This window comes from Vibrio sp. 10N.222.52.B12, from assembly GCF_002875385.1.
Taxonomy (GTDB): Bacteria; Pseudomonadota; Gammaproteobacteria; order Enterobacterales; family Vibrionaceae; genus Vibrio; species Vibrio jasicida.
In genome coordinates, this window is sequence record NZ_MDAW01000138.1 from 1 (window position 1) to 51,923 (window position 51,923).

A 51,923-nucleotide genomic window follows, 5' to 3' on the forward strand; every position below is an offset into this window, starting at 1 on the left:
GACCATATAATTAGCCCCGCTACGTAATGAGCGGGGCTTTTGTTTATCTCAAGTTAAGTATCTGCAGCTAAGTATGCGTCTGCTTAGCGGACGTATTTCGCTGTCGCGCTGACAAACCAATGTTGCAACTTGCCATCTGGGTTCTCTACCCACAGGTCGTTATGGTAGCGGTAGATGCGACCATTCACGGTGAGGGTTAGCGTGTTATCACCGGTTTGCTTCATGCGAATAAACTGATCAGAAGTCACCAAAAACGGCTCCAAATCATCCGTGCTTGCGCCTTTGTACACCACGAAGTAACCAAACATATTGCCGGCATCTGGGTCTGTCGAATGAATGCGATGGCCAACCAGTGTGTAGTTGTCGTTGAGCGCTTCTTCGAGGGTTTGTGCACCTACGGTTTCGTGAGAAGGGATAAATACCCAAGCCAGTACACCTATCGCGATCACTAGCAGTAATAGTACTGCTCGCATGAAGTTTTTCATCATGGTTATCCGTTTAACGTTGGAATTTCATTTTGTACATGCGCTTATCCGCTAAATTGATCAGGAAGTCAATGTTGTCTGCGTCTTGCGGGTAGCTAGCGACCCCCAAACTTGTCGATAGGCCATTGGCTTGCTCAGAGGAGAGAATCGGCTTTTCAAACACCACATTGATATGGTGCGTGACTTCATCGATTTTCGTTTGATCAATAGAGTCGACGATCACGGCAAATTCGTCGCCGCCCATGCGGTACACGGCAAAGTCATCCAGCGCCATTTGGCTTAGACGAGTTGCGATTTCTATGAGCGCAATATCGCCAGCTTGATGGCCTAAGGTGTCATTGATGTCCTTAAAGCCGTTTAAATCGAGCAGCATGAGTGAGAAAGGCGAGTTGGTTTCTTCCTTTCGGTGTAAATCAATAAACAGCGCGCTTCGGTTAGCAAGCTTGGTGAGCGGATCGCTCAATGCCATTTTTTTGTGGAACTTGGACTCACGTTTATAAAAATACGTCAGCAGTGCCACGGTTAGGACAAAGATACCGAGCAATACGTATTGCGCTTGCAGCAAGTTATACGCTTTCTCTTGTTGATGTTTGTAGAGGGGACTGGCAACACGAAAATGCAGAGTGACGTAATCGATCATTTGCATGTAGAGGTTTTGAGTTTCACGATAAAACTGACTCGCGGCGACGCTACTGCCCGTTTTCGCTTCTACTAATACGGGTTCGAGTTGTTGGAATTGGTCAAACAGAGAAAGAAAATAAACTCGAACCTCTTCTCGTGAGAGAAAAGAATCGGCTTCTTTATTGTTAATCAGCAAATCAAAACGGCTCCACGCTAGCTCGTATTGCAGCTCAGCGGAATCAATGTTCATCACGCTTTCGTTCAAGCGTCGAGCTTCCCCTACCAGTTCAGATAATTCTTTCGAAAGATGGAACAAGAACCAAGTGGCTTGGTTTTGTTGATCCGAATAGGTTTTAGTGAGCGCTCGAGTTTCTTGCAGTAGTAGTACGTTTGCGAACAGCAGTGTGGATGCAAATATCAGTAGGAGTAACTTGCTCTTGGTTGAAAATGGCCCCTGATGAGGGGGATTGGGCTTTGCTTTCATTGTTATTCTTCTTTCGCGCTGATCCTGTTTATTTGCCATACCATTTGTGAGTGGTATAGGGCGACATCAATTTCCGGATATTCATCCATTGAGTAGATCAGCCAGTATGGGCCTTTATTTCTTACTTTAATGTAATGATGGTTTTGCTTATACGCCACGATCGGTTGATAGCGCAGGATGTCTTCGCGCGAGAGGTTTGAATGGTAGTCATTAAGTGCACGAACTTCGACACGCTCAGGTACTTTGCCAAAGGCATGTTGTAGGAGGGTGCTAAGTTTTACACCGTCAAATTCTGCTGGGCTGTCTAGCCAAGGAAGTTGTGTGGTGTAAGTGGTTTGAGGCAAGGACTCTAAGTCTTTCAGTGCCACAACGACATTGGGTTTCTCAGGACTGCTAAACTGTATTGTGTTTGCAAAAAGTATTGGTGCAAACAAAAGCAAAGCGAGTGCTAGTGTTTTTCTCATCTTGTGCCCTTTGATTTTTATTGCCGGCATTGCAACTAGAGCGAACATCGCCAGTTAAAATCTCGGTCATATATTTATTAATAATAGAGCCAACCTGATGGTTTTATATAATACGTTATGGGTGAAAAGTAACCGTTGGTGGAATATACGTCAAGGTTAATGAGAGAGTTAAAAATAGAACTATTGGATGAATATATCATTTCGTTCATTTTATGTGCAACTTGCACCACGTTGTCTAACTTTCGCGACACATTCAACTCAATCGGAGAAGCGATATGTTTGATTGGTATTACAAGGTTATCCTCAATTACACCAACTTTAGTGGTAGAGCAAGACGCCAAGAGTATTGGTACTTTACGTTGGTGAATGTGTTGGTCAATTTAGTCATGGCTATCATCGATAGGGTGATTGGTAGCCTGATGCAAATGGATAATTTTGGTTTTTTCGGTGTGATTTATGCGCTGTTTATTATGATACCGTCGATAGCGCTCACCGTGCGTCGCTTACATGATTCAGGACGCTCAGGTTGGTGGGCTCTTATCGCCTTTGTTCCAATTATAGGTATTTTGGTGCTGTTGTACTTCTTGATTCAAGACAGTGAAGAAGGCTCGAACCAATACGGTGCGAACCCTAAGTATCAATCATGATGATGAGAACCGAGTGGGTTTACATGCCTGAGCCCACTTGGAAATAAACCGCACTGTCCTCATCGCTGAAGGCAAAGTCCATACCTGCTTGTAACCCATAACGACGAGCGATGAGGTAACGAAAGCCGACGCCATAAGCGTATTCGGCATCATTTTCGAATAACGGCTCATTTGTTGATGCGTAACCAAAACCGCCAAAGATATTGGTCGACCAGCGGGTATTCCATTGGTAAGTCAGCTGAGATTCTACTGATAAGGTTTCGTCACCTTGATAGCGATTTCTCGCCACGCCACGCAGTTCAATGTCTGGGTAAGACGCTGGTGGTAAAAAGCGTTCGTCAGTGTAGAGTGCCTTGTATTGTCCACGCAGTGCCAACGACCAGTCGTCTGCCAGTTCCCAATAATTAATCCCCGCTACATCCAACTGCTCGTATTCGTAATCACTGCCAATGGCGTCGTTGTACCAAAGATACTCCGCTTTGTAGTTGTAGCCCTCAGTTGGGCTAAAGAAGTTGTTTCGGCTGTCCCATTCCAATGTCAGACCCAACCCAGAGGTGGTGGGTGAGGTGTTGGTCAGGGTTTGCAGCAACTTATCTGCAACAGGAGAGTTAGTGATTTTTTGGTCGGTGACGAAATAGAGTTGTTTCACCCCGATAAACAACGGGGCATCAATAATGCGGTATTGAAGATGGTTGAGCATGCCGCCGCCAGTTATCTCGAAATCTAACCCCTTACCATTAAATACGTTATCTAGCCCAGGTAAGGAGGATTGTGGATAGAAGGTCATATTAAAGTCGCCATATCCGACGCCACCAAGGTAACGAACCGTGTCTTGCGCCCAGGTCCGGCGGTGACCAAGAAAGCCCATCCAAGTGCCGTTTTCAGTCGCGAAACCACCTACCGCGGTGATTGCAGGTGTTAACAGTTGAGCGCCTCCATCGAGAGACGTTTCGGCTAACTCACGTCTTTTCTCCCGTTGCTCATCGGATTCATGCAAGAACACGCCAGTAAAGCCCAAACCGTAGCCGACGGCAGGCTCAGTAATCACAATCGGAACAGGTAGAAAGCCATAGGCGTTTTCAGCAAGGTATTCGCCCATATCTAATTGCCCATCGATGGGATCGAAGAAGCTTATTGCCTCGGCAATAGGAGAGGTTGCTAACAACCCGAAGCAAGTCGAGGTTAACAGGGCTGACGTTGGTTTTTTCATACAGTGTTAGCGATAATTGAATGATGTTCAATTACAAGTTAGACGTCATTTCGGCAAATTGCAATGGGGGCTGTGTAAAGGGGAGGTGAGTGTTTTTAGAACACAAAAAGCCACCCAATGAATGAGTGGCTTTGTATAGGACAAGATATTAAACCGTTTGGTTTTTCATCGCTTTTTGTTTTATCACCAGCAAGTACTACGCAAATAAGTGCTTCGCATGGAAGTTTAAGTGCTCAGCAATAAAGCTCGAAATAAAGAAGTAGCTGTGGTCGTAACCTGATTGCATTCGCAATTCAACTTCAGAATCATGAGCTTTTGCTGCCGCCAGTAACGCATCTGGTTTCAATTGCTCAGCAAGGAAGTTATCTGCATCACCTTGGTCGACTAAAATCGGCAATGGGGATTTGTTTTGCTTAAGTAATTCGCTCGCATCGTATTGTTTCCAACTCTCAATATCTGTGCCTAGGTAGGCGGTAAACGCTTTTTGGCCCCAAGGACATTGCATTGGGTTACTGATTGGGCTGAATGCTGAAATTGAGCGGTATTGGCTCGCGTTTTTCAAACCAATCGTGATTGCACCGTGACCACCCATGCTGTGACCGGAAATCGACTTCACATCTGAAACAGGGAAGTTGCTTTCTATGATCGCAGGCAGCTCTTTGGTGATGTAATCGTACATATGGTAATGACGTGACCACGGTTCTTGCGTCGCGTTTAGGTAGAAACCTGCGCCTTTACCCAGATCGTAGTTTTCGTCGTCTGCAACGTCGTCACCGCGAGGGCTTGTATCTGGCGCTACAATCGCGATACCCAACTCTGCTGCCATTTGAAATGCACCGGCTTTCTGCATGAAATTCTCGTCGGTACAAGTCAGGCCAGATAACCAGTAAACCACTGGAACTGGGTTTGATTTTGTTGCATTAGGTGGCAAGAAAATCGCAAAGCGCATGTTGCAATTGAGTGTGCGAGATTCGTGCGTGTACTGTTTATGCCAACCACCGAATACTTTGGCTTGGCTTAGGCTTTCAATGGTCATGGATAATCTCTCGATAAAACAATGTTTATTTAAAAACAGTGAGTATTTAAAACAATGATTTTCTAACGGCGGACAAGACCGTTAAGACAGTGGATGGCTCTCTTCCCGAGGAAAACGTGTCCAGAGAGAAGAGAGCTTATTTCAAATTTTCAAATATCAATCACATTACGTGAGTTGTATCTTGGATTATTTATCCATGTGAAGAACAGTACGGATAGATTCACCTTTGTGCATCAATTCGAATGCTTCGTTCACGTCTTGTAGGCCCATAGTGTGCGTGATGAATTCTTGTAGACCGAATTCGCCAGCCATGTAACGGTTTACGATTTCTGGAAGCTCAGAGCGGCCTTTAACACCACCGAAAGCAGAGCCACGCCATACACGACCAGTTACTAGTTGGAATGGACGAGTTGAGATCTCTTGACCTGCGCCCGCAACGCCGATGATTACCGACTCACCCCAACCTTTGTGACAACACTCAAGAGCTTGACGCATCACGTTTACGTTACCGATACATTCGAATGAGTAGTCAACACCACCGTCTGTCATCTCAACGATAACGTCTTGGATTGGTTTGTCGAATTTCATTGGGTTGATGCAATCAGTTGCGCCAAGTTGTTTTGCTAGCTCGAACTTGCTTTCGTTGATGTCGACACCGATGATTTTGCTTGCACCAGCCATACGTGCACCGATGATTGCAGAAAGACCGATACCGCCAAGACCGAATACAGCAACTGTGTCGCCTTTTTCAACTTTAGCTGTGTTAAGTACCGCACCCATACCAGTGGTTACGCCACAACCTAGAAGACAAACTTCTTCAAGTGGCGCTTCTTTGTTTACTTTCGCTAGTGAGATTTCTGGAAGAACCGTGTACTCAGAGAAAGTAGAACAACCCATGTAGTGGAAAATAGTCTCACCGTTGATAGAGAAACGGCTTGTGCCATCTGGCATTAGACCTTTACCTTGAGTTTCACGAACTGCCTGACATAGGTTAGTTTTGCCAGATTTACAGAACTTACACTCACCACATTCAGCTGTGTAAAGTGGGATAACGTGGTCGCCAACTTCAACGCTTGTTACGCCTTCGCCAACCATCTCAACGATACCGCCACCTTCGTGACCAAGGATTGAAGGGAAGATACCTTCTGGATCGTCACCTGATAGTGTGAATGCGTCAGTGTGACAAACACCAGTTGCTACGATACGAACAAGAACTTCGCCCGCTTTTGGAAGTTGTACATCAACTTCTTCCATTTTAAGTGGCTCACCTGCAGCCCATGCAACCATTGCTTTTGATTTAATGTGAGTTTGACCTGGTTTGATTTCAAGTGCCATTGGATGTTTCCTTTATATTCTCAGTATGTAGAGTGACGTCATAAGCGTAGTTGAGAGTTTCTCTCTACGCTGCGTCGTTTTGTTGGTGCCCATTTTAGGTGTTTCACGAAAAATGATAATCCGGTTAAATTGAAAATGATTTTTACGCATACGTAATAATCAACAAAAAGGTGCAATGATTTATGCGAGTGAAACAGGGTAAGTTGGAGAAAAACAAAGTAAGGACAAGAAAAATCGTTTTGGGGTTTGACCTCAAGCTTGGTTGAGGTTTTATTGTGTCGGCCATTGCGAAGAAACATCGATTTAGGATCAGAATGAACAATACAGATTTAAAGGCTTACTTAAACAAGATTGGCGTAACGCAGCAATTGGACGTCAGCGTGGATACTCTCTTTGCGCTGCATAACGCGCAGCATCGTCGTTTGCCATTTGAGAACTTTGATATCGCATTGGGTAAAGGCATTTCGACGTCTGAACAAGATATCATCGACAAGTTGGTTTACCACGAGCGCGGTGGTTACTGTTTTGAATTGAACGGTCTGCTGCGAAGAGTGCTACAACAGGTTGGCTTTAAAGCAAGGCCGCTTTTAGGCCGCGTACACTTGTCTGGCACTCCTTCAGGCAGAACACATCAGTTCACATTGGTGACATTTGGGGATGAAAAGTGGATTGTTGATGCAGGCTTTGGCTCAAACACACCACGTGCACCGCTGCCTTTTGTAATCAATCAGCCTATTCATACCGATCTGCAAACATTCCGTTTTGTTGAAGATGAGCGTGTTGGCTACATGCTACAAATTCAGTCTTATGATGATGCAAACCAGTGGCTTGATATGTACAGTTTGGACTTTGAACATGTGTTTGATGGCGACATTGTGTGTGGAAACCACTATGCGTCCACGGCACCTCATTCGCGCTTTACGTCCAGTCGTGTTGCCACGCTAGCGACCGAGTTTGGGATCATCACGTTGGCGAACCACACGTTAAAGCTCCGTTTGAATAATGAAGTGGTTGAACAAGAACTGGCAGAAGGGCAAAGCTACCTATCAGCACTGAAAGAGCACTTTGGTATTGAGCTAGATGCCGAGTACCAAGACTTAAAACCGTTACCTCAGCTATAACGATTCTGAATGACTGAGCCATTGATGTTTAGTTGGAAGTATAGTGAACATCAATGGTTTAAATCAGTCTATGATACGTCGATTATTGGTTTAAGTTATTGATTAAAAAGAGTGTGAACGAGAGTCACAAATTCTATTTAGTTACGATAAGTTGTAAGAAAGTCGCAACTTAATTGTCATTTTTCCCACCTAAGCTCCTCGCCCGATTTCAAATTATTACTCTTTATCGGGATGGGAAAAATGAAACGCAGTACATTGACCGTACTCTCCGGTCTGATTGCAGCTACTCTAGTTGGTTGTAATTCAGACTCTTCAAGCAGTGATACACCAGAGCTCGAAGCGCCAGTTCAAGTGGCGTTTATGCCAGACATCCACTTCCACGATGTATATGGTGACTTCCAAGACGGCTCTTTCCAAGGTCTCTACACCAATGCCAGCGGTAAATATGCGACGATTCGTACCATGCAGTCGCAGATGGAATCGACGCGGTTGTTTAACGAAAACTATTTCGCGATGATCGCTGCACTGGATGACGTGGTAGAGCGCGGAATTAAATATGTTGCGCTACCAGGGGATTTCAGTGATGACGGCCAACCTGTGCACATGCGTGGGTTAGTGAAAATCTTTGACCATTATCGTGAGACTTATGGTCTTGAGTTTTTTGCTGCACCGGGCAACCATGATCCCAACAAACCTTTTACCGTGGCAGCGGGCAAATCTGATTACCTTGGTGAGGGCGGCAAGAAACAACGCATCTTTAGCCGAGGTAAGGATGAGTGTGTTGATTACGAAGGCGAGTGGGGGATCATTCCCGGTGAAGGCGACAATTTAGACACCATCTGTACGGAAGAGGTACAAGAGTGGGGCTACAAAGAGATCATGGATATCCTTGGTACGCACGGTTTCTATCCTCAAGAAGATTATTTGTATTTCGAAACGCCCTACAGCAGTGAAGAAGCTCGTAACAACTATTCATATGAACTTGCCGCCGAAGAAGCCGCTTATGATAAGCGCATGTTTGAGATTTGCCACCAAGGGACGGGCGGTGAATACAAACAAGACGGTTACACCAACTGTGCGGTGGTGCCAGATACCAGCTACTTGGTAGAGCCAGTAAAAGGCTTATGGTTGTTGGCGATAGATGCGAACGTCTACAAGCCAAAAGACACCTTGGTAGAAGATTCCATCAGCGGCGATGACTTCGATGGCTCCAGCAGTGCAGGCTACAACATGATGCTGACCCACAAACAGCACGTGATTAAGTGGATCAGTGAGGTCGTTAAAGCGGCAAAAGAGCAGAACAAAACACTTGTGTCGTTCAGCCATTTCCCAATGACGGATTTCTATAATGGTGCATCCGAAGACATTGAAGACTTGTTCGGAGAAGGAAGCCATCAGTTATCTCGTGAGCCAAATGACGATACCAGTAAAGCACTTGCAGCGACGGGGTTGAGCATTCACGTTGGTGGCCACATGCACTTTAACGATACGGGTAAAAAGAGTTACATGATCGATGGCGTTCAACACACGCTTTTCAACATTCAAGCCCCTTCTCTGGCGGGCTACATTCCAGCTTATAAGCTATTGAACATCCGTCCTGATCATCAAATCGAAGTGGAAACTGTCGTGATCGACAAAGTTGAAGGCTACAACGAGTTGTTTGAGCACTATGCACGTGAGCATGAACACCTGACTGAACAAGCAGGTGATGATGAAACTGCAAAGGCGAGCATTTGGAATAAAGAGATTCTTGAAGCTGAAAGCTATTATGCTCTGACTGATTGGCACATCCGAGAACTGACGCGTCTGCGCTTCCTACCAAGTGATTGGCCACTGGAAATGCGTGAAATGCTTTTGCACATGGATGGTGATGATATGTTGATCATGTCTCAGCTTTCTACTCAATTTACCGTGTGTCAGTTAGCGAAAGAGCTAGGGTACGACATCGTTAATTGTGATGAAAACGCGGTCGTAGATTATGAGCAATTCCAGAAAGATTGGCAGGCGGCGACGCAACAAGCTCAAGCGATTGCTCAACAGGGAGGCTTTAATCTTGATGACTTTGCTGCATGGAATGGTGAAGAGCTAGCAACAGATTTCTACCGCCTGCGTAATGCCGATGAACTGGCTTTCCGCGATATTGAAGAAGCACAGCTATTGCAATACGAGTTGTTAAGTCGAGAGCTGGCGGAGTTCGCGGGAACGGTCGATTCTGAACTTGGTGACTTAGGTGAATACTCGGTTGGTGAAGTCTTCCGATCCCGTTTTGGTAGCCTATTTGTGATCCTAGAGAAGTTTGCAACGGGACAAGCCAGTGACCACTTCTTGATTGATACTGAGCAGCAAACATTGACGGATTTAAAAGGCGAAGTGAAGCGAGATATTCTCAAACACTGATTTGCCTATATGCAATAAATGGAAAGCGCAGCTCAGTCTGCGCTTTCTTTATTTGCGCTATATCTCAGTAAGTTATTTGCCAAAAGTTTACCTTTAATTATGAAGAATAGATGAGGTAAATCATGCGCTTCGAATACTTATTAGATGATGACGTCACCCCCGCACTCGATGCCAAGCTAAGAACGTTACTCGCTACTTGTTTTACCAAAGAACAAGATAAAATCTTCCGAACTCAGCGCTATTTTCAAGAGATGCCTCGCCATCGTTACCTTATTTGGGATGACACTCAACTTGCGGCTCATATTGCAGTACATGAAAAGCAGGTGATGATTGACGATCAATCTTTTCCGATCAGCGGCATTGCCGAAGTTTGCGTCCAACCGGAGTATCGCGGCAAAGGGTTAGTGAAAATGTTGCTCAAAGTGATTCATCAAGATGCACTCGAGAGAGGTGATGCTTTTTCTGTGTTGTTTGGGCGAACACAGGTTTACCAGTCGAGCGGATACCAACCTACCGACAATCTAAAGATGGAAGTAAAACCTCGCGAATGGATGAGCACAGAAGACACCATGGTGCTGTCCCTAAATATCATTTGGCCACAACAAGCGGTGCATTTAGTCGGCTATCCTTTTTAAACAGGTTTTCTCTGCATTTAACTTTGTGTGAGAATAAGCAATAAATAGAATTCCATAGGAACCACAACCATGGCGAATTGGGAAGGCGTGAGCGAGTTCGTTGCTGTCGCAGAAACCAACAGCTTCACTGGCGCAGCCAACAAGTTGAAAACATCGGTGGCGCAAATCAGCCGTCGTGTCTCTGCGCTTGAAGAACGTCTAGCCGTTAAATTGCTGCACCGCACTACGCGAAAAGTCTCACTGACAGAAGCGGGGCAGCTCTATTATCAGCAATGTAAACACCTTGTCGAAGGTCTAGAGTTGGCAGAGTTAGCGGTCACGCAAATGCAAGCAGAGCCGAAAGGTTTGCTCAAAGTAACCGCTCCTGTGACTTACGGTGAGATGAACTTAGCGCCGTTGCTACACCAGTTTATTGAGAAATATCCGCAGGTGAATCTGGATTTGAATCTGACCAACCAAAAGTTAGATTTGATTGAGCAAGGTGTCGATGTGGCGATTCGTCTCGGACGTTTGCAAGACTCCAGTTTGATTGCCAAGCGTTTGTCATCTCGACAGCTTTACGTGTGTGCTAGCCCTGCTTACTTAGATCGTTCGGGTGAACCGCATACCTTGTCTGAGCTGAGTCACCACCAATGTTTGGTCGGTACTGCTGATTACTGGCATTTTAAAGAGCAAAAACGTGAAAAGTCTTTACGCGTTTCTGGCCGAATTAAATGCAACAGTGGCTTTGCCTTGGTTGACGCGGCAAAACGTGGTTTGGGCTTAGTGCAACTGCCCGATTACTACGTGCAAGAAGCGTTAGATAACGGTGAACTGGTGGAAGTGTTAACCGATTACCGCGACGATCGTGAAGGTATTTGGGCACTGTACCCACAAAACCGAAACCTGTCGCCAAAAGTGCGCTTACTGATTGATTTCTTGGCTGAAAATATGAACTAGGAAAAGTGTCCCCAGCACTTTGCTTATCAGGGGTTATTGATTCGCAAAGGCGGGGACTTGCAGGATGCTACATTCCGAAAATAGTAACTAGCTTGTGGAACGGCTGCGATTGGTGGAATTTATGTATCTGAGTCACTGAACCATTCGGATTGGTTTCTAAAGTTGTTTCTATTTGGAAATAGTTTTCAGGCAAGCCTTGGAAACGTTGCTTTGGAATCATAGTATTTTGCTCGTCATTGCTTAAATCATTCTCAATGGATAGCAGAGCACTACTTTGAAAAACCAAAGGATCAAATAATTGCTCCGCTACTACTTCTTCTACGCCGGGTGAAGAGTAGTATTGACGAATAACAAATTCAGAGACATTAAGGTAACTGTCGTTGTTAGGAAAACTCACATTCATTCTATACCCAAAATAACCAATAGACTGAAAGTGGTCCGTTATATCGAACTCTATTTTAGCTGAATATGGTATTTTACTTTCTGATTTATATGACTCAGAGTCAAAAGTGACAGTAAACTTTTTATGAAGGTCATTCCATTTACAATAAATATTGTATTTATCATTAGATTTATTATCTAAAGAGTAATCCGATTCACAGAGATCATAAATCTCATCATAAGTTTTATTAAAATGATTGGCGACAGTTTGATACATTGATATTCCAGGTTCAATAGGGTGGACTGGCTCTTCTGGTCTTTCTGGCTCAATCGGGTGAACAGGTTCGCTCGGTTCAATCGGATGAACAGGCTCACCCGGTTCTATAGGGTGAACTGGAGGAGCGGGTTCGATTGGTTGAATCGGCTTTATTCCAGTATCAATGTCATTATCACCGCTTGTGTCTGAGGAATTACACGCAACCAAGAATGGCAATATACTCGCAAGCAAAAGAGTTTTTTTCATATTTTTACCTAGTCATTATAAATTCGTTTTGATGAAAAATAAGAACACTCAATTACTATTCCATTATCCTCTTTATTATTTTTTAATTTAAAGAGAAGAGTGATTCCTGACATTACGGTTAATGCCTTTCCTAATATTATTTAAGCCAACTGACGTTTAGATATAAACAGAATAAAAAAGTAAACTTCAGATTTACGATAGAACTATATTCGTATATTACCTCCTCTTTTTCTAAAACTGCCTTTATGCGTATTCAGTGATTAATGTCTTTTTCAGCCAATCGGTGGCAATACCGTTAGCTCGAATTTCTGATGTAATCATGTCCACTCGAAACAAATGCCCTTTTTCCCCAAGGCTCGTTTGAGCAATAGCTACTTTGTGTGAGTTTTGGTTCGCTAACGCCAGTGGGATGATAGCCCAACCTATATCTTGGCTTACAAGCTCTATGCTTGTTTCAATATCGTCAATTCTGATCTTGTTGACTTCTTCGAGGTCGAGGAAGCGATTGTCCAAATTGAATACACTACTTCGCGTTATTTGGGTGGTGCCTACCAAATCACTTGGTACGACAACTTTATTTTTCAAAGGGTTACCCGGCGCGCAAATTAAACAGGTCTTCACGTGATCAATAGTTTGATACTGGATCGTACTATCGAAAAAATGCCTTCCAACAATCAATGCTAGGTCTACTTCATCCTCTTCGAGCATGGCAACCACATCTTGGGTTGGGCGTTTATGGAGCACTAATTCCACTTGAGGAAACTGTTGCTGAAACCCAATGATGATTTGTCGCATCTTGTCATCCAGTAACCAGTCATCAATGGCGACCACGACTTTATCCTCAACACCTTGAGCCAAGTGTTCCGCATGGCGCAAAAATTTTCTCTCTGCTGCGAGCACGCTTTTGGCGTAACCGAGTAAATTATCGCCTTCTGCGGTGAGCTTTGGTTTATAGCCGTCACGTGAGAATAACTCGACCGATAAATCGATCTCTAAATCACTGATGGCATTGCTAATCCAAGACTGCGCTTTACCCTGCTTTCGCGCTGCGGCGGAAAAGGAACCAAGCTCAGCGGCATTTACAAAGGCTTTTACTTTATCGGTGTTCATGCTTGCCTCGTCGTTATGGTGGGTAGATTATCGACAGCTTAACGAGGTTAAAAGATAGACTCTATATGGATTTGTTATAGTGATTGAAGTGGTTTTTTAGAGAGAAGAAATGAGTTTGGTTGTAATTTATTGATATTTATAGGGTATAAGAAATAAACGCTGAGCTTTTGACCAAAAAACTCAGCGTTATCTATAGTAAAAGTAATATAAAGTTACATTTACTGTTCGTTTAATTCTGCATCTTCGCGCTTGATGACCTTGTGGCCGTCTTCTGATACGCCTTGTTTCCAGTAACTGCTGAGGTAAAGGTTTTCACGCTCCACTTCTTTTTCGTTACGGAAGTATTGGCGTAGCGCGCGCATTGAGTCGAACTCACAAGCACACCACACTGCTGCTTCACCTGTTTTCCATTCCAGCGAGCGAACTTTATCTTCGAGTGATTGCTCGGTGATCCAATGGATTTCCATACCTGCTGGTGCTTCGAGAGCTTGGATATCCGCTTCCGAGATCACACTGATCACGGCATAGCCTGTTGCGTCTTCTGGCAGAGTGCGAATCTTTGCAGACAGTGCTGGCAGTGCAGTCATGTCCGCCGCCATAAAGAACCAATCAGCTTCTGTATTTAGGTTTGAGATGCTGCCCGGGCCTGCGATGTTGATGGTATCGCCTTCTTTTGCAGACATCGCCCAACGCGCCGCAAAGCCACATTGTAGGTCCTTGGTGATGTGACGAACGAAGTCGACTTCAATCGTGCATGCTTGCGGGTCGAAGCGACGAATGGTGTAAGTACGCATGACTGGGCGGCTGTCTTCTGAGAAGCCTTGAATATCGGTGCCGCCGGTTTCGTTGAACAACAGCTTGATGTAGCTGCCTTCGCAATCTTGTGGAAAGTTGCCTAGCGCGTCACCTTGCAGGGTAATGCGCTGCATGTTCGGTGTTACGGCTTGTGTGTTGATGACAACGAGGCTTTTTGGTTGTGGTTTCTTTTTCATTTTAATTCACATTTCACTACGTTTGATAACTATTCTCTTTCTCATCTAAGATTGACAGCATCTCAATAAGGCAGATAGTGTCTTTATCTAAATTTACACTCTGATCTGAGAATCGGCGATTTAATTTCGGTACGCCTCGCTCAAATGAACACTTCGTCGTCCCGCTTTATAAGATAGTTACTGGACAATAAAAAAGGGCACCGAAGTGCCCTTGAGAGAAGAATGGAGCTTGTTTACTGCGTTTGTTCTAACAAATGCGTCTTCAGGAATCGATCCATCGCTTGGTAACCATCGAGACGGTTTTCTAGTGAACGGAAGCCGTGACCTTCGTTCTCCTTAACGATGTACTCCACTTCAACGCCGCGGTCGCGCAGAGCATTAACGATTTGGTCAGATTCACTCTTCACCACTCGTGGGTCTTTCGCGCCTTGCAGAACCAACAGTGGTGCTTTGATTTGGTCTACGTGGAACACCGGTGAGTAGGCTTTCATCATCTTCGCGTCTTCTGGATCTTCCGGATTGCCCACTTGCTCATGCAGCATGGCTAGGAAAGGTGCCCAGTATGGTGGGATAGAATCCATGAAGGTGAATAGGTTAGACACGCCAACGTAGTCGATGCCACATTTGTACAGGTCTGGTGTAAACGTCACACCAGCCAATGTCGCGTAACCACCGTAAGATGCGCCATAGATACACACTTCGCCATCTTGTGCGTAACCTTGGTCAATCGCCCATTTTACGCCGTCCGTAATGTCGTCTTGCATCGATTGGCCCCATTGCTTGAACGACTTCTCCCAAAACTCACGGCCATAACCCGTTGAGCCACGGAAGTTCATTTGCAGTACTGCGATACCACGGTTGGCAAACAACTGAACTTCTGGTTGGAAGCCCCAGTGATCGCGAGCCCAAGGACCGCCGTGCGGAAGAACAAGCAGTGGCAAGTCTTTCGCTTCACGACCTTTTGGTAACGTTAAGTAGCCATGGATGGTTTCACCATCACGAGCGGTATAAGTGATTGGCTTCATCTCCGCCATGTCTTCTGGCTTATGCCAAGGTGCGTTTGCAGCTAACTTTTCAAGTTGGTCTGAATCGCGATCGTAGTAGTAGTAATTTGGACGGTCGGTGTCGCTGTAGGTCACGACAATCATTTTTCTCTCGTCGCGAGTCGTGTTGTTCACCGAGATTTCAACGCCCGGAAGCTTTTCTTGCAGACGCTCAAAAGTCTCTTCATAACCTTTATCAAGGAAATGGTACTGACGCTTGTCCGTCACATAAGAGATCGTTGTGAGCTTGTTGAGTGCGTTTGAGTAACTTGCACTGGTGACGTCCACTTCTGGGTGAGAGAAGATCTCGCGCACTTCTTTGTTAGCCTTCACATCATATTCGATGATCGCTGATTTATCGCGAGTGATACGTGAAGCAACGTACAGGTTCTTGTTATCTGGTGTAAATGAGATTGGAGAGAAGTCTTCTTTGAAGGTGAGGTTCTTCAATGGACGGAACTCTTCATCCACGGTGTCACGATAGAGGACTGCGGTGTTTACGCCGTCTGAAGTCGAAATCACGCGAATGTTACCATCGTGGTCCGTACCCCAGTAACGCACGTTACCTGGGTTTTGAGCAACCAGCGTGTTTTCACCGGTTTTCAAGTTATGACGATAAACATCAAACACTTGCGGGTTACGTTCGTTAGTCGTGATAAGAATGTCGTCAGGCTGACTTTCTAAGGTGTCGATAACATAAGCCACGACATCGGACGTTGGTGTGATGGTTTTCTCTTCGCCCGTTTTTACGTTTACCGTAACGAGGTAGAAGTTTTCATCACCACCCGTGTCGCGAGAGTAGATGATGGTGTCATCGCCAACCCAGTAGTAGTAAGCGATGTCGCGATCGACTATGGATGTGATGCGCTTGACTTGATCGGCTTTGCCCACGGGATGAACAAAGACGTTTTTACGATCTTGCCACGGTTTCATCATCGAAATGTAATCGCCAGCAGGGGAGATTTGGTAGCTCGATACTTCTGAATTACGGAAGAAATATTCCACCGGATATTCTGGCGGAATGACCTCTGCGGTCGTGGTGGTCGAGGTTTGGCTACAACCCGAAACGAGTAAGCCAAAAGCGGTAGCAAGAATGAGCTTGCGAGTACGCATTGTGTAACGCTCCTTGTGTGACAGACCTGTCAGCATCGTGCTTGTCGGTCAGAGTGAATCGATTGTCGCGGCAAAATACAGCGCCGTGACAAAGCAGTGACGAAGTGCGCCTAATCGGTAAATTAGCTCAGGCGGATGCTTATTAAGTTTTCATGTTCTAGTCACTGCTGTTGCTACTATGACCCAATCCATCCGTGGAAGTGGCGATTATTTGTACTTACCGAACAAAGAACTAGCTAAAACTTGGCATAAGTCACACTTATCTTTCATTATTTTGTCATTTATATCATTGGGATAGTCGACAAAAGTAGAAGCGCCGCCATGCCATAGTTGAAGCCTTTTACGCGTTTAGACGTGGTCAACCAACGTTGAAGTTGCATGCCTGCCGCCGTCCAAAAAGTCACAGAAGGCAGGTTTGCTAAGCAGAAGATGCCGGCGATAAAAGCCAGTTCTAGCCAAGATCCGCCACTGCTGTATACGGTGATGGCAGTGAGTGCCATGGACCAGCCTTTAGGGTTCACCCATTGAAATGCCACTGCACCCAAAAAGCTCATTGGTCGGTAATCATCTTTGACTTCCGTCTTGCTGCTGGTTGCTATTTTGTACGTGAGGTACAACAAGTAAGTCAGGCTCATTATCTTAAGGACGCTATGCGTGATCGGATACGCGTGAAACAAGCCCATAAGACCAATGCCAACCAAAATCAGCATCGCGGCGAAACCCAGCGTGATGCCTAACATATGTGGGATAGTGCGCTTAAAGCCGACGTTAGCACCAGACGTCATAAGCATGATGTTGTTCGGTCCTGGAGTGAAGGTCGAGACAAACGCAAACAGTGCCAACGCACCAATTTGATGGTATTCCATAATGTGTTCCTGCATTTCTGTTTTGCCTACACATAAGCGGGCAAGGGATTACGTTTTCTGACCGGTCGAGAACAATGATAGGTAGAAGCGCCATCAATTTTGTGCTTTTATTTGACGAATACTCACTCGCTAAACAACAAAAGAGCATCATGGATAGATTTGACGAAAGAATATTGCAAGCGCTGAAATCAGACGGAAGAATCTCCAATGTGGAGCTGTCTGAACGAGTTGGATTATCGCCATCCGCGACCTTGCGTCGAGTGCAAGATTTGGAGCGAAAAGGCGTGATTAAAGGCTATAGAGCGGTGCTGGATAATCAACAAATGGGCGTCGGTTTTGTCGCGTATGTGTCGATAGGCTTGGCATCGCATTCTAAACACGCGCAACTAGGCTTTGAAGAGCACGTTCGATTTGTCGACCAAGTTGTCGAGTGCCACAACATTACGGGTTCTAACGAGTATCTATTAAGAGTCGAAACCCAAGACCTAGCGGCGTACAAAGCGTTTCATGCCGATGTTCTTGGGGAATGCGAACACGTAAAGGCCATTACAACCATGGTGGTGATGGACACGCCAAAAGATGAGCGATAGCTCGTATAGAGAACATTGTTTTGTGGCACATCAATTTGAAGTGACTCGAAAGAGTCAGTCGAGTATGAGTAAAGTCCACATAAAATGCTGGAAAGCAGTCTGCAATCTGACAATTCCAGTATTTATTCTCACCTTCTAAATAATCGCATCCTGCTAGTTTTTCTACGTCGCTGCCCGGTTCGCGTGCAGTGGATCTGAAAATTTAAGGATGAATGATGAAATCATACGTAACCCTTCCTCTTGCAAGCTTGGGCGCAGTTGCGGCTTTAAGCTCTTTTAATGTCAGCGCTCATGGCTGGGTCGAGTTTCCAAGTGCACGTCAAAATACTTGTTATTTAGATGGCGGCTTTTGGACCAATGAAATCCCAAACCAAGCTTGTCAGGCCGCTTATGACGAGTCGGGCGCATATCCCTTCGTACAACGTAGCGAGATTGCTGCAAACGTGCCGAACTACCGCGATATGGCGCATGTGAAAGCGATTGTTCGTGACGGTGAACTTTGTTCAGCGGGTGATGCTGCTAAGAAAGGTTTGAATATCCCATCTCCAAATTGGCAACGTACTAACGTGACGCCAGATGCAAACAATCAAATCGAATTGGTGTTCTTCGGCAAAGCACCGCATAACCCATCTTACTGGGAGTTCTATCTTTCTAAGCCAACATATGATGATGCGCAACCACTGACTTGGGATGATTTAGAGCTGATTGATACTGCTGGCGATGTGTATGTGGATGCAGAAAAACGCTACCGTATGCAGGTAACCTTCCCAGCCGATCGTTCAGGTGATGCGATTCTCTATACTCGTTGGCAACGTATTGATGTGGCAGGTGAGGGCTTCTACAACTGTAGTGACATTACCTTGAACGGCAATGGTACAACGCCTCCAACCGATCCAGTCGACCCAACCGATCCGGCAAACAACCTGACTGCTCTGGGTTACTTTGTCCCACAAGGGTTTGGTCCGGTAGAGTCAGGCGACACAGTACGATTCCGCACGTTTAATGCAACGGGCAGCGAGATCGTCGATCTGTCACTACCAATCAGTGCAAACAACACCACAACGTGGGCTGCGGAGTTAGCTGACCAATTTAACTCGCAGCAAACGGGCGATTGGTACGTGGGTATTTGGCACGAAGCAATGAACCACTATATGTTCGATACCAACAACATCTACGCAAACCAAGTGTTGGCTCCGAACGCTAACTTTAGCTACGCGTTGTCATTGATTAAAGGTGATACTACACCGCCGGTAGAGCCGACCAACCTTTGGAGTAAAGATGCGGTGTACAACCAAGGTGACGTCGTGACACACAACGGCCGTGAATGGACAGCGCAGTGGTGGACTCGTGGTGAAGAGCCAGGAACCACAGGAGAATGGGGCGTTTGGCGTTAAGCTTCATTCTTTCCAAATACGCAAAACCCTTCTCAATTGAGAAGGGTTTCTTGTTTTAATTCAGGCCGTTTTTGCCTTGCCAAGGTTGCCAGTTCATCATCGCATGATCGGCCAATTTGAGCATCGGAATGTCTTCGTGGGTATCGCCGTAAGCATAAATTGTTTCGTATTGGTTCAAGTCGAAAGCACGTTGCACACGCTCGACCTTTCTTTCCAAACTGCAATCACCACTTTGGTAACGACCACTAATGTGTTCGCTTTCGCTGAGTAATTCACTACATAGTAATTGGTAGCCGTGTGTTTGGCTCCATGGTTTTAAGTAGGCGTTAAGTGATGCTGAGACCACAACAATGGTGTCGCCTCGCGCTTGGTGCCATTCCAGTTTCGCTTGCGCTTCTGGGCGAATGTGTTTCTCAATCACCTCTTTTGCAAATTGGGTTCCTAGCGCTTCAACTTCTTGCGTTCCCCTTCCTGCAAAGGCGATGAAACTGGCGATAGGGCGCATTCGCTTAGCAGGAAGGGCGCCTGCCTTGTAGAGCGCATAAAACGGCAGAATCACAACGTTTCCGACCCACTTGCGCAGGCCAAAAACAGAATAGTGGAGGAAGGCGCTAAACATATCCTCATTGGTGATGGTGCCATCAAAATCAAACAGTGCGAGAGAGGGCTTTTGGCTATCTGACAATCCGCTGCCTTATGGTTTAGTGTGCGTGTCCGTGAGAGAAGTTTATCACCATCACGCCCGCTGCGATAAGTGCCATGCCAACCCAAAGGCTAGTGTCCATATGCTGGCGGTAAACCAATTGCGAGATTAAAGTCACCGATACAATCGCCAAACCTGCCCAAAGGGCGTGAACTATGCCAACTGGCATGCCGCCTTTCATTGCCTGCGCCAAACAGACAAAGGCAGCTAAGTGGCCAACTAATACAAGGGTTGCAGGCAGCGGTTTGCTAAAGCCATCAGTGGCTTTAAGTGCAACGTGTGAAAGGGCTTCAGCGCCCACGCCTAAAAGTAAGAAAAACCAGCTCATTGTTATCGTTCGTCATCGGTTAATTTGGAATGGAGCTAGTATATTGATGTCGAATAAAATGATAATCCCATAAAAATTCAAATGACTTTTACTTGATTGTAATAATAAGCTCATCTTACATACGCTTACATCAACTCGTTGCCGCAATCGTTACACTGCCGCTGTCTTGGAAAAGGAGCGTGTACAGATGCATAAAGCAATAGCGAGTATTGCGGTGATGTTTGCACTGAGTGGCTGTGGTGGTGAAGGAATAACGACAGACTCTGTGCCTAAGTTTAAAGATCACAGAGCGAACTATGAGGTGGACGGTATCGATCTGCTGCATCGTTCGATTACCGACACCATCAGCGATGACTTACTGGGCTTTGAGGCCGAGAACTTATCTCGCAAAGTGACTTACACGCTCGATCGACTCTCATTAAACATTTTGCGTGACTTTAATGTGAGTACCCTCGCGGAGTTAGAAGCATTAGTCCCGAATGTTGGTGACAACAAAACCTCTCTGATTTTTGAGTTTCACTTGATGCGGTTAACACCTGAAATGGTGATGGTCAGCTCATCGAACGAGATTGAACACTTCTTTTATGAAGCGGACATCATCGAAACTCGTTTTGGTATCTCAACCTATAAATTCACCGAAGCACCAACGCGTGTTGACATGGTGGTGTATCCAGAAGGCATCGCGATTGAGGCATTCAACCAAGGTTATCAAGCTGAATATGATGCAAGCAAAGGCACGTACAAGGTGCGTTTGCAGTACGAAGATAATGGTGAAAAAAGCCAATATGATGAGCTGATAGTGGACTTGAGCAGTGATCAAGTTCGACTGGAGAAAGGCACAACAACGATGGAAGGATTGGAAGTCAAAGACAGCGTTGAGCAAAGCCATCGATTCGAATACAACCGCAAGCAAAACACACTCTCCATTCAATAATCATTTATTGAACATATTATCTTCTCGAATATTGAAGTGATGGTTAGGTTCATTTCTGAGTATCGGTTGGGAGACTGACTCGGAGTCATGGCTTCAATTTCTTTTGCGCTTCACCTAGACCCTTTATGCGCACATGGGGAAAGTTAGGGTTTCTTTCCCCGTTTTTCTTTAGCGAAAATAAGATGTTGCCAATTCTGAACACCATGTTACGAGCGCTTTTGTCGTGATTTGATGCTCCATTCCGATAGGGTGAAATAGGCTAAACGGCACCTTTATGTTATTCGCGAGAAGTGAAGTATTAATCTTTTTTAACTTTTTTTTGTGGGCATAGCGTTGACCAACGGACAGTGGAAGAAGAGTCCATCCACCATTTTCTAGTAATCTGACTAATAAAGCGTGGCTGCTTACGACTCGAGTATGTGTCGAGAAAGCTTGAATCATCCCCTCTCCGTTGACATGGTTATGCATAAGGTACTGCACCTCAAGCTGTGCATCTTCGAGGCCAAAATCAGTTTTGTATGCTAGGTCGCTATTTGGATTGACGAACAGACCATAGGCAACATAACCAAGATGTTTATAAGCGCATGGATACTCGGGTTCAATGCTTCCTTTTGCAGGAAGTATCGCGAAATCTAATTTATGCTCTGAAACCGCTTTTATTGCTTGTTCTCTATTTGTCTCTAGCCAATGTATACGCATTTGAGGGAATTGCTCTAGGCTTCGCCGTTCCAGCTCTGCGATAAGCTCAATTGGAAAGTCCATGTCGTACCCCAACTTCATTTCCATTTTCGGCTCATCAAACATGGCTTGACTAAATTCTTGCAGCTTTTGATTTTGACGAAGCACTAGACGGGTTTGTGGGTATAGGTGCTCAGCTCTTGGAGTCGCAAGGGCTTTACGCCCTTCAATAATGAATAACTCGAACCCTAAGTCATCTTCATAAGCTTTTACCAGTTCACGAACCGTCGTTCGGTCTTTTCCTAGGTGACGTCCAGCGGCGCTATATGAATGGTGTTCATAAACGGAGACAAAAGCGTAGAGTTGATCGAGAGAGTGCAAATGAATCTCCTTACATTATGAACGTAATATCCCCACATAAGTGGTTTTTAAGATAGTAATTATCCATCCATAATTGGTGCAAATTCTGTTATTAAATTTGCGAGAGAGATGTCCTTTAACTCCACATCTTACGCCAAAGTGCAGCCACCAATATTTAGCGCTGATCTATTCAAAGTTATTGTGACCGTAGCAATCCCAGTCACACTGCAAACCATTTTGTTCTCAAGCAAAGGGTTGATTGATCTCGTCATGATCGGGCAGCTTACTGAACAAAATATCGCAGCAATTGGTGTGGCGAGCCGCGCACTATTTGTGGCAACAATATTTTTAGCTGGTGTCACCGCGGGTGGAGCGATGCTGACCGCGCAATATTTTGGAGCCAAAGACCAGAAGGGAGTGACACGAAGTACTGCATTGACTTGGATAATGGCGACATTGGCGTCGTTCATCCCATTGTTTGCTTTTCACTTTTATGGTGATGACATCATAGGGCTGTCGACCAAATCGCCGGAAATCATCGCGTTGGGCCATCAGTACTTGCAGGTATCGAGTTGGAGCCTGCTCGCTGTCGCCTTTGTCGGTAGTGTTGCTGCTGGTTTACGAGCCATGCACCAAGCTGCGTTAAGTACCTGGTTTAGTGGCCTCGGCATTGCGTTAAATGTGTTGTTTAACTGGGTGCTGATTTTTGGTCACCTAGGGTTTCCTCAGCTTGGCTTAAAAGGTGCTGCGATAGCAACGGTCCTGAGCTCCATGCTGGAAGTGGCTGTGATTTATGTGTTCTTAAAGGTTAAGGCGCATCCTCTAAGATTTGGCACTCAAGCACTCAAAGATGCAGTTCAGTGGCGCTATGTTCGATCGTTTTTCGCTTTATCAACCCCGACAACACTTAATTTCTTAGCGTGGTCAGGTGGTTTGTTTGCTTATACCGCCATTATGGGGCAAACCGGAGAGGCAGGCTTGGTGGTGCTTTCTGTGATTACACCGATAGAGGCTTTTTCTCTCAGTTTTTTGACGGGTATTGCGAATGCTTCTGCCGTCATCGTTGGTAATCAACTTGGAGCGAATAAGCCTGAACTAGCCTATGCCCAAGCGAAAGGATTTACTGTTATTGCCATTGGTGTGACTCTGGTTGTGTCGATTTCTTTGTGGTTCCTGCAATCCTCGGTGTTAGACCTGTTTACGGCGTTATCTGCAGAAACAAGACGAATGGCAGAGCAGTTTTACATGATTTTGTGTGTCGGTATTTTGTTGCGTTCTTTGCCTACGCTAATGGTCGTTGGTGTATTGCGAGCTGGTGGGGATGTTAAATTTTGCCTTTACCAAGACTTATGCACTCAATGGTTGTTTGGTATTCCATTAGCGGCTCTTGGTGCTCTTGTGTTCAGCTTTTCTGCACCGGTCGTGTTCGCGATGTTCTTCTTAGAAACCTTATTTAAGTGGGTAGCGTGTTTGTACCGCTTTCGTAGTCGCAAGTGGATGAATTGTTTGGTTAAAGAAGGGTAATAGTAATGAACTTACTCAGTGTTTATGAAGCTTATGGTGTGACCATCGCCGTGCTTGTGTTCGTAATGATCTATTTATTTATTCACGTGAAATACATTCGCCACCATGCGATGCACAAGCGCTTTCTTGCGGCGCTTTGGGAGTTGATGAAGAACACCATTCACGGAGAGCACATCCGCACCATGGGTTACAAGCATGAAAAGGAAACAACAACGTCAAAAGAAAAAAATAGCTAGGAAGGCTCTTGTCGGGGCTGCTTTGATACAAGTCTAGAGCGATTCCACTTGTATCTTTTTGGGGAATGGTGAGCATACCTTCCCCTTTTTTATTTCTAAAATGATAGATGGTTATTGATAAAAAACTGCCAACCAAATTGTCTCTTGTTCTGGATCTGTCCAACTGACGCGATGCTTTGTATGCGCAGGAATGTTGATGTGGTCACCGGCTTCTAAACGTTTTACCGATCCATCTTCATAAGTCAGTTCGCCTGCGCCTTGCAGCACCAACACCCACTCATGTTCTTCTTGATCGTACCATTCGTCCTCTGGCGTGGTTTGCCCTTTTGAGACAATACGCTCGATGCGCAGTTGTTTATGTGTGAGTAAATCTTCGAACACTTCTTCACTCAGATCACTGGGTAGGTCTTTAAACAGATTCATAGTGCTTCCTAAATAACGATCAGTCCAAATGGTGCGAGCAGTTGTTCTTGCTGCCAGTCGCAGATCTTAACACCGTATAAAGAGACGCGGCGAATGTCCAAGCCTTCTAAGTCGACGTGGGTAAGATCGCTCTCTTCTATATTAAAGCTTCCCCATTGCTCTCGGCTGAATTCTCCTCTCGATAAGTCAGATCCTTTAAAGCTCGCGCCCATCAAATTGGCGCCGTTCCATCGGTTTTCAAACAGGTCGCATTTCTCTAGCAGTGCGCGCTCAAAATTGGTGTAAGCCAAGTTGCAGCCCGTGATATAGGCGATACAAAAGAAAACTGTATTGCTGACGCGATTAGCGAAGTTGGCACTTTGAAAGTTTGCGCCCTTCAAATCGCATTTGCGCAGTTCGATGCCGACGCAATCCGCGCCATTGAACTGAGACATGGTCAACATGCAGTTGCTAAAGCTGGCATCTTTCAGTTTGGCATAACGGAAACTGCAGCCTTCTATGTCGCTCGGCTGGATAAAACGGCAGTCAATAAACTTGGCATCACTCAGATCGGCGTGGTCGAAATTGCACTGATAAAAGCGGCAGTTTTCAAAGGTGGTGTTTTGCAAATCGTGATGAGAAAAGTCTTCCTGTTCGAAAGTGAGATCGGTCTTAATCATGGCTTTTTATCTTTTCTTTGTTCGGTTGGAAGCAGACTAACACCCTAAGTGACTGATTTTCCAGAAATATAACTTGTTGTATTTCAGTGGCTTACAAAGGCCGAAAATCGCCAATTTAAGCGGTCAAATTGGCGATTTGAAGTGGGTATTTTTTGAAAATAACCCGAGCATATCGAGAAAAAAGTTTTGTTGAGCACAGAGGCTCTCAGGGGAGACGGAATGAGAACTGCGACGCATGCTTCTCACACGCACAGTTTGCATTACAGGATTGTGTCCTATTTGCATAATTTGTTGATCAAATTGGCGTTTTTGTATACGTAAAAGCTATATTTTTCACAAATTGATTTCCATCAAAATAGTAGGGTTTCTATATGCTAGATTGCGCGCAGCTCAAGAAAATAGTGATACTCGCGTGCTTCAAGGTTTTGGATTCATTAAGGAACTGCCCGAAAGGGAAGAGTGCAGCTGAGTACAAAAAGAAACAAAGCCCTACAAAAGGAAATAACAATGAAAAAAACAATCTGCAGTTTAGCAGTGGTTGCTGCGTTAGTGTCTCCAAGTGTTTTCGCTCACAGTGAAGGTGACTTCATTCTACGTGTTGGTGCGGCATCGGTTGTACCCAATGATAGCAGCGACAAGATCTTGGGTTCTCAATATGAGTTAGAAGTTAATTCAGACACCCAGCTGGGTTTGACGTTTGGTTACATGTTTACCGACAACATCAGTCTAGAAGTACTGGCTGCGACACCATTTAGCCATGATATCTCTACTGATTTGGTTGGCAAAGATATCGGTAGCACCAAACACCTGCCACCAACGGTTATGGTTCAGTACTACTTTGGTGACTCACAAAGCAAATTCCGCCCATACGTGGGTGCGGGTCTAAACTACACCATCTTCTTTGATGAAGGCTTTAACGGTACGGGTAAAGGCGCTGGCCTTTCTGATCTGAAATTGGATGATTCATTCGGTCTAGCTGCAAACGTTGGTGTGGACTACATGATCAACGATAAATGGTTCCTAAACGCATCGGCGTGGTACGCAAACATTGAAACTGAAGCAACGTATAAATTTGGCGGCGCTAAGCAAAAAACAGACGTGAAGATTAACCCTTGGGTATTCATGATCAGCGGCGGTTACAAGTTCTAAGAAAAAGCAGTAGCAAAAGAACAACAATATTATTGGCATGACTTTTAGGGGCAGTTGCGGGGATTGCCCCTCTTTTTTTATTTCATTTTCTTCTTCTACTCATCTCTCCTCTCTCTTCCTATTTCTAGGATTTTTCTATTTGTAAACGCATCGATTAAAAAATGAATTTTCTGTTAATTCTCGATTGCTGAGAAAAGCGAAAAATTACTATAACTAGGTTTTGAAATTGTTCTGATAAATTCGATGACAAGCGTTCGGTTAATTATTAATCGAACGTCAAAATAAATATTACAAAATGAAGCTAAGGACTGGCTGACTAAGGAAAATTACTCGTAAAGCGTGGAAATTTTACGCGAGTATTTTTCAGTTTTGCTGTCGTTAGCTGAGAAAAATGTCTTTATTTTTCAATCGATAGACAGGAAGAACTTAAAATGAAAGGAACCACACTCATTGCAGTATTTGCTTCGGCAGTATCATTGTTCTCATACAGTGAGAAAATAAGTGCGGCAGAGAAATTTATTACTATCGGCACAGGTGGTCAAACGGGTGTTTATTATGTAGCAGGCCAATCGATTTGTCGTTTTGTAAACCGTGGTGCGGCAGACCACAGCATTAAATGTAATGCACCAGCCAGCGGTGGTGGCGTGGCAAACGTCAATGGTTTGCGCAGTGGCGAATACAATTTCGGCATCATGCAGTCAGATCACCAATACAAAGCCCTAGAAGGTGTGGCTCCTTTCCAAAATAACCAACCAATGACGGACATTCGTGCCGTTTTCTCACTACAAAGTGAAGTGTTCACCATTCTTGCGCGTAAAGACGCAGGCATCACCAATTTCGACGATTTGAAAGGCAAGCGCGTCAACATTGGTAACCCTGGTTCTGGTCAACGCGATACGTTTGAGCAAGTGATGCAAGCAAAAGGCTGGTCACAAGATGTGTTCAGCTTGGTATCGGATCTAAAACCAGCAGAACAAGCTTCTGCAATGAGTGACAACAACATCGATGCAATGAGCTACTTTGTTGGCCACCCAAATGGCGCGATTCAAGAAGCCTCAACCACAACGGATGCGGTGTTGGTGCCAGTGACTGGTCCTGAAATCGACAAGTTACTTGCTGAGCGTGCGTACTTCACCAAAGCAACCATTCCGGGTGGAATGTACCGTGGCAACCCGAACGATACGCAATCTATCGGCGGCAAAGCGGTGCTCTCTACCACAGCAGAGACGGATCCAGAGTTGGTGTACCAACTGACGAAATCTGTGTTCGACAACCTAGACCGCTTCAAGCGTCTGCATCCAGCATTTAAAGATCTGAAAGAATCAGAAATGATTGAAGTAGGTCTGTCTGCACCACTGCATGAAGGTGCGGTGCGCTACTACAAAGAGCGCGGCTGGTTGTAAGTAACTCTTAGAACCTTCGATTTTTAGCAAGCGCTGTGATGGATTCGCAGCGCTTGCTTCTCTGTTGTTTGTGAGAAAATTATGGATAAGACGATCTCCACGTCCCCTGCTGACACGCATCCGAGTGAGCTGTCGGCAGAAGAACTGATTGCCCAAGATGTGGGTGCTCGCCTGCCAACCGGAATCATGGAAAAGCTGATTGCGGGTTTGGCGTTACTTTGGTCTCTGTTTCAACTTTGGATAGCGTCTCCGCTGCCCTTTATTGTTGGCTTCGGTGTGATGAACGACACCGAAACGCGCGCCATTCACCTTGGCTTTGCCTTGTTGCTTGCCTTCTTTGTCTTCCCCGCTTTTAAGCGCTCCCCGCGCGATCGTGTTCCTGCCTTCGACATCATGTTGGGTTTGATTGCTTGTGCGTCTTCGCTGTACTTGTTTGTTATGTACGAAGCATTAGCACAACGTCCGGGCAGCTTAACTACTGAAGACTTTGTTACCGCGTTGATTGGTTTGCCCCTGCTTTTAGAAGCGGCGCGTCGAGTATTGGGCCCAGCATTGCCTGTGATTGCGTTGGTGTTTATCGGCTACAGCTTGGCAGGCCCATACATGCCGGGTTTGTTGTCCCACCGCGGCGTGCAGTTGGATGCGCTAGCTAACCACCAGTGGATTACTACAGAAGGTGTGTTTGGTATTGCACTTGGTGTATCGACCAGCTTTGTATTCTTGTTTGTCCTGTTTGGTGCGTTGTTGGAACGCGCTGGAGCAGGGCACTACTTCATTCAACTGGCATTTAGCATGTTGGGGCACTTGCGTGGTGGCCCTGCAAAAGCGGCCGTCGTTGCCTCTGGCTTAACGGGTTTGATTTCGGGCTCGTCCATCGCCAACGTAGTGACCACGGGTACGTTCACTATTCCTATGATGCGTAAAGTTGGTTTCTCTCCAGAGAAAGCCGGTGCAGTGGAAGTGGCGTCATCGGTGAATGGGCAAATTATGCCACCTGTTATGGGCGCTGCGGCGTTTTTGATGGTGGAATATGTCGGCATTCCTTACGTTGAAATCATTAAGCACGCCTTCTTACCTGCTGCTATTTCTTACATCGCACTGCTTTATATTGTTCATTTAGAAGCGCTCAAATTGGGCATGCAGCCAATTGATGCTGCACGTTCAAAACCTTGGCTAGCGAGACTCACGGGTTTTGCATTTGGTGCGGCGTTGATTTCTGGATTGTCGATGGCGGTCTACTACGGCTTAGGTTGGTTGAAGCCAGTATTGGGCGACTTTGTCCTACCGGGGATGGCGTTGATTCTCGCGGTGGTGTACTTGGCGCTGCTAAAAGTGGCGGCAAGCAATGAGCCGCTACCAGAAGAAGATCCAGATGCTCCGCTAGAACAGCTACCAAATACGCGCGCAGTCTTGTTGTCTGGCTTGCACTACCTGCTGCCTGTGGTGGTTTTGGTGTGGTGTTTGATGATTGAGCGTTTGTCTCCGGGGTTGTCTGCTTTTTGGGGCAGCGTGATTCTGGTGGTGATCGTTCTGACTCAACGTCCTCTGCTGACTTGGATGCGTAAAGACGGCAAACACGATTACGGTAACTTTAAAGACGGTTGTATTGATTTGCGTGAAGGCTTGATTGCTGGCGCGCGTAACATGATCGGCATTGGTATCGCGACCGCGACCGCAGGCGTAATTGTTGGTGCGGTATCGCAAACGGGTGTTGGCTTAGTATTGGCTGATTTGGTTGAGATGTTGTCGATGGGCAACTTGCTATTAATGCTGATGCTTACCGCCGTATTGAGCTTGATTCTAGGTATGGGCTTACCAACGACGGCGAACTACATCGTGGTATCGAGCTTGCTAGCACCTGTTATCGTCACGCTGGGTCAACAACACGGTTTGATTGTGCCGTTAATTGCGGTGCACTTGTTTGTGTTTTACTTCGGTATCATGGCGGATGTAACGCCGCCAGTGGGTCTGGCTTCGTTTGCGGCTGCGGCGGTGTCGAAAGGCGATCCAATCAAGACGGGCTTAACCGCGTTTTACTACAGTCTAAGAACCGCAGCTTTACCGTTCCTATTTATCTTCAATACGGATTTGTTGTTGATTGATGTCGATTGGGCGCACGGCATTGCCATCTTTGTTATCTCTACTATCGCGATGTTGATATTCGCAGCGGCGACGCAAGGTTGGTTCCTGACTCGTAACCGTTGGTACGAAGGCGTTTTGCTTTTGCTAGTGGCCTTTACTCTGTTCCGTCCAGGGTTCTGGATCGACATGGTGGTGGACCCGTACCAATCGAGCAATCCTGCCCAGTTGGCACAAACGCTTGAGCCGCTAGAAGAGGGCAGTGTGCTTAGAATGCGCATCAGCGGTGAAGATGCGGTCGGTAAGATGCGTGAATTCTCGGTGTTGTTGTCGGTTCCTGAAGGGGAAACCGGACAAGATAAGCTGGACGCATTGGGTATCGCTACTTATCAGCAAGGTGAACAAACCCTGATTGATATCGTCAGCTTTGCTAGCCCAGCAGAGGCAGCAGGGTTGCAGTTCGATCAACAAATTGTCGATGTGCGTGTGCCTGTTGAGCGTTATCGCAAAGAGTGGATGTGGATTCCGGCAATGTTGCTGTTTGGTGTTGTGATTTGGCTACAACGCCGAAGAGTAACTGCGCAGCTTGCTGCAGCACATTGATAATTAAAGATAAATAACCATAAAGCCCCGTTAGAGTTAAGATCAACGGGGCTTTTTTCTGTCTGGAATATTCGCCAATGTGATTGTCTAAGTCGCGGAATGATTAGCGTCTTCTATACTTTATGCACGATTAGAGTGTGAATATCTTTGCGCATCATTTGAACAAATTATCAACGCTCAAAATCGGATCTTAACCTTTCAGATCATCTTGTTGTTCGAAAGCGGAAAAATCCTACACTGATCACATAATTGAACACTTGGACAATATAAATGAGCGACGATATCGCGAAGAAATCCTCTTCGAAATCCAAACTGACCAAAATCCTTTTCCTTCTCGTTTGTGCTATCGGCTTCGGTGCGATGTACTGGTCTTGGCAATATTCTGATGGTCACCCAAGTACCGAAGATGCATACGTAAGAGCAAAAATCCTGTCTGTCGCTCCTCAGGTTCAAGGCCAAGTCATCTCAGTAGAAGCCAAAGACTTCCAAGTGGTGAACAAAGGCGATCTGCTATTAAAGATTGATTCTCGTCCTTATCTGCTCGCGGTCAAACAAGCGAAAGCGGCTTACCAATTGGCGGTTCAACAGCATGATGTGGCCGATAAACAGGTCACAGAAGCGGTCGCTGGTTTAGATGCAGCACGCTCGAACCTGACCGAAGCGCAGTTGGAGTACAAACGTACTAACTCGCTAGTGAAGCGCAAATTAGCGTCTGACCAAGATTTGGATACTGCGAAGAACAAACTCGCGAACGCTCAAGCAAGCTTAGAACAAGCACGTGCAACGGTTGAAAAAGCAATCGCAAACCGCGGTGAAGAAGGCGCAGAAGCTGCGGTTGTTCAACAAGCGGCAGCACAACTTGCACAGGCTGAGTTGAACCTTAGCTACACCGACATCACTTCTCCTGTCGATGGCATCGCGGGTGAAATCAACACACATACTGGTTCTGTTGTCGGTATTGGCCAAACTCTGTTCCCTGTGATTGTAAAAGACAGCTACTGGGTACGCGCAAACTTTAAAGAAACTGACCTAACGCACATCAAAGCAGGCATGCATGCTGAAGTCGTGATCGACATGTACCCAGATGTGGTTTGGGATGCGAAAGTGGAAGAGTTGTCGCCAGCAAGTGGTACCTCTTTCTCTTTGATGCCACCAGAAAACGCAACCGGTAACTGGGTGAAAATCAAACAACGTTTCCCTGTGCGTTTGACGCTTGAAGTACCTGAAGGTGCGCCACAATTACGTGTGGGTGCAAGTTCTGAAGTGACTGTTGATCTGAAAAGTAACGCACAATGAGTAACGAGATTACGGCCGACAAACGGGGAATAGCCACCGTCGCCGTGATGCTTTCGGCCATCATGGTGCTGATAGATATGACCGTTGCTAACGTGTCGCTTTCACACATGATGGGCGCGTTGGGCGCAACGGCAGACCAAATCACTTGGGTGCTAACTGGCTACAGCATGGCTGAGGCGATCTTTATTCCGATGACCAGTTTCTGGGTGTCGCGATTTGGTGAGCGCAAAGTCATGCTGGTGGCGGTCATCGGCTTTGTGATTGCCAGTGCTTTCTGTGGGCAAGCGGGTTCACTCGAAGAGATGGTGGTGTTCCGTATTATTCAAGGTGCGTTTGGTGCTTCGGTTATTCCACTGGCGCAATCGACATTGGTTCAGATTTACCCTTCCGAGCAAAAAGGCAAGGCGATGGCGATCTTCTCCATCGGTATCTTGCTTGGTCCGATTTTAGGCCCAGTAGTGGGCGGTGTGATTACTGACAACATCAACTGGCGTTGGATCTTCTACGTCAACTTGCCATTTGGCTTGGTGTGTACTGCGCTGATTTATCGCTACATCCACATCAGCAACAAATCCAAACCGAACTTCGACTGGTGGATCATTGGTTATATGGCGCTCGGGGTCGGTGCGTTGCAGTTCGTGCTCGACAAAGGTAACGACGAAGACTGGTTCAACTCTCGCATGATCCAAACCGCAGTGCTGCTGGCGATCATGGGTTTGATCATGTGGATCTACCGCAGTTGGAAGACCAAGAGCCCCATCGCGCCTCTGTGGCTCCTCAAGGACAAAAACCTCATGGTCTCGTCCTTAATGATGGCGGTGGTGTCGATGGCCATGTTCGGCCTGACCACTCAACAACCGATGCTGCTCGAAAGCTTATTGAACTACCCAGTGTCCACCACAGGCATGTTAATGGCCCCACGGGGTTTGGCATCTGCCTGTATGCTGATATTGGTGATTGTGATTAACCCGCAATTCGACCCAAGGTTGAAGATTGTCTTTGGCCTAACCTGTATCGGTATTGGTAGTTACCTCATGACCTTGTACTCCATGGAAATCGATACTTTCTGGATCGTGATGCCAAGTATGATTCAAGGTATGGGCTTAGGTTTGACCTTCTCGACCTTATCGACACTGGCGTACATGACATTGCCAAAAGAGCAGTCGGTGGCAGGGGCGAGTATTTTTAACCTGTTCCGCACCATTGGTAGTTCGTTTGGTATCTCGATTGCGACTACATACCAATACCGCGACAGCCAACAGCAATGGTACGCTTTGGGAGAAGGCTTTAACCCTTATAACCCAGTGCTGCATGACTGGGCTGCGAAGCAGGGATTATCGATTACTGATCCTGCGGCACTGGAGCAATATCAGAACATGCTCCATCAGCAATCGCAAATGGTGGCCTTTGTGCACACCTTCCAATTGGTCGGGGTGATGTTCGTTATCATGATGCCGATGCTGATATTTATCCGCTCAAGGTAAACCTCTAAAGCCAAACAAAAGCGCCCTTAACTCAGCCAGTTAAGGGCGCTTTTTTATGTCTGACTTTTCTATCGGTTTTCGAGCAATTAACCGAAGGTCACTTCACTGAAATGCGGATTGTCTTTGAGTGCTCTCATCGCAATCAATTGTTCGGTTGGGAACGAAATGTGCTCACCATCGATATCCAAAAATAAGCACTCTTGTCGTTCAATATCGTAGCCTGTATCAAATGCGCTGCCTTGATGTTTCTCACCGTTTTTGAGGGTGATTTCCACGGTCAGATTAAACATACAGGCGATTTCAATAAAATCGTATTGGCTGCAGGTCACCATAACTTTTTCTCCTTCTCTCTTCCTTATCAAGACCGATAAAGGACAGAAATACTTCTCTGAAACCTAATCTTCATCTTACGCCCTATTTTGGTCATGAAAAAGACATACAAGCAGGCTTAACTAAAACCATAGTTTAGTGAACAAGACGTAGATAGGACATGTCTGAAACGACACTTAAAAACACGTACTTGGCTCGTGAGCGCGCAACGCAATCACTGATTACTCCTCACACTTACTGCGCGCAGTTGGCGCATCGCATTAACCACTCACCTCAATTTGAACATGGACGCGTCAAAGACAAGATGCCAAATGTGCCAAGCCCTCAGTCTTTTTGGCAAGTGTGTTGGGCCTACATGGGCGGACGTTCGCCGCTCAGTCCCGATAATCAGTTGCCTTATGCATCGATAGAGCCGACGCGGTTTAAACAGCGACAACAAGCGATGCGAGTCACTTGGCTCGGGCATTCCACTCTGATGATTGAGACAGATGGCGTGCGCATTCTGACTGACCCTGTATTCGACTATGCGTCGCCGTTGATTGCTAAGGCATGGTTTGAGCGCAATATCCCCAATACAGCCGTACGTGATAACTTGCCGATTCCGGATGTCATCGTGATCTCTCATGATCATTACGATCACCTCGAAGCCTCGACCATACGTTACTATTCTGATAAATCCGTAACATTTTACGTGCCACTCGGTGTCGGTAAGATATGATTCGTTGGGGCGTTAGACCTGATAACGTGGTGGAATTTGATTGGTGGGAGAGCGTTCATTACGCCAACGTCGAGCTGATTTGCACGCCAGCCAATCACAACTCAGGGCGTACTTATCTGGATAAGAATTCGACCTTATGGGCTTCTTGGGTAGTAAAAGGTCAGCAAGAGACCCTCTATTTCAGCGGCGACAGTGCGTACGATAGTCACTTTGCACAAATCGCCCAGCGTTGCGGTCCGATTGATATCGCCTGTTTGGAAGTCGCGGCAGATGTGAAAGGCAACCAAGGTTATCCGGTTGAGAACTGGGGACACATGCAAGCGCATCACACCGTACGCGCATTCAAAGATCTGCAAGCGAAGAAGTTGCTACCTGTACACTGGGCAACGTATGAGTTGTTTACGCACAAATGGGATGAACCCATTGAGGACTTGGTTGAACATTGTCAAGCCGATCACATTGAACTTATTACTCCGATGGCGGGAGAGAGTATTTACGTGGCAAAAGAATATAAAAATAAATGTTGGTGGCAGGCCAATAAATTATGTGAGCAAGCTAGAAAAATACGGGTATAATATGACGGCGCTTCAATAATACCTCGGTTAATTTAACTAACTTTCTTGCTCCTTATAACAAGCTTTTTACTGGTCACTAACTCGATGAAATACCAGCCACTCGCGAATATTCTGTGATCTCAAGCGAGACTAAATTTTTAAGTACAGTTTTTTGATACTTCCCACCTAAGAAATTAATCTCTCGATAGAAAACTTTTACTAAAAATCTAAGTGAACTTAATTTTACGCATCAAAACAATTATACTCGTCGCCATACTGATAAGGCTTAAAATAACTGGTCAAAGTGTGAACGTAATGAGTAAAACTTGATCAGTTAACAACAAGTAAAAGTCTCATCATTGAAATCGATTTAATTGATAAAGAGTGCTGGGAATAATTGGAACCAGCATCACAAGAGTAGGATTCTCTTGAATATATCATCAGGGATGCTGAAGAAATTAAAACAGGCATTGTTAGATGAATAATTCTGCAACGTATTTACTTGCTGCTTTACGAGAAAAAATTAAAGAGAAAGGGATTTGTTATTCCGATCTCTCTGCTGGAATGGGGATTCCTCTATCAACCATTAAGAGACAGTTACACAATACGTCTTTAGGGTTGGACAAAATACTCTCGTATGCCACTCATTTAGATACTGACTTAGTCGAATTGTCCATGCGTGGTAAACAGCTGCAACAAGAAAACGAGCAATTTATCACCGACATTAACAGTGAAATATTTCACCAGTATCCGTATCTGTTTGATTTCTTGTATTTATTACGTCGGAAGGAATGGTCTCCACAAGATATTGCGAGCAAATACCAATTGACCCATACCTCGATCACCCTTTATTTCCGGGCATTGGAAATGATGGATTACATCGAGCTAAAAGGTGATGACCAATACCGCTTTAAAGACCAAGGTCGCTTTATTTTCGAAGAAGGTTCTAAGCTCGATACTTTGTTTGCCAAGCGCTTTCGAGATGAAGTGTTTAGCCATGATGTGCGACCACCGATTTGCATGGGACGCATTGCTATCACTGAAGAGCAGGAAGAGAAACTGGCGAATGAGGTGTACAACAAACTGATAGAGTTTGATGTGCAAAACAAGAGCGGAGAAGGCAGTAAGCGACTGAGAAACGTCTTGATGACTTACACACCGGGCAATCAGATATTTCTTTCGGATACGATTCCGAATATTGACGGTGAATTATTAAAAGCCATCTCGATGGCGAATGAAAAATAGTGACTATTTAATCAAAAAATAAAGAATTTATATTAAGTGGGTGTGTTTGATAATGAATACATCAAAGACCCACTATTATCCAAAATTAATGACCTGTTATTTAAATAGGTCAAACGAAGAAGAGACAAATTAACCGATCTCTTCTCACATCCAAAAGTGAAATAAATAAGGCTGAGTCTTCATCATCGAAAATCGGCAGGGCACGTCTCGACCTTTTTTCTCCTGATCAGGACCAAAAGCCAATAAATGAGGGATATAACATGCACTTTAAGACTTCTTTATGTGCTATTGCTGTCGGGGTTGCTCTAACACTTAGTGGATGCAACAGTAGTGATAATGACTCGAATGTGGATGCGCCACTGAAAGCGGCTGAATTCCATAACACCATCGATCGTGCGGGTGTGCCAGTGGCACTGCGTGATCTTCATGGTGGTCACCTTCGCTACATTCCTATGTTCGATAACGGCTCGTGGCATGGTCACACACTAGACACTAAAGGTGGTGAAATCACCTTAGGTGGTACAGCGTTACTAACAGAAGAATACGTGTCATTCATGGCTGCACGTTTTGACCGTTTGGCACTAACGGTTGATGGTCAACCTATGCCACTCAAATTGACAGAAGCTTACTCACAACCTGGCGCATTGATTCAAAAATACACGGGCGATAACGGCATCGAAGCGGAGCTCGAAATGCGCTTTGTGACAGACCGTACTTCTCTTGTTAAAACCACCATCAAGAACCCGAACAAGCTGGCTATTCAAGGCGAATGGGACGGCGAGTTGATGCAAGATTACCGCGCTGACGATGGTGAACTATACAAAAACAGCGACAGCACAGTGCGCAGTGTTGAAGATGCATACCCTACTTACTCACGTGAAATCGCCGCGACAGAAAACGGCGTAGAAGTGTCTTTTGGTGCGGTTCGTGACTCTTGGTCGTTATTAACTTCGGGCGATTCTAAGTTTGAAGTGACGCGTTCTATCAAACCAGAAACGTCTACCATCGATGATGACAAGAAAGGCTTCGTCCAAACGGCAGAGCTAGGTGATGGCGAAGAAATCACGCTCTACACGGCGTACACGCACGTTCAAAACACTGAAGAACAAACGTCTGAATTTGCAAAATTGGATGACGTGATGGCCGATCCGAAAGGTTATATGCACGATTCAGCAATGCGTTGGGAAGAGTATCTAGCAAACGGCCTTACGAACGATGCTGCTTCAAAAGAGCATGAATTCATTGCAGTAAAAGCGATGGAAACACTAAACGCAAACTGGCGTGGTGCAGCGGGTGCGATTGATCATGATACTGTTACGCCTTCGGTTACGGCGCCTTACTTCTCGGGCAACATGACATGGCCGTGGGATACGTGGAAACAAGCTTATGCGATGTCTCACTTCAACCCAGATGTGGCGATGGAAAACATTCGTACTGTATTCCAATACCAAGTGCAGTCTGACGATCCTGTTCGCCCTTGGGACGAAGGTTACTTGCTTGATGTAGTTACCTACAACTTGCCGGCAGAACGTTGGGAAGGCATGTCTGCGGAATACAAAAAAGAGTTCCCTCAAGCGACGGATGGTCTGAACTGGAATGAGCGTAATACCAAGCCATCACTTGCTGCTTGGGCGGTATGGGAAGTGTATACCGCACTGAAAGATGAGCATAACCGTCCAGAAGAAGCGCAAAAATGGTTAGAAGAAATGTATCCGAAGCTGGTTGCGTTCCACGACTGGTGGTTACGTGCTCGTGATACAAATAAGAACGGTATCCCAGAATACGGTGCAGCGAAAGATCCAATCCACACGGTTTTCGAAGGTGACGTGAATGACGGTTCTTGGGGACCAGATGCGTCTGTCGATGACATGAAGTTCCAATACAAAGACGAAGCGAATGGCGACAAGTGGATCAAAGAAACGGGCATCGAGAAATACAACCAGTTGCTAACGTCCGGTGATTACACTGCGATGAGCATCCCTGCAAAAGTAGCAGCGGGTTGGGAATCTGGTCGTGATAACGCGGGTGTATTTGGCTTTATCGACACCATCGACAACCTACAAGGTATGTCTGAACTGCCGACACAAGATGAAGCTAAAGTGATTGACCAAATGGGGCGATACGCTCATAACACCAACGGCTTCGACAACACCTACGATATGATGATGAGTGAAGACGGTTCTGTCGTGACTTACCGTAATGATTCGGTTGAGAACATGGACAAGCTGGCTCAAGCGAAGAAAGACTGGGAAGTGAAGTTCAACGAGAACACCGACGACTCAAACAACCTGTCTGGTTACTCACTCATGCAAGAGTCGGTAGACCAAGCGTCGTACTGGTATTCAGACAACCTGTACCTATCGCAAATTGCCGATGTATTGGGTAAAGCTGACAAAGCGGCAGAGTTCGCAGCGAAAGCCGCTGATACCAAAGAGTACATCAACCGTTGTATGTACGACGACACAACTGGCTTCTATTACGATATTGAAGTGGTACCAAATGGCCTTAGCAATCAGTGTGCAGGTCCAATGTTGGTGAAGCGCGGTATGGGTCCGGAAGGTTGGTCTCCACTATTTAACAACGCAGCAACGCAAGAACACGCAGATAAAGTGGTGAAAAACATGCTTGATACCAGCAAGTTTAACTCACCGAAGATCCCACTTGGCACGGCGTCGATGGACAACCCTGCTTACGGACCAGACATTTACTGGCGTGGCCGTGTATGGCTGGATCAGTTCTACTTCGGCGTTCGTGGCATGGACAACTACGGTTACGGTGTAGAAGCGCGTCAAATGGTTGATAAGCTGTTCCAAAATGCACAAGGTCTAACGGAAACAACGCCAATTCAGGAAAACTACAACCCTGAAACTGGGGCGGTACAGGGCGCAAACAACTTCTCTTGGAGTGCTGCGCACCTATACATGCTGTACAACGGCTTTGTGGGCAAGTAACACCTGTTGGTGAGTCACTAACACGGTCAAATATTAAGCGTTGCAGATGACCCCCCTAGCATCTGCAATCGCTTAATCTTCTTCAAATTAGGCTCAATAATATCAAGCCGGGTAGTGAAAACTGTCCGGTTTTTATAGAGTTATCACACTACTTTTCTGTAATTTCCTAAAATTGGTATGCAGGGCAAAATGCGCGACAACGCTGATTTTCCTTATAAAACAATCATTAATAACACCGCATTTCGTTCTGTCTATTTTCAATACATAACATTTATAAAATGATCATTTAACTGTTTTGTAACAAAATATATGCTTCATAAATCAATGAGGTCGTTAAATATTCATACGAAAGCATTAAGAGTTGTCCTAACCTCGCCGCTGGCCAGCCGCTCCGAGCCGAAATCAATCCCAAACTCTACTCTTCCGCTTGAAGCCACCTCATTCCAAGGAGCGTATTGATAAATACCTCACTTTCTTAGTAGTCAGCATGACGTGTTGCGATGCAGCACCATCAAGGAAGGTGACATGAACTGTTTACAGACCAGCCTTTATAACTTGCTAGAAGACAATAACTTTGTACCCTCTAAAGAGTACAAAGCCTCTATTGCAAGCTACCTACATTCCGATTCCTCACTTACACCTCAAGCGATGGGTGAGCTCACAGGAGAAATATTCCAGAGCAAACAAACTATGGCGTATTACTTGCTGCACAATGCTATCAACGAAGAAGAGGGCGCAGAGCGACTCAAAATGATTGCCAATCGTTATGCGCAAGGGGAAATGAAGCAGCAAATCATGCATCACTGCCAAAACGACAGAAACCACTCAGCGATGTACGCCAGTTTGATCCCATTAACGGGTTACCAAACCGAAGTATATCAAGAAGAAAAGTCGAGTGATTTCAGCAATGTGAGCAACTTTTACGACGATATTAAAATCCACCTTTTCCGAGCTCACTCTGTCGAACTTCGTTCTTGGTGTTTATTGGTTTCTCAACTGAGTTTTATCGACCAATCGGATATCCCGTATCTGAAAGAGATGCGACCGACCATTCAGCAGATTTTAGATGATGAGGTGAGGCAGGTTTCCTACACGGCGCAACACGTCAGCCAGTGGTTGGAAGAAGATCCGTCACTGTGCCAAGCCTTCACGCAATGCATGAGTCACACCTATCGTGAAACTTGGGACTACCTTGCCTCTATGGCGGAATTCATGCGAGACAGTGCGCCTTATTTTATGGTCTAGGCACAGAACACTTGAGTTTAAAGGCTTGGCCGAGAGGCTCAACGTTGTTTGTATTGCGTTGGGCAATAGCCTCTGTTTACGTCTGGTGAGCGCAGTTTTAAGTGCTTGGTGTTGCGTCCAGATACACGTTGTCGCCAAAGCTTGAAACTGCGGGGTTTGAGGTGGCGACGCATCAGGCTGATAACACCATTTTCGCTCAAGCCGAATTGATGCTCAATCGCTTCAAACGGGGTTCGGTCTTCCCATGCCATTTCTATGATTCTGGATAGTGTGTCGTCGTTGGGGGTCATGGTGTGTTCCTAATCAGGGTTGCCTATTTAAGCTTAGGAACACACATACGTAATCAACGGCGAAACGGTTTAATAGAAAGCCGCATTTAACCGATAAAATGAGGAAATAAAGTTAGGAATAGCAACAAGTTATTCCTGTGGTTTAAGCTCGACCACATTGCCTTCTGGATCTTCTAAATACACAGAGCGACCAAAGCCCTGTGCGCCATATCGTTCGGCAAACTCTTCAACGTGGACATTATGTTGGTGAAGATATTTAAGCAACTCAGACTCTTCAAAAGGTGCAATTTGCAGGCAGAAATGGTCGAGGTTGCGGCCATCTTGGCTTGGCGATTTGCCGCCTAACTTTCCGAGTTCACTTTCAACCGTCACCAAATCAATGATGGCTGCGCCAGCACGTAACTGCGTCAGCCCTAAGTCTGGCAACTCCCGCTCGATAGGACATCCCAATAGATCTCGATAGAAACGGAGCATCGCATCGAGATTATCTGTTCTCAATACCACGTGATCGAGGGCTTTGATTTCAATGGGGTTGCGTTGGTTTGCCATGACGTGTTCCTTTTTCGAGCATTGAGAAAAGTATACGCACTAAACCAGCAAGCTGATCGCCAGAGCCAGCATGACAAAGCCAATAATGAACTCAAGAACCTGCCAAGAGCGAGCATGCTTAAAGATGGGGATCAATAACTTAGCGCCATAGCCAAGGCTGAAAAAGAACACGAAGGAAGCTGATACCGCACCCACTGCAAACTGCCATTTGTGTGGTTCATACTGGGTAGAAATCGATCCTAAAAGTACAACGGTATCAAGGTAAACATGCGGGTTTAACCAAGTGAATGCCAAGCAGATCAGAGCCGTTTGCCATGCGCTTTTGGAGGCATCACCTTCAGGATTCATCACGTGTTTTTGCGTCAATGCCGAGCGTAAACTGCTGAGACCATACCAAGTTAGGAACGCAGCACCAGCGTAACGCGCGATGGTTTCAATCAAGGGAAATTGCTTCACCAAGTAGCCAAAGCCCGCCACTCCAAGGGAAATCAAAATTGCATCGGACAGTGCACAAATAAAGCACACCAGAAAGACATGATGCTGTTTGATGCCTTGTTTCAGCACAAAGGCGTTTTGCGCTCCGATAGCAAGAATCAGTGATATGCCAAGCGTAAAGCCAGCAAGGTAGGTGGTCATTCTCTCTTCCTTGAACGTCGACCAAATAAGGCTTCAAACCATAACCTTGTCATTGGTTTGGAGCAAGTGGCAAGTAATGACGTGATCGAGAAACATGAAACGCTACTCCAAAGAGTAACGTTTCGGTTTTTTCTTCAAGGATTAATCGCAGAGCTTACTCGACTGGGGCGATCTCTGGCATTTGATATTCACCACTTTGAATCGCTTCGTCCGCACCGTAGAAGCGCATGATGGCGTAAAACGGTTTCTCTGGTACTGGTAAGTAATTCGGGTTATCCGCATTGGTTTTCGTGTCAGAGCTCATGTGAATGGTGTAGTAACCATCCGCATCTGGCTTCATGCTGCGATCCCCACGGCTGTGTCGGTTTAAGGCGTTTTTAGCCATCAAACGGTTATCACTACCGTAAATGGTTACCGACCAAAACTCACTGACATTTGGGGCTTTAAAGCGCATCACGTAGTCATGCTTCGAGCCATCCAGCTTTTCCCCTTTGGTATCAAAGTCCGTCTTGCGGTAAGACGCTTCAATAGGTGGTAAGCCCCATTGGCCAAGGTAAGTGCCCTCAGCAAAGACTTCGCGAGGGGTATCGCCAAGGGTATCGCGTGTGCCTAGTATCTGACGGGCATCCGTGACTTTCGGTGCCAGCTCGATAATACGCTGCATGCCTTGTTTTTCTGCTGCTTTGGCAAGCTTCAATTGCTCTGGTGTGAAGTCGGTTTTGCAAGCTTCGACACCGATAGGTTGGTATTTTTCTAACCACTGCTTATCAGCATCACCCATTGTGCCATCGCAAAGGACGAAGTTAACGCGCTCCAGCCAAGTCGAATGTTTTGGATCTGGGTAGGTGCGCTGCACGGGTTTCGGTCCGTTTTGACCGAGGTATTCCGACAAGGTGCGGATAGTCCATTGATCCATGTAATCGAGTGCGATTTTTGTGTCTTCGCCACCCAGCGCCATGATGCGTCCCATCAGCTTAACTAGGTTACTGTCGACGCGAATCACCTCATCTACGGAATCCGGAACCTCACCTTGCCAATTGTTGGCGGCAAACATGAATTGGCCACCTTCTGTGCCACGCGTTCGTGAGCTGAATGCCGCGTTGGTGTAGTGACCCATGTCCATGGTGTGCAGTATCCAGTAGCGTCCTTCATCCATATCTGGAACGCTGACGATAACGGGTTCAGCAGCAACGTCTAGCCACCCCATCAAGTGGAGTGTGTCGTTGTTGATGGTCGGGTGCGCGGTATAGGTGTCATCGGCTAAGCCGCGAATATTTTGAAAGCGATTGAGTGGGTAATCATTTTCTACTGCAGTGTGGTAGAAGAATTTGTACGCCTCATCAATCGAGTATCCATAAATGTAGGCATCTTTCGCAAGTTCGCTATTGGCCGTATCTGCAAAGGCAGGTTGAGCGCCAAGTGCAGACAAACCCAACAAGGTGACAAGAAGTTTCTTTTTCATAGCTGACATCATCCAAATAGTGTGTGGTGAATGCACTCACTATAAATTTTGTCCGCGCTATGACAGAAATGAATTGGTGGTATTTAGCTCATACCATTATTGTTATAGAGTCAGTCAAAACGCAGAAAAGGTGCTGAGCGTGATTGGATTTGATTACAACTTGTTGAAGGTATTGTCGGTCATTCTCGAAACGCAAAATACCACCGTCGCGGCAGAGCGGCTCTGTACTAGCCAACCCGCCGTGAGCCGAAACTTAAGAAAGATTCGTGAGCTCTTCAACGATGATATTTTGGTGAGAAAGGGGGCGGTGATGGAGCTAACTCCAAAAGCGGAAGAGCTCAAAACTCAGCTTTCTGGCCTCATCCATGACATTGAAGCGTTGGTCAATACAGAAGAGCGCTTCGACCCAAGTACCGATAAAGCCAACCTGCGCATAGCGATAAATGCCTCTATCGCTCAATGGTTTTCTGCTCCTTTGACTCAGTTTCTTGCCAAGGAAGCCCCATTGATGAACTTGGTGATTGAGGATTGGACAGAAGCAACGCCCGAGAAAATTGATGCAGGAGAGATTGCCTTTGGCATTAACTATTTCCCAATGGATTTACCTAAATTCCTAGTGCAGAAGAAGGGCGGCAAAGACCATTTCGCTCTGGCTGGCCGCATTGGGCATCCATTGGAGGGAGAGCGGGTTCAACTGGACGATCTCAAGGCGGCGTCGTTTGCTGTACACATCATTCCCCATTGGAATGAAAAAGAAGTGCACATCTCTCGTTTACTGCAGCCCTTGTCCGTAGTGCCTAGGATTCAACTTAGAACGAGCCATATCAATACTATTCTTAACCTCGTATCTGAAAGTGACATCCTTTTCCCATGCTCCAAATACCTTATTGAGCAATTGGACGCGCGGTTTGTTGGTCTCGATTTTGCGCAGGAGTTACCAATATTAGAAGGCAATTTTGGCTATGTTTACAGCACCAAAAGAAGAAATGAACCAATGACACAATGGCTGAATCAATCCATTGAATCTTTGATGGCTGAGTTGGGCATCCGAGCCTGATTCCGCATTGACGTCGTAATTGTGAGAGTAGACCTCAATTTAAACCGTAGTTTCACAATAAGCTGGCGTTCCCCATTACAATATGCCCATCCATATGAAAAAGGAAAAAACGATGAAAGCAGTTTGGTTGGCCGCAGGTGCATTGGCACTGAGCGGATGTTCGACAATGAACTCAGCAAATGATGTATCTCGCCCATCGGCAGAGATGTTCCCAGAGATGGAGAACATGACGAAGCACGTTTTCTATGTAGACCCAGCAAGCAACGAAGCAGATAAGCGCGTTGAGCTTGTGGTAGGCAAAATGATGGAAACAGACTGTAACCGCGTTTCTCTGGGCGGCAGTGTGAGCGCGCACTCGCTAGAAGGTTGGGGTTACACTTACTACCAAGTTGACGCTTCTCCAGCAGGTGGCATCTCTACACTAATGGCTTGTCCTGAAGACATGGAGAAGGTAGAGACTTTCGTTCAAATGCCAACACGCGACCTTTACCGTTACAACAGCAAGCTACCTGTTGTGGTTTACGCGCCAGCGGATTTGGACGTGAACATTCGCGTTTGGGCACCTGAAGAATGATTGCTAAGCAGGCAAAAATCGCACTGACATTAGTTGGTTTGCTTGCGCTTGGTGGCTGTGCCTCTACCGCGCCAGAGTATCAATACCAGTGTGATGATGGCCATCAGTTCGCTGCTAGCTTTGATCAGGAAAAAGCGCTGATCACTGTTGATGACGGGAGAGAGATTGAACTCAAACAAGTTCGCTCTGCCTCTGGCGCAAAATATATGTCTGATGACCAAATGTTAGTTCTGCACACCAAAGGTGACGAAGCGATTTTAATCGTCAACGAGATATCCCAAAGTGCATGTCGCGTGACGAAATAATCTTTAAATTCAAAAGGCTTGGTTGATACAAAGCCTTTTTGTTTTCACGCTTTGTATGGTGGTCATATGTTTTCTGTGGCAATACGGTTGCAGCTTCCCTTTCTGGGTCAATCCACATCGAACAAATCCGCCTCTAGCACCCTCTTTTCTTCTTCGTAAAAGCTACTTCGAAAGTTTAGGTCAAGTTACCTTGTCGTAAGTTTAGGTGAGAGATTAGCCTGTTTTATAAAATCTTAATGTTCAATGTGTTACTAAGTAAACTCATTGAACAACTATTTGTGTCCTTTATCATTTAAAGGTTATGTAATTAATCGGGTTTATTTTTGTTTTTGTCCAACCTTCGAAAACCTTTCCAATATCTGGCTTTCTATATTTGTTGTCTTAGTTTCTAAAATTCTCTGTTTAGTATTCATTTTGTTTATTCAAGGTGCTGATAATTATTAAGTTTATCTTTTATTTGGCATTTTTGGACTATGGCGTATTTCTTACAAAATTAAAATCCTTAAGCCAATGGTCGTAAGTGCGGAGTTGATATACATTCTCGTTTGGGAACATTCCCGCTATAAATATAAAAATGGAGAAATTATAATGAAAAACGTTCTTGGCTTCGTGACCCTTCTTGCTGCTTCTTTTGTTCACGCTGAAGACGCGATTAGTTTCCCAACCGAGCAAGCTGCTGGAGGAAATGACGCGATTGTCTTTCCTACTGTGCAGAATCCCATTGTGTTGGTTGGTGGGTACGAAGTAGAAAATGGTGTTTTGCGTTCTCGCACTTACGACTGTGGGATTAATATCAGTGACTTAAACCTCTCAGCCCAGCTTGTGTGGGAAGGTGCGACACCTAAAGTGATGATTGTGGGTGACGATCTGATTATGTGTCGTTCACTGGCGAATAGTCCATTTGAGCTCGACATCAGTGCAGTGTTGAATCAACTTCCGAACCACGATCTATATCGATTAGAGATCGCGAATCATGTCAACTTTCATCGATAGTTCGAGGAGAGAACATGACTTTTTACTCTTCGAATAAAAGGGGGGAGAAGGCCTGTGCTTGCACGGGCTCTTCGCGTCCCAAAGTGGCGATTTTCGGTGCTGGAATTTCTGGCTTAACTGTGGCTCATAACTGCATAAAACGAGGTTTTGAGGTTTCTGTTTACGACAAGGAGCTATACACCGGAGGAAAGTGTATCGGAACGGTAGATGAAGGGGGGAGGGTTCATGAACTTACTCATCGGCAGTTCTTCGCAAAAAACCACAACCTCATTAATTTTCTTAAAGAAATTCCTTCAGGGGCTGGCTCTTGTTTAGACTCGCTTTACCCTCAGAATATCGTGCAGTTTTCTTGGGCACAAAGTAGCAAAACCATACAGTTTCAGCGTGGTTATTTTACGCGTTTAGAAAAACTGTGGGATGACGCAAAGTCTGCCTATTCAATGCATTATGCTCAAGTTCCTCTAACGGATACGTTTTGGTTTAAGCAACGATTGCAGCAAACGTATTCTACAGAGGAATTACTCGGTGTTTCCGTTAGAGATTTCTTCTGCTACGACTCAAGGCCACACCTTGCCGCTTTCCTTCGTTCAGTCTTGCTAGGTTGGATTGGAGCGACTGATGATACGCCAGCATTGGCGATTTTGGATTTACTCAACAATAAAGAAGGCGAGTTGCATACTTTGGCACCAGACGCCTACAGCTTGGGAATGCGCAAACCCATTAGTGACGCGCTTATTAACCCGTTGACTCACCATCTCCAAAAGCAGGGTGTTCAGTTTCACTTAGGCTACAAAGCGAAGGCCATCTATCCCAACAAAGCACGGACCCGAGTGGATGGTGTGCGACTACACAATGACTGTACCGTTCTCGCCGATTATTATGTCTTTGCGCTTCCGGCCCATGTTACTCACTCTTTACTTTCAGAAACCAGTTCAGCATTAAGTTATGATTACGTCTTGAGCCACGGTTTTCAGTTTTATTTTTCTCGAATCCCTGCTGAACTCAAAAATAGAACGGTTGGCTTAGTCCTCGATTCTCCCTGGGGATTGAGCTATCACGTGACCATCAGAAACACATCTCGAGGTGAGGTGGCGTGCTTATCGGTAACCGCGACTAAGCTTGATGATGCACTTGGGCTTTTGTATCAAAAGCCAATGCTGTCTTGTACTGAAGAGCAAGTAAAAGATGAATTATTGTTTCAGCTTTTTGGGCAACTGGACCTACTCGAACATTCGGCTTACAAAGGATTTAGAGTTGGCCTTGGGGCAAAAATAGTCACACCTCAAGAGCTAGACACTTTGTACTCAGAGTACTTTCATGGTGATGTTTTTATCAATGAGCGTGGGCAGCCTCGACAGTGGGTTTTGCAACACGCCCTCACTCAACCTACCACTCAGAATACGCTCACAACAACAGTGAAAAACTTTTCTAACGTCTTTTTAAGCGGTGAGTATTTATCTGATCCCCGCCAAACTTGGCGAGTACCGGTTACGTTGGAGCGATGTATAGAAACCGCTAATTTATGCTCGGCGGATTTAGCCGAGTATGCAGACTCTGAACATGAGATGTGCCAATGAAGTCCCGAATTTATTCACCCTTGTCATCGGGGCTCTTTCTGTTGCTGTGTTTGGTGTACAGCAGTGGTTTTTATCTACTAGTGCAAAGTTCGATTTGGCTCGCGTTAGCATTGACAGTGCTGTTACCTGTGGTGTTCTGGCCGTTAACGCAACCGGTCGAAAATTCAGGAGAGATAAAGCGAATCCTCTGTTTGGAAACTGGTTTTAACGTGTTGTGTTTTTTAGCGGTGAGTAAATGGGTCAGCATCGAACATGTCGATAAGGGTTTGGCCGTATTTTTCGTTCTCCAGTCCGCGGGATTTTTATTGGTGCAGTTGAAAAAGCGGGCTTATTTGTCGATGTTTATTTCGATGGTACTGGCTGCGGCGATCGCCTACTGGGTACATTCAGGGATGCAAACCACACTGCAAGGAGAGGGGAGGATCGTCTTATTTGGAGAGCCTGTTCCTTGGCAATTAAAAGTGATTTACGGTTTGTGGCTGGCGCAATTACTGCTTGTCGAATATCGCTCTGTGTTGCCAAAACTGACGTTGGCTATCTGCCACATTGCGTCTTTTGTTATTGCAATTGGTGCTGAGGATTTCTTCCACGCCCGCATCGCGACAGCCAGTCACCTTCTTTTCCTCAGCCTGTGTTTCAACTTAAAGAGTTTAGATTGGGGCGGAAGTGAATTCGCAATATCGAATCGATTGAGCCGTTTCATTCAATTGCCAATCGTTAGAGAGCCATTTTCTGAGTTTTTACTTGGCGTTGTTGCTATCACTTATCTTGGGATTTTTCTGATGTAGTCTCTTGGGGTTATGTGTTTCTCACTAGCAACCCCCTCCAACTCCCCCTTGTATTGACATGGTTTGCTCAGCATTTTCATTTCTTGTCCAAGGGGGAGGGCTGTCCTTTGGTGCATTATCCTATTTCGTTCCAAGCTTTTGGTGTGATTTCGACGAGCCTAGGCTACATCAAGAATCTCGTTTTAACACGCTCCGACTTTGCTCTCGATGTATTTTGATCGCCGAAGCTGAGACCAAGGGGAGGTTAGGTGGGGTTGATTCATCAAAACTAACCAAAACAAAAAAGGGTTGGCACTAGGCCAACCCTTTCTGATTCTTAAGCATTCAATTATTCGTAATCAGACGCGTAAGTGTCTTCGTAAGAGTGTGAGTAGAACTCAAATAGGTTGCCAAACGGGTCTTCTAGGTAAACCATTTGTGCTTGCTTTAGCTCGTCTTCTGGGTGGTAGCGCATGATATCCATACGTACTTTACCGCCGAATTCTTCTACACGCTCGATTGCTGAAGCAAACTGCTCTTTTGGTAGTTGTAGACAGAAATGGAAGATACCTAGACGAGAAAAATCAACGTTATGACGCTCTTCACGGTCAACCATTTCGAACAGCTCAACACCGATGCCGTCAGATGTCACTAGGTGAGCGATGTTGAAGCCTTTGAAGCCCTCACCGAATACAGCGATACACATACGACCGATTGCTGATTCGCGCTCTTCGATAACTTTTGTGTTGTTCATTACGATGCGAAGACCAAGCGCTTTAGTGTAGAACTCTACTGCTTTGTCCATATCGCCAACCATGATGCCTACGTGATTCATTTTCATAATTCTGCTCCAAAAAACTGTGATGTTTAATTCGTGTTTCGTTTCGATGGAGGTGAGTATATGGAGAAATTTTGATTATATGAAATTATCAATAATTTTGAAGATAATAATTTTTTTATTATCATTATTTCTTAGGCATCACTCGTTTTATTTTCAGTTAGGCATAAGACTGACTGACGATGAGCTCTCTTAGCCATTTGTGGCTAGGGTCATTGTCGAGTTGCTTGTTCCAAAGTAGAAAGAACCCGCCAGGTTCCATTTTTATTGGGAGCGGTTTGATCACAATGTCTGATTTACCTTCGAACTCGCGGATGCTTTTGTAAGGATAAGTCAGTATCAAGTCGCTCTTCTCACACAGTTTCACCGCGCTGGAAATATCAGACATGTTGACGGCGTTGTCGATGCGCAGGCGTTGTATGTCGAGCACCTCATGTAATAGCCAGCTAGACACACCGCCAGTGATGACTTGGATATGGCGGTACTTCAGGAACGCGTCGAGATTCCATTCTTCCTCTAATGCTGGGTGCCCTTTTCTCAAGATACACGCCGAGGTGTCACGCATCAGTTCCGCGTAATTTAGAGTGTCAGGGATGGTATCGACATGGGTTTTAGAACGATCATCAAACTCAAAGATACCGACACCAAAATCGATCTCTCTTCTCTGTAATCGAGTAATGCTGCTGTTACTCCAATCTGCACTTTTGATGGTTATCTTTGGCGCAGTAGACAACGCTTGAGGTAGAAAGCGTGGGTAAATCGTGGAGTAGGCGGTTTCGATAAGGTCGATACTGAAAACGCGAGTCGAGCGTTCTGGGTCAAACTCTTCTGGTTCACGAAGCTGATCAATTTGCATCAGGATTTGTTGCAGCTTGCTTTCTAATGCCAGCGCTTTTGGGGTCGGCAATAAACCTTTGGATTCTCGCTCGAATAAGGGGTCATCAAACTCTTGGCGCAATTTAGTAAGCTGTTTACTGACGGCCGATTGAGATAAGAATAGTTTCTCTGCGGTTCTGCTCACGCTGCGTTCTTGCAGTAAGACGTACAGACAAATCAGCAGGTTCATATCATTTTTGATTAAGTGGGATAGATTTATCATGATATTCCTATCATTCAACTTACAAATTGAAGGGTATGAATAGAAACTATATCACTTAACTGAATTGAGCCAGAAATACTGAGTCGTTGCCCACTTAAACAATCAAACTGTTGAGGTATTGGCTAAGCTCTGCCCGAACCTCTAGTTCTGCTTCTGATAGGTATTTGGGTGTGTGTGCCTCAACCTCGGCAATGTTTTGTTCGCGAACTTGATGGGTGCCGCCGATGGCGTCAAATACGCTGCGCAGCAAGTTCATTGAGTGTGACATCAAAGCTTCGCTCTCTTGTTGTGAGAGTAAAGGCTCCGCGTCAAAACCAAGCGTGCAGAGAATGTCGTTAAAGTGCATCGCATAACCTGAGCCAGAGACATCAAATGTGGTGCTCTTGAGGCTATCGGGGCTTCTCTCCCACAGATACGGTGGATGCTTGAGTGTGCCAAAACCAATCGCGATGACACGGTCTGGATAGTGCAGTTCCAACCTTCTGTCCCAGATATCACCAGCTTTTCCTGCCTCAATCACTACTTCAATATTGCCCTCGGTCGACGTAAGTTCGCCTTCGACATAGAGATGAGTTTCAGCGCCTTGTGTGTACTCTAATTGCGACTCGTTAATACGTTCGGCACGGGCGTGTTTTAGTTCAATCTGTGAGTCTTCTATGCCGAATTTATGCAGGTAGCGAACTAGCCCAGCAATCGCATGGATGCCCATATCAAAGCCATAACCTCCGCCGCCGCTGTTGGCTAAGTTAAGTAGCTTTCTGGCGTTGAGTAACGCAATTCGGTTTTCAAAACGGAAGTCTTGGATTGCTTCATGACTGTCGATGGGGTTGTCGGCAGCAATCGCGATAATCTTGCGCGGGGCTGAGTCAGGTAGTGCGATAGATGAATCAGCAAAGAGCGTTTCCAACGAAGGAGAAACCAAAGCGGTGTCAATAAAGTAAAACTGTGCTCCGCGACGTTTAAGCTCAGGGATGACTTGGTTAAAGCCTTTGTCGATTTCAGCCAAGGAGAAGGACGGTTTCTCAACCACAAACAACAGGTTTTGAATGTCGAGTGCATTACTCAGTTGTTCAATAATGGAGAGGTGTGTACCAACCGGTGTTAGAACGAAGGCCGCAGCAACATCAGTGTGTGAGTGAGCCTGTAAAAACGCGTCAAAATCGGCGTAGCGAGCGGAGTAAGGGAATTGGAACTGCGATGCACAGGACTTGGGATGTTGAACTGCAGGGTCAATGGCGATGACATCAAAGCGAGAACTTAAGGTATGCAGAAGGTTCTCATACAAACCCACCACAGACGATTTAGCGTTCCCCAATCCGCCAAATACCAATACGACCTTGTTCATCACTTCCCCTTATCCCAATTACACTCACCAACAGGCTAGCAAAAATACGCTCAGGAATAATGGGATAAACCCGGAATTTTAAGTTCTGTATTCGGTGAGTCATACAAAAATGTATGGTCCGCCTCGTTATTGCAACTACAATT

General features: G+C 45.7%; 48 protein-coding genes and 1 pseudogene. 25 read left to right on the top strand and 24 right to left on the bottom strand.

The window, feature by feature from the left end; all coding sequences use genetic code 11:
- Positions 1 to 83 precede the first annotated feature (83 nt).
- The 3 genes from BCT11_RS19395 to BCT11_RS19405 are packed head-to-tail and all read right to left on the bottom strand — an operon-like array spanning position 84 to position 2,054.
- Positions 84 to 488 carry a hypothetical protein gene (locus tag BCT11_RS19395; protein ID WP_102389026.1) on the bottom strand — a complete coding sequence of 135 codons (405 nt, stop codon included), beginning with the start codon at positions 486 to 488 and terminating at the stop codon, positions 84 to 86.
- A 10-nt stretch (positions 489 to 498) separates the two neighbouring features.
- On the bottom strand, positions 499 to 1,590 hold the full coding sequence (locus BCT11_RS19400; RefSeq protein WP_102389027.1) for a GGDEF domain-containing protein: 1,092 nt from the start codon (positions 1,588 to 1,590) through the stop codon (positions 499 to 501).
- 2 nt (positions 1,591 to 1,592) lie between these two features.
- The gene (locus BCT11_RS19405) at positions 1,593 to 2,054 is read right to left on the bottom strand and encodes an oxidoreductase (RefSeq protein WP_038869748.1); all 462 of its coding nucleotides are present in this window, start codon (positions 2,052 to 2,054) and stop codon (positions 1,593 to 1,595) included.
- Positions 2,055 to 2,329: 275 nt separating this feature from the next.
- On the opposite strand from BCT11_RS19405, the gene BCT11_RS19410 reads away from it, so the two are divergent.
- Positions 2,330 to 2,701 (top strand): DUF805 domain-containing protein, encoded by a 372-nt coding sequence (locus tag BCT11_RS19410; protein WP_102389028.1) that lies wholly within the window; start codon positions 2,330 to 2,332, stop codon positions 2,699 to 2,701.
- 19 nt (positions 2,702 to 2,720) lie between these two features.
- On the opposite strand, the gene BCT11_RS19415 is transcribed toward BCT11_RS19410, so the two are convergent.
- From BCT11_RS19415 to BCT11_RS19425, 3 genes are all read right to left on the bottom strand, one after another.
- On the bottom strand, positions 2,721 to 3,911 hold the full coding sequence (locus BCT11_RS19415) for a BamA/TamA family outer membrane protein (protein WP_102389029.1): 1,191 nt from the start codon (positions 3,909 to 3,911) through the stop codon (positions 2,721 to 2,723).
- A gap of 196 nt (positions 3,912 to 4,107) precedes the next feature.
- Positions 4,108 to 4,947 carry an S-formylglutathione hydrolase gene (gene fghA, locus BCT11_RS19420; protein WP_038880216.1) on the bottom strand — a complete coding sequence of 280 codons (840 nt, stop codon included), beginning with the start codon at positions 4,945 to 4,947 and terminating at the stop codon, positions 4,108 to 4,110.
- A gap of 186 nt (positions 4,948 to 5,133) precedes the next feature.
- Positions 5,134 to 6,282 carry an S-(hydroxymethyl)glutathione dehydrogenase/class III alcohol dehydrogenase gene (locus BCT11_RS19425; RefSeq protein WP_102389030.1) on the bottom strand — a complete coding sequence of 383 codons (1,149 nt, stop codon included), beginning with the start codon at positions 6,280 to 6,282 and terminating at the stop codon, positions 5,134 to 5,136.
- Positions 6,283 to 6,596: 314 nt separating this feature from the next.
- Between BCT11_RS19425 and BCT11_RS19430 the strand changes: the two genes are divergently transcribed.
- The 4 genes from BCT11_RS19430 to BCT11_RS19445 all read left to right on the top strand — a co-directional run bounded on the left by BCT11_RS19430 (position 6,597) and on the right by BCT11_RS19445 (position 11,374).
- Positions 6,597 to 7,403, top strand: a complete 807-nt coding sequence (locus BCT11_RS19430) for an arylamine N-acetyltransferase (RefSeq protein ID WP_102389031.1) — start codon at positions 6,597 to 6,599, stop codon at positions 7,401 to 7,403.
- Between the two features lie 240 nt (positions 7,404 to 7,643).
- Positions 7,644 to 9,800 carry a metallophosphoesterase gene (locus BCT11_RS19435; protein WP_102389032.1) on the top strand — a complete coding sequence of 719 codons (2,157 nt, stop codon included), beginning with the start codon at positions 7,644 to 7,646 and terminating at the stop codon, positions 9,798 to 9,800.
- Between the two features lie 122 nt (positions 9,801 to 9,922).
- Entirely contained in the window at positions 9,923 to 10,435 is a 513-nt protein-coding gene (locus BCT11_RS19440) for a GNAT family N-acetyltransferase (protein WP_038869736.1), read from the top strand.
- A 69-nt stretch (positions 10,436 to 10,504) separates the two neighbouring features.
- Positions 10,505 to 11,374: a LysR family transcriptional regulator gene (locus BCT11_RS19445; protein WP_038869734.1), complete on the top strand. Its 870-nt coding sequence runs from the start codon at positions 10,505 to 10,507 to the stop codon at positions 11,372 to 11,374.
- Positions 11,375 to 11,441: 67 nt separating this feature from the next.
- Here the strand turns inward: BCT11_RS19445 and BCT11_RS19450 are convergent, their stop codons facing one another.
- The 5 genes from BCT11_RS19450 to BCT11_RS19470 all read right to left on the bottom strand — a co-directional run bounded on the left by BCT11_RS19450 (position 11,442) and on the right by BCT11_RS19470 (position 17,402).
- Positions 11,442 to 12,278, bottom strand: coding sequence for a hypothetical protein (locus BCT11_RS19450; protein ID WP_102389033.1), 837 nt, complete (start codon positions 12,276 to 12,278; stop codon positions 11,442 to 11,444).
- Positions 12,279 to 12,521: 243 nt separating this feature from the next.
- Entirely contained in the window at positions 12,522 to 13,388 is an 867-nt protein-coding gene (locus BCT11_RS19455) for a LysR family transcriptional regulator (protein ID WP_050566710.1), read from the bottom strand.
- A gap of 218 nt (positions 13,389 to 13,606) precedes the next feature.
- Positions 13,607 to 14,380, bottom strand: a complete 774-nt coding sequence (locus tag BCT11_RS19460; protein ID WP_039988863.1) for a siderophore-interacting protein — start codon at positions 14,378 to 14,380, stop codon at positions 13,607 to 13,609.
- Between the two features lie 233 nt (positions 14,381 to 14,613).
- The gene (locus BCT11_RS19465; RefSeq protein ID WP_061035223.1) at positions 14,614 to 16,536 is read right to left on the bottom strand and encodes a S9 family peptidase; all 1,923 of its coding nucleotides are present in this window, start codon (positions 16,534 to 16,536) and stop codon (positions 14,614 to 14,616) included.
- 281 nt (positions 16,537 to 16,817) lie between these two features.
- Entirely contained in the window at positions 16,818 to 17,402 is a 585-nt protein-coding gene (locus BCT11_RS19470) for a LysE family translocator (RefSeq protein WP_102389034.1), read from the bottom strand.
- A 149-nt stretch (positions 17,403 to 17,551) separates the two neighbouring features.
- Here BCT11_RS19470 and BCT11_RS19475 point away from each other — a divergent pair, with 149 nt between their 5' ends.
- Positions 17,552 to 17,992 carry an Lrp/AsnC family transcriptional regulator gene (locus BCT11_RS19475; protein ID WP_027726611.1) on the top strand — a complete coding sequence of 147 codons (441 nt, stop codon included), beginning with the start codon at positions 17,552 to 17,554 and terminating at the stop codon, positions 17,990 to 17,992.
- 215 nt (positions 17,993 to 18,207) lie between these two features.
- Positions 18,208 to 19,386 (top strand): lytic polysaccharide monooxygenase, encoded by a 1,179-nt coding sequence (locus tag BCT11_RS19480; protein WP_061035224.1) that lies wholly within the window; start codon positions 18,208 to 18,210, stop codon positions 19,384 to 19,386.
- A gap of 55 nt (positions 19,387 to 19,441) precedes the next feature.
- Here BCT11_RS19480 and BCT11_RS19485 read toward each other — a convergent pair whose 3' ends face one another.
- Positions 19,442 to 20,071, bottom strand: coding sequence for an HAD family hydrolase (locus tag BCT11_RS19485; RefSeq protein WP_095760299.1), 630 nt, complete (start codon positions 20,069 to 20,071; stop codon positions 19,442 to 19,444).
- A 16-nt stretch (positions 20,072 to 20,087) separates the two neighbouring features.
- Entirely contained in the window at positions 20,088 to 20,417 is a 330-nt protein-coding gene (locus BCT11_RS19490) for a multidrug efflux SMR transporter (protein WP_102389035.1), read from the bottom strand.
- 187 nt (positions 20,418 to 20,604) lie between these two features.
- Here BCT11_RS19490 and BCT11_RS19495 point away from each other — a divergent pair, with 187 nt between their 5' ends.
- Positions 20,605 to 21,351 (top strand): hypothetical protein, encoded by a 747-nt coding sequence (locus BCT11_RS19495; protein ID WP_102389036.1) that lies wholly within the window; start codon positions 20,605 to 20,607, stop codon positions 21,349 to 21,351.
- A 168-nt stretch (positions 21,352 to 21,519) separates the two neighbouring features.
- Here the strand turns inward: BCT11_RS19495 and BCT11_RS19500 are convergent, their stop codons facing one another.
- Positions 21,520 to 22,410 (bottom strand): LysR family transcriptional regulator, encoded by an 891-nt coding sequence (locus tag BCT11_RS19500; protein WP_038869717.1) that lies wholly within the window; start codon positions 22,408 to 22,410, stop codon positions 21,520 to 21,522.
- A gap of 108 nt (positions 22,411 to 22,518) precedes the next feature.
- On the opposite strand from BCT11_RS19500, the gene BCT11_RS19505 reads away from it, so the two are divergent.
- Complete coding sequence (locus BCT11_RS19505) at positions 22,519 to 23,913, top strand: MATE family efflux transporter (RefSeq protein ID WP_198593972.1); 1,395 nt, start codon at positions 22,519 to 22,521, stop codon at positions 23,911 to 23,913.
- Positions 23,914 to 23,918: 5 nt separating this feature from the next.
- A complete protein-coding gene (locus BCT11_RS19510; protein ID WP_038869716.1) occupies positions 23,919 to 24,149 on the top strand; it encodes a hypothetical protein in 231 nt (76 codons plus the stop codon).
- A gap of 111 nt (positions 24,150 to 24,260) precedes the next feature.
- On the opposite strand, the gene BCT11_RS19515 is transcribed toward BCT11_RS19510, so the two are convergent.
- Positions 24,261 to 24,572 (bottom strand): cupin domain-containing protein, encoded by a 312-nt coding sequence (locus BCT11_RS19515; RefSeq protein WP_102389038.1) that lies wholly within the window; start codon positions 24,570 to 24,572, stop codon positions 24,261 to 24,263.
- 8 nt (positions 24,573 to 24,580) lie between these two features.
- Positions 24,581 to 25,231 (bottom strand): Qnr family pentapeptide repeat protein, encoded by a 651-nt coding sequence (locus BCT11_RS19520; RefSeq protein WP_102389039.1) that lies wholly within the window; start codon positions 25,229 to 25,231, stop codon positions 24,581 to 24,583.
- Between the two features lie 507 nt (positions 25,232 to 25,738).
- Here BCT11_RS19520 and ompW point away from each other — a divergent pair.
- The 5 genes from ompW to BCT11_RS19545 all read left to right on the top strand — a co-directional run bounded on the left by ompW (position 25,739) and on the right by BCT11_RS19545 (position 33,245).
- Entirely contained in the window at positions 25,739 to 26,380 is a 642-nt protein-coding gene (gene ompW / locus BCT11_RS19525; RefSeq protein ID WP_102389040.1) for an outer membrane protein OmpW, read from the top strand.
- Positions 26,381 to 26,811: 431 nt separating this feature from the next.
- Positions 26,812 to 27,783: a TAXI family TRAP transporter solute-binding subunit gene (locus BCT11_RS19530; RefSeq protein ID WP_020195112.1), complete on the top strand. Its 972-nt coding sequence runs from the start codon at positions 26,812 to 26,814 to the stop codon at positions 27,781 to 27,783.
- 81 nt (positions 27,784 to 27,864) lie between these two features.
- Complete coding sequence (locus BCT11_RS19535; protein ID WP_102389041.1) at positions 27,865 to 30,465, top strand: TRAP transporter permease; 2,601 nt, start codon at positions 27,865 to 27,867, stop codon at positions 30,463 to 30,465.
- A 270-nt stretch (positions 30,466 to 30,735) separates the two neighbouring features.
- Positions 30,736 to 31,761: an HlyD family secretion protein gene (locus tag BCT11_RS19540; protein WP_038869708.1), complete on the top strand. Its 1,026-nt coding sequence runs from the start codon at positions 30,736 to 30,738 to the stop codon at positions 31,759 to 31,761.
- Positions 31,758 to 33,245: an MDR family MFS transporter gene (locus BCT11_RS19545; RefSeq protein WP_102389042.1), complete on the top strand. Its 1,488-nt coding sequence runs from the start codon at positions 31,758 to 31,760 to the stop codon at positions 33,243 to 33,245. The genes BCT11_RS19540 and BCT11_RS19545 overlap by 4 nt, the downstream gene beginning before the upstream one ends.
- 86 nt (positions 33,246 to 33,331) lie before the next feature.
- Here the strand turns inward: BCT11_RS19545 and BCT11_RS19550 are convergent, their stop codons facing one another.
- Entirely contained in the window at positions 33,332 to 33,577 is a 246-nt protein-coding gene (locus BCT11_RS19550; protein ID WP_038880258.1) for a Rho-binding antiterminator, read from the bottom strand.
- A 158-nt stretch (positions 33,578 to 33,735) separates the two neighbouring features.
- Here BCT11_RS19550 and BCT11_RS28595 point away from each other — a divergent pair.
- The 4 genes and pseudogenes from BCT11_RS28595 (at position 33,736) to BCT11_RS19570 (ending at position 40,288) form a co-directional block, all read left to right on the top strand.
- Positions 33,736 to 34,868, top strand: a pseudogene (locus BCT11_RS28595) (MBL fold metallo-hydrolase).
- A 456-nt stretch (positions 34,869 to 35,324) separates the two neighbouring features.
- Complete coding sequence (locus tag BCT11_RS19560; RefSeq protein WP_032802841.1) at positions 35,325 to 36,092, top strand: transcriptional regulator; 768 nt, start codon at positions 35,325 to 35,327, stop codon at positions 36,090 to 36,092.
- A 260-nt stretch (positions 36,093 to 36,352) separates the two neighbouring features.
- Positions 36,353 to 39,043: an alpha-glucosidase gene (gene ygjK, locus BCT11_RS19565; protein ID WP_102389043.1), complete on the top strand. Its 2,691-nt coding sequence runs from the start codon at positions 36,353 to 36,355 to the stop codon at positions 39,041 to 39,043.
- Positions 39,044 to 39,568: 525 nt separating this feature from the next.
- Positions 39,569 to 40,288, top strand: coding sequence for a hypothetical protein (locus BCT11_RS19570; protein ID WP_054756615.1), 720 nt, complete (start codon positions 39,569 to 39,571; stop codon positions 40,286 to 40,288).
- Between the two features lie 38 nt (positions 40,289 to 40,326).
- Here the strand turns inward: BCT11_RS19570 and BCT11_RS19575 are convergent, their stop codons facing one another.
- The 4 genes from BCT11_RS19575 to BCT11_RS19590 form a co-directional block, all read right to left on the bottom strand.
- Positions 40,327 to 40,578, bottom strand: coding sequence for a TIGR03643 family protein (locus BCT11_RS19575; RefSeq protein WP_102389044.1), 252 nt, complete (start codon positions 40,576 to 40,578; stop codon positions 40,327 to 40,329).
- A 129-nt stretch (positions 40,579 to 40,707) separates the two neighbouring features.
- Positions 40,708 to 41,127 (bottom strand): VOC family protein, encoded by a 420-nt coding sequence (locus BCT11_RS19580; RefSeq protein WP_038880275.1) that lies wholly within the window; start codon positions 41,125 to 41,127, stop codon positions 40,708 to 40,710.
- Between the two features lie 39 nt (positions 41,128 to 41,166).
- The gene (locus BCT11_RS19585) at positions 41,167 to 41,763 is read right to left on the bottom strand and encodes a LysE/ArgO family amino acid transporter (protein WP_005434851.1); all 597 of its coding nucleotides are present in this window, start codon (positions 41,761 to 41,763) and stop codon (positions 41,167 to 41,169) included.
- Positions 41,764 to 41,917: 154 nt separating this feature from the next.
- Entirely contained in the window at positions 41,918 to 43,225 is a 1,308-nt protein-coding gene (locus tag BCT11_RS19590) for a DUF1254 domain-containing protein (RefSeq protein ID WP_102389045.1), read from the bottom strand.
- A gap of 139 nt (positions 43,226 to 43,364) precedes the next feature.
- Between BCT11_RS19590 and BCT11_RS19595 the strand changes: the two genes are divergently transcribed.
- From BCT11_RS19595 to BCT11_RS19620, 6 genes are all read left to right on the top strand, one after another.
- A complete protein-coding gene (locus tag BCT11_RS19595) occupies positions 43,365 to 44,282 on the top strand; it encodes a LysR family transcriptional regulator (RefSeq protein ID WP_102389046.1) in 918 nt (305 codons plus the stop codon).
- A gap of 112 nt (positions 44,283 to 44,394) precedes the next feature.
- The gene (locus BCT11_RS19600; protein WP_039974346.1) at positions 44,395 to 44,856 is read left to right on the top strand and encodes an ecotin family protein; all 462 of its coding nucleotides are present in this window, start codon (positions 44,395 to 44,397) and stop codon (positions 44,854 to 44,856) included.
- On the top strand, positions 44,853 to 45,161 hold the full coding sequence (locus BCT11_RS19605) for an MliC family protein (RefSeq protein WP_038880285.1): 309 nt from the start codon (positions 44,853 to 44,855) through the stop codon (positions 45,159 to 45,161). Before BCT11_RS19600 ends, BCT11_RS19605 begins: the two co-directional genes overlap by 4 nt.
- Positions 45,162 to 45,749: 588 nt before the next feature.
- Complete coding sequence (locus BCT11_RS19610; RefSeq protein WP_102389047.1) at positions 45,750 to 46,154, top strand: hypothetical protein; 405 nt, start codon at positions 45,750 to 45,752, stop codon at positions 46,152 to 46,154.
- A gap of 14 nt (positions 46,155 to 46,168) precedes the next feature.
- Complete coding sequence (locus BCT11_RS19615) at positions 46,169 to 47,731, top strand: NAD(P)-binding protein (protein WP_102389048.1); 1,563 nt, start codon at positions 46,169 to 46,171, stop codon at positions 47,729 to 47,731.
- Positions 47,728 to 48,519 carry a hypothetical protein gene (locus tag BCT11_RS19620; protein ID WP_102389049.1) on the top strand — a complete coding sequence of 264 codons (792 nt, stop codon included), beginning with the start codon at positions 47,728 to 47,730 and terminating at the stop codon, positions 48,517 to 48,519. Before BCT11_RS19615 ends, BCT11_RS19620 begins: the two co-directional genes overlap by 4 nt.
- Positions 48,520 to 48,847: 328 nt before the next feature.
- On the opposite strand, the gene BCT11_RS19625 is transcribed toward BCT11_RS19620, so the two are convergent.
- From BCT11_RS19625 to BCT11_RS19635, 3 genes are all read right to left on the bottom strand, one after another.
- A complete protein-coding gene (locus BCT11_RS19625) occupies positions 48,848 to 49,339 on the bottom strand; it encodes a VOC family protein (RefSeq protein WP_038869680.1) in 492 nt (163 codons plus the stop codon).
- Between the two features lie 157 nt (positions 49,340 to 49,496).
- Positions 49,497 to 50,435 carry a LysR family transcriptional regulator gene (locus BCT11_RS19630; protein WP_102389050.1) on the bottom strand — a complete coding sequence of 313 codons (939 nt, stop codon included), beginning with the start codon at positions 50,433 to 50,435 and terminating at the stop codon, positions 49,497 to 49,499.
- 94 nt (positions 50,436 to 50,529) lie between these two features.
- Complete coding sequence (locus tag BCT11_RS19635; protein ID WP_102389051.1) at positions 50,530 to 51,780, bottom strand: hypothetical protein; 1,251 nt, start codon at positions 51,778 to 51,780, stop codon at positions 50,530 to 50,532.
- Positions 51,781 to 51,923: the final 143 nt, after the last annotated feature.

Bases quoted from the DNA above. Each gene is read 5' to 3' on its own strand.
- BCT11_RS19585 (WP_005434851.1), bottom strand. From the start codon at position 41,763: ATGACCACCTACCTTGCTGGCTTTACGCTTGGCATATCACTGATTCTT.
- BCT11_RS19445 (WP_038869734.1), top strand. From the start codon at position 10,505: ATGGCGAATTGGGAAGGCGTGAGCGAGTTCGTTGCTGTCGCAGAAACC.
- BCT11_RS19435 (WP_102389032.1), top strand. From the start codon at position 7,644: ATGAAACGCAGTACATTGACCGTACTCTCCGGTCTGATTGCAGCTACT.
- BCT11_RS19620 (WP_102389049.1), top strand. From the start codon at position 47,728: ATGAAGTCCCGAATTTATTCACCCTTGTCATCGGGGCTCTTTCTGTTG.
- BCT11_RS19450 (WP_102389033.1), bottom strand. From the start codon at position 12,278: ATGAAAAAAACTCTTTTGCTTGCGAGTATATTGCCATTCTTGGTTGCG.
- BCT11_RS19520 (WP_102389039.1), bottom strand. From the start codon at position 25,231: ATGATTAAGACCGATCTCACTTTCGAACAGGAAGACTTTTCTCATCAC.
- BCT11_RS19550 (WP_038880258.1), bottom strand. From the start codon at position 33,577: ATGGTGACCTGCAGCCAATACGATTTTATTGAAATCGCCTGTATGTTT.
- BCT11_RS19475 (WP_027726611.1), top strand. From the start codon at position 17,552: ATGGATAGATTTGACGAAAGAATATTGCAAGCGCTGAAATCAGACGGA.
- BCT11_RS19630 (WP_102389050.1), bottom strand. From the start codon at position 50,435: ATGATAAATCTATCCCACTTAATCAAAAATGATATGAACCTGCTGATT.
- BCT11_RS19590 (WP_102389045.1), bottom strand. From the start codon at position 43,225: ATGAAAAAGAAACTTCTTGTCACCTTGTTGGGTTTGTCTGCACTTGGC.
- BCT11_RS19535 (WP_102389041.1), top strand. From the start codon at position 27,865: ATGGATAAGACGATCTCCACGTCCCCTGCTGACACGCATCCGAGTGAG.
- BCT11_RS19460 (WP_039988863.1), bottom strand. From the start codon at position 14,380: ATGAAAAAGAAACCACAACCAAAAAGCCTCGTTGTCATCAACACACAA.
- BCT11_RS19610 (WP_102389047.1), top strand. From the start codon at position 45,750: ATGAAAAACGTTCTTGGCTTCGTGACCCTTCTTGCTGCTTCTTTTGTT.
- BCT11_RS19560 (WP_032802841.1), top strand. From the start codon at position 35,325: ATGAATAATTCTGCAACGTATTTACTTGCTGCTTTACGAGAAAAAATT.
- BCT11_RS19395 (WP_102389026.1), bottom strand. From the start codon at position 488: ATGATGAAAAACTTCATGCGAGCAGTACTATTACTGCTAGTGATCGCG.
- BCT11_RS19575 (WP_102389044.1), bottom strand. From the start codon at position 40,578: ATGACCCCCAACGACGACACACTATCCAGAATCATAGAAATGGCATGG.
- BCT11_RS19430 (WP_102389031.1), top strand. From the start codon at position 6,597: ATGAACAATACAGATTTAAAGGCTTACTTAAACAAGATTGGCGTAACG.
- BCT11_RS19600 (WP_039974346.1), top strand. From the start codon at position 44,395: ATGAAAGCAGTTTGGTTGGCCGCAGGTGCATTGGCACTGAGCGGATGT.
- BCT11_RS19490 (WP_102389035.1), bottom strand. From the start codon at position 20,417: ATGAGCTGGTTTTTCTTACTTTTAGGCGTGGGCGCTGAAGCCCTTTCA.
- BCT11_RS19540 (WP_038869708.1), top strand. From the start codon at position 30,736: ATGAGCGACGATATCGCGAAGAAATCCTCTTCGAAATCCAAACTGACC.
- BCT11_RS19410 (WP_102389028.1), top strand. From the start codon at position 2,330: ATGTTTGATTGGTATTACAAGGTTATCCTCAATTACACCAACTTTAGT.
- BCT11_RS19415 (WP_102389029.1), bottom strand. From the start codon at position 3,911: ATGAAAAAACCAACGTCAGCCCTGTTAACCTCGACTTGCTTCGGGTTG.
- BCT11_RS19440 (WP_038869736.1), top strand. From the start codon at position 9,923: ATGCGCTTCGAATACTTATTAGATGATGACGTCACCCCCGCACTCGAT.
- BCT11_RS19635 (WP_102389051.1), bottom strand. From the start codon at position 51,780: ATGAACAAGGTCGTATTGGTATTTGGCGGATTGGGGAACGCTAAATCG.
- BCT11_RS19470 (WP_102389034.1), bottom strand. From the start codon at position 17,402: ATGGAATACCATCAAATTGGTGCGTTGGCACTGTTTGCGTTTGTCTCG.
- BCT11_RS19570 (WP_054756615.1), top strand. From the start codon at position 39,569: ATGAACTGTTTACAGACCAGCCTTTATAACTTGCTAGAAGACAATAAC.
- BCT11_RS19545 (WP_102389042.1), top strand. From the start codon at position 31,758: ATGAGTAACGAGATTACGGCCGACAAACGGGGAATAGCCACCGTCGCC.
- BCT11_RS19625 (WP_038869680.1), bottom strand. From the start codon at position 49,339: ATGAAAATGAATCACGTAGGCATCATGGTTGGCGATATGGACAAAGCA.
- BCT11_RS19400 (WP_102389027.1), bottom strand. From the start codon at position 1,590: ATGAAAGCAAAGCCCAATCCCCCTCATCAGGGGCCATTTTCAACCAAG.
- BCT11_RS19530 (WP_020195112.1), top strand. From the start codon at position 26,812: ATGAAAGGAACCACACTCATTGCAGTATTTGCTTCGGCAGTATCATTG.
- BCT11_RS19455 (WP_050566710.1), bottom strand. From the start codon at position 13,388: ATGAACACCGATAAAGTAAAAGCCTTTGTAAATGCCGCTGAGCTTGGT.
- fghA (WP_038880216.1), bottom strand. From the start codon at position 4,947: ATGACCATTGAAAGCCTAAGCCAAGCCAAAGTATTCGGTGGTTGGCAT.
- BCT11_RS19495 (WP_102389036.1), top strand. From the start codon at position 20,605: ATGCATAAAGCAATAGCGAGTATTGCGGTGATGTTTGCACTGAGTGGC.
- BCT11_RS19615 (WP_102389048.1), top strand. From the start codon at position 46,169: ATGACTTTTTACTCTTCGAATAAAAGGGGGGAGAAGGCCTGTGCTTGC.
- ompW (WP_102389040.1), top strand. From the start codon at position 25,739: ATGAAAAAAACAATCTGCAGTTTAGCAGTGGTTGCTGCGTTAGTGTCT.
- BCT11_RS19510 (WP_038869716.1), top strand. From the start codon at position 23,919: ATGAACTTACTCAGTGTTTATGAAGCTTATGGTGTGACCATCGCCGTG.
- BCT11_RS19405 (WP_038869748.1), bottom strand. From the start codon at position 2,054: ATGAGAAAAACACTAGCACTCGCTTTGCTTTTGTTTGCACCAATACTT.
- BCT11_RS19605 (WP_038880285.1), top strand. From the start codon at position 44,853: ATGATTGCTAAGCAGGCAAAAATCGCACTGACATTAGTTGGTTTGCTT.
- BCT11_RS19425 (WP_102389030.1), bottom strand. From the start codon at position 6,282: ATGGCACTTGAAATCAAACCAGGTCAAACTCACATTAAATCAAAAGCA.
- BCT11_RS19515 (WP_102389038.1), bottom strand. From the start codon at position 24,572: ATGAATCTGTTTAAAGACCTACCCAGTGATCTGAGTGAAGAAGTGTTC.
- BCT11_RS19505 (WP_198593972.1), top strand. From the start codon at position 22,519: ATGTCCTTTAACTCCACATCTTACGCCAAAGTGCAGCCACCAATATTT.
- ygjK (WP_102389043.1), top strand. From the start codon at position 36,353: ATGCACTTTAAGACTTCTTTATGTGCTATTGCTGTCGGGGTTGCTCTA.
- BCT11_RS19580 (WP_038880275.1), bottom strand. From the start codon at position 41,127: ATGGCAAACCAACGCAACCCCATTGAAATCAAAGCCCTCGATCACGTG.
- BCT11_RS19465 (WP_061035223.1), bottom strand. From the start codon at position 16,536: ATGCGTACTCGCAAGCTCATTCTTGCTACCGCTTTTGGCTTACTCGTT.
- BCT11_RS19480 (WP_061035224.1), top strand. From the start codon at position 18,208: ATGAAATCATACGTAACCCTTCCTCTTGCAAGCTTGGGCGCAGTTGCG.